Below are 48,148 nucleotides of genomic sequence, written 5' to 3' on the forward strand. Positions count from 1 at the left end.
GGCGACCCATCGCCCGATCGACCGGGCATGCGGTGTGATCCACGGCCTGCCCATCAGTTGCGTCTCTTCCTGAAATGCCGATGAATACGACCGACTCACCTTCGCGGGACGTCCCGGGCGCTCCCGAACTGCAAGTGCAGCGCGCGGCCGCAGTCGTCACGCTGACCTTCAACCGGCCGCACGCGCTCAACGCGCTGGACGTGCCGATGGCCCGCGCATTGCTCGCCGCCGCGAAGGATCTCGCGGCCGACCCTTCCGTGCGGGCCGTCGTGCTGCGCGGTGCCGGCAAGGGGTTCGTGGCGGGCGGCGATCTGGCGACGCTGCGCGCCGATCCCGTGCAAGGGGCCGTCGATCTGATCACGCCGATTCACGAGGCCGTGGCGATCCTGGCCGGACTGAACGCGCCCGTGATCGCCCAGGTTCATGGCGTGGCCGCGGGTGCGGGCCTGAGCCTGATGCTGCAGGCCGACTTCGTGCTGGCGGCGGAGGGGACGCGCTTCAACTCGGCCTTCATCAACCTGGGTGCGAGCTGCGATTCGGGCACCTCGTGGGTGTTGCCGCGCCTGGTGGGGCTGCGCCGCGCACTCGAAATCGCAATGCTGGGCGAGACCTTCGGGGCTGCCGATGCCGAGCGGCTCGGGTTGATCAACCGGGTCGTCCCGGCGGAGCGGCTTCAGGAGGAAGTCGACGCACTGGCACAGCGCCTCGCGTCCGGCCCGACGCTGGCCTATGGCGCGATCCGGCGCCTGATGCGCGAGTCGTTCGACCGCAGCCTGCCCGCGCAACTCGGCGCCGAAGCCGACGCGTTCCGCGCCTGCGCGGCGACGCTGGACTTCGCTGCCGGGCTGGACGCGTTCCATGCCAGGCAGGCTGCCAGGTTTGCGGGCCGCTGATCCATTCCATTCATCTTCCGGAGATCGATATGACCCAGCGTGACATCTATGTCGTCGGCACCGCGCGCACCGCGATCGGCACCTTTGGCGGCGCGCTCAAGGACGTGCCGAACACGCAGCTCGCGACCACGGTCGTGAAGGCGGCCATCGAGCGCAGCGGCGTCGCGCCCGATGCGATCGGCCACGTGGTGATGGGCAACGTGATTCCGACCGAACCGAACGACGCCTACCTGAGCCGCGTGGCCGCCCTCGATGCGGGTTGCCCGATCGAGACGCCGGCCTTCAACGTGAACCGCCTGTGCGGCTCGGGCCTGCAGGCCATCGTGTCGGCGGCGCAGGCCATCGGCCACGGCGATTGCGATATCGCGATCGGCGGCGGTTCCGAGTCGATGAGCCGCGGCCCGTACTTCGATACCGCAGCGCGCTACGGCGCGCGCATGGGCAACGCCGCGCTGATCGACTACATGGTCGGCATCCTGCACGACCCGTGGGAAAAGATGCACATGGGCATCACGGCGGAGAACGTCGCCGCGCGCTACGGCATTTCGCGCGACGCGCAGGATCGCCTCGCCGCGGAGAGCCAGCGGCGTGCCGCGTTGGCGATTGCGCAGGGGCGCTTCGACGAGCAGATCGTGCCGGTCGAGATCGGCACGCGCAAGGGCGTGGTCCGGTTCGATACCGACGAGCACGTGCGGGCCGATACCACGGTGGAGACGCTGGCCGGCATGAAGCCGGTCTTCAGGAAGGACGGCCTCGTGACGGCCGGCAATGCGTCGGGCATCAACGACGGTGCCGGCGCGGTCGTGCTGGCGACGGCGGAGCGTGTCAATGCGCTGGGCCTGCGGCCCCTCGCGCGTCTGGCCGGTTATGCGCACGCTGGCGTAGAGCCCGCGTACATGGGGATCGGGCCGGTTCCGGCCACGCGCAAGGTGCTCGAACGCACCGGGCTCAGGATGCAGGACCTGGACGTGATCGAAGCCAATGAAGCATTCGCCGCCCAGGCCTGTGCCGTCATTCAGGAACTGGGCCTGGATCCGGCCCGGGTCAATCCGAACGGATCGGGCATTTCGCTCGGCCACCCGGTGGGCGCCACGGGGGCGATCATCACCACGAAGGCGATTGCCGAACTGCACCGGACGGGCGGCCGCTACGCGCTGGTGACGCTGTGCATCGGCGGCGGGCAGGGCATCTCGGCCATCTTCGAGCGGGCCTGAATCCGTTCGACGGCCGGTTCGAGATCGATCACCAGTCAGGAGACGTCATGCATTTGACCATTGGGCTGCATCGCGCGGTACAGCAGAAGCCGAATGCCATCGCGACCGTGTTCGGCGAACGGCGCCGGACCTTTGCGGAACTCGGCGAACGTGTGTCGAGGCTGGCATCGGCGTTGCAGACGCTGGGCCTCGATGCCGGCGGCCGCGTCGCCATGCTCGCGCTGAATTCCGACCGCTATCTGGAGTACTACCTGGCGGTCCTGTGGGCGGGCGGCGTCGTCAATCCGGTCAATATCCGCTGGAGCCCCGCCGAAATCGCGTATTCGCTCGACGATTGCGATACCGCGATCCTGCTGGTGGATGACGCGTTCGCACCGATGGTGCCCGAGTTGCGCAGCCGGTCGACGGCGCTGCGCGCGGTCGTTCATGCGGGCGAAGGCGCAACGCCCGATGGCATGCTGTCCTACGAGGCGCTGCTGGCCGCCGCGCCGCCGGTGCCCGACGCGATGCGCTCGGGCGAGGACCTGGCCGGCATTCTCTACACCGGGGGCACGACGGGCGTGCCGAAAGGCGTGATGCTGAGCCATCGCAACCTGTTCAGCAACGCGCTCGACATGCTTGCCGAAGGCGTGATCGCGGAGGACGGCGTCGGGCTCCACGCCGCGCCGATGTTCCATGTGGCCGACGTGACGCTCATGCTTGCGCTGCTGCTGCGCGGCGGGCGGCATGTGTTCCTCCCGGCATTCGATCCGGCCGCGGCGCTGTCGGTCATCGAGAAGGAGCGGGTGACCGATACGCTGCTGGTGCCCACCATGATCCAGATGCTGGTCGATCATCCGGCCATGAAGACGCACGACGCCAGCAGCCTCCGGCTGGTCCAGTACGGCGCCTCGCCGATCAGCGAGGCGGTGCTGAATCGCGCGTTTGACGCACTGCCCGGTGCCGCATTCATGCAGCTTTACGGGATGACCGAGATGTCTCCGGTGATCGCCGTGCTGCCGCCTGCATGCCATACCCCCGAGGGCCGCCAGTCGGGCAAGTTGCGCGCCGCGGGACGGTCGACGTTCTTTGCCGAGATCCGTGTCGTCGATGCCGACGGTGTCGAGGTGCCGCGCGGCACGCCCGGCGAAGTCGTCGCGCGCGGCGCAGGTGTCATGCAGGGGTACTGGAACAAGCCGGCGGAAACCGCAGCGGCGATTCGTGACGGGTGGATGCACACGGGAGACGGGGGCTATCTCGACGAGGACGGGTTCCTGTTCATCGTGGATCGCCTGAAGGACATGATCGTGACCGGCGGCGAGAACGTCTATTCGGTCGAGGTGGAAAACGCGATCGCGAAACACCCGGCGGTCGCGATGTGCGCCGTCATCGGGATTCCTGATGAAAAGTGGGGCGAGACGGTTCATGCGGCGATCGTGCTGAAGCCGGGCGTCGACGTAACCGGAGACGACATCAAGTCGCATTGCAAGACGCTGATCGCGGGCTACAAATGCCCGCGCAGCGTCGAATTTCGCGACGGGCTGCCGCTGTCCGGTGCGGGCAAGCTGCTGAAGTATGTATTGCGCGACGCTTACTGGAAAGGCGCCGGCCGGTCGGTGGGCTGACGCTGCAGGGTGTCCGCGGTGATTGCTCCGGCCGCTCGGCGGCGGGGTGTGCTTTCATCGCATGAGCCTGCTCAATTCCCGTACGGCATGGGGAACTGACGCGGCCGCTCTGACGCGCTTGCCGGAATCGGCGCAACGAGCGAGATGACTGCGCGGCAGGCGAACGCTATCTGCCCGACGGCGCGCCGGAACCGTACTGGTACCGGCCGGCGCCGCGCGGCGACGAGGCCAGGATCGTGGAGCGGCTCGACCGGGATGACCTGCTGCTCAACGGCTTGCTGCCCGGCCTGCTCGCGCGCTTTGCCGTCGACGGGAAAATGCCGCGCACGGTGCTGCTGATCCACAGCGACGCCGCCTGTTTCCATTTCTCGAAGGCCATCGTGCGTTCGCGTTTCCGGGATCCGGATACGCGGATCGAACGCGACCGGCTGCCGAGCGCGGGTGCGATGCATCGGCGGTTGAGCGGCGCCACGTTCGACGAAGATTCGTACGATCGCGACCTCCCGGCTCGCACAGTCGCCGGGCTGTACTGAGTGCCGGCGGGGTGAGCCACACGCACATCGGTGCAGATCGCCCACCCGGGTAGCACATCCCATTTCGCAGTCGTATTGTGTGGCCGAAGTCGTAGAGAACCGGCGGCAGAAGCCGGGAACGGCGGCTTCAGTCGCCGGTGAGTGCCTGTTGTACGCCCGCGGCCCGCGGCGATACGCGACCACGGGCCACGCTTTGATGCGCGATCAGGCAGCCGTCATGCATGACGGTGCGCACCGCATTCGACGCAGAACAGGTCGTCGCCGGCTATCGATTTGTACCCGATGTGCACGCGGCGGCGTCGTTCGCCGCGGGCGGTGACCGATCCAACACCGGCGGCGTGCCGGTCCCGCGGTGGCGGTGGGCGGTGAACGACGCCTGCAGCAGTGCTTCGACGAACCCGACCGATTCGCCCCGAGCGATCCCCTTGTCTGACGCTCCCGCCTCGTGTGGCCCTCTCCCAAAGGGGGCACCGGTAGCCCGTGCAACTACTGAGTTGCCGCAAAAAATGGTTTATGGTCAAATGACCATGTCATGTGATCTACATTCCTGTTTCATCCCCAATTGGAAGCCACCGCAATCGCGCGGACTTCCGCCGGGTGGGCAATTTTTTGCGAAAGCGTCCGGGTGACGGGGAAATTGGCCGGCGTCGGCTACCGGAAGTCAGGCGGAATCGCGGGAGATGGAGCAGGCGTCATCGTAGTCAAGCCCGGGCAGTTTTCGGCGGTCGGCCGACAGCGCCCGGGTTGAAAAAAGAAATTTCTGGAGACAGTGCTCGTGGATGAAATGCACAGCGGGATGAACCAATCGATCGACCCGTCGGCGCTTCGCGCCCAACTGCGCGACGGATCCTTGCTGGAGACGCGTGCGTGGCTTGCGTCGGGATGGGTTGGCGGCACGGATGGTCGTTCGTTTCCGGTAACGAATCCGGCCACGGGTGAAATCCTGGCCCGCGTGGCGAGCCTTGGCGCAGCAGACGTGGAGCAAGCCATTGCAGCGTCGGCCGTTGCACAACAAGGCTGGCAGAAACGCACCAGCCACGAGCGCGCGAGGATATTGCGCGCGTGGTACGACTTGATCGTTGCGAATGCCGACGACCTCGCATTCATCATGACCTCCGAGCAGGGCAAGCCGCTGGCGGAGGCCCGCGGCGAAATCGTGTATGCGGCTTCGTTCGTGGAGTGGTTCGCCGAAGAGGCGAAGCGTGTCTACGGCGACGTCATTCCTCACCCGCAAGGCGACAAGCGCATCCTTGTCATCCGTCAGCCGGTCGGTGTTTGCGCTGCAATCACACCGTGGAATTTTCCTGCCGCGATGATCACGCGCAAGGTGGCGCCGGCATTGGCGGCGGGCTGTTCGATCATCGTGCGCCCCGCGGACCTGACGCCGCTGACGGCGCTTGCGCTTGCCGTCCTGGCCGAGCGGGCGGGAATGCCGGCGGGTGTCCTTCAAGTGGTGTGCGGCCCGTCGCGCGAGATCGGCGCGGTGCTCACGGCCAGCCCGATCGTGCGCAAGCTTTCGTTCACCGGCTCGACCGAAGTCGGCCGCGTACTCATGAGCCAATCGTCCGGGACGATCAAGCGACTTTCTCTCGAACTCGGCGGCAACGCACCCTTCATCGTGTTCGACGATGCGGATCTCGACGCAGCGATTGAAGGTGCGATGGCGTCGAAGTACCGAAACAGCGGCCAGACCTGTGTTTGCGCCAATCGCTTTCTTGTCCAGGCAGGCATTCATGACCGCTTCGTCGAGGCGCTCACCCGGCGCGTTCAGGCGCTCAAGGTAGGGAACGGTATCGAACCGGGGGTGCAGCAGGGGCCGCTGATTCAGAAGTCCGCTTGTGACCACCTGAATCAGCTGATCGACGATGCGGTAAGCAAGGGCGCACGAATCGTCACCGGCGGGAAAGGCCATCAGCTTGGGGGCACGTTCTTCGAGCCGACCGTTATTGCCGATGCGACGCCGGCCATGCGTCTCGCGCGCGAGGAGCTCTTCGGGCCGGTCGGTCCGGTGTTCCGATTCGAGGATGAGGCAGAAGCGATCGCGATGGCCAACGACACCGAGTACGGGCTCGCAGCCTATCTCTATACGCGCGACCACGGCCGGATCTGGCGCGTCGGCGAGGCACTGGAGTACGGCATGGTCGGCCTGAATACCGGCGTGATTTCGAACGAGGTCGCACCGTTCGGCGGGGTCAAGCAATCGGGCCTTGGCCGTGAGGGTTCCCGTTATGGAATCGAGGAATACCTGGAAATCAAGTACATGTGCGCCCAAGTCTAACTGCCAAAGTCTGCATCAAGGAAACGCCAATGGAAATGTCCCCGCAATCGATGCTCTTCGAAACTGTTCCGTCCATTCTCCAGGAGTGGGGTTGTGTGCGCCGCCTGGGTCAGGTGATGGCGGCATGGACGGAGCGCCGTCATGTCCTGATCGTTACCGACGCGGGACTGCACAACGCCGGTGTGCTGGAGCCGGCGAAAGCGTCGTTGGCGGCCGAGGGATTCCGCGTGGCGGTGTTTGACGAGGTCGTGGCCGATCCGCCGGAGAGCGTGGTCTCGCGCTGCGTCGAGTTCGCGCGCAGTGCAGAGGCGGACATCGTCATTGGCCTGGGCGGCGGCTCGTCGATGGACATTGCAAAACTGGCCGCCGTGCTCACCGTCTCGCGGCAATCGCTCGCGGAAATGTACGGAATTGGCAACGTTCAGGGTGCACGCTTGCCATTGGTGCAGATCCCTACAACGGCTGGAACCGGGTCGGAAGTCACCAACATTTCCATCGTTTCGGTTAACGAAACAACCAAGATGGGCATCGTTGCACGTCAGCTGTATGCCGACAAAGTGATCCTGGACGCTGAATTGACGGTCGGCCTGCCACGCAGCCATACCGCTGCGACGGGCATCGACGCGATGGTTCACGCCATCGAGGCCTATACCAGCAAGCACAAGAAGAATGCCATCTCCGATGCGCTCGCGCGTGAGGCACTGCGATTGCTGGTGAGCAACCTGATTCCGGCTTGCGAGAACGGCGAGGATCGGCACGCGAGAGAGGCCATGCTGCTGGGCGCCACCCTGGCGGGGCAGGCCTTTGCCAATGCCCCGGTGGCCGCGATCCATGCGCTGGCGTATCCATTGGGTGGCCATTTCCATATCCCGCATGGCTTGTCGAACGCTTTGATGCTTGCCCCGGTGCTGCGTTTCAACGCCGAAGCGGCGGCTTCGCACTATGCGGAACTGGCAGACGTCGTCGGCGCGGGTGGAACAGGCGACGCCACGGAGCGCACGGCGGCGTTCATCGCATTCATGGAAGACCTGATGGACCGATCCGGCGCGCCGCGTCGTCTCCGCGACGTGGGTGTCACGCATGCGAGCCTGCCAACGCTGGCGGCCGATGCGATGAAGCAGCAGCGCTTGCTGTTGAACAATCCAGTCGTTGTCACGGAGTCGGATGCATTGCGCCTGTATGAACAGGCCTATTGAACCGACGCCGGAAAATCCGCAGTCGCCGTAACGTAAATATAGAGAGTGCACCGTGAACAATGTAGAAAGGATTGAGCACCACGAGATCGTTATCCTGGGTGCAGGCTTCGGAGGCCTCGGCATGGCCGCTCGCATGAAAATCGCGGGCATCGACGACTTTGTCGTGCTGGAGAAGCGTCCCGATCTCGGTGGCGTCTGGCTGGACAATTCGTATCCCGGCGCAGCATGCGATACCGAATCGCACCTGTACTGCTACAGCTTCCATCCGCATTTGCGCGTGAGCGCCATGTATGCCGGCCGCAATGAGCTGCTGCACTATTTGAAGTCGCTTGCCACGCGGTTCGACCTGGCAGAACACCTGCGATTCAACCGCGAGATTCGCAGTGCGGAATGGGATGCAGAGGCAAGCCTCTGGCGATTCGAGCTGAACGACGGTTCCCGGATGACCTCACGATTCTTTGTGCCGGCCTGGGGGCAACTGAACCGTCCGATGATTCCCGCGGTTCGCGGCCTGGCGGATTTCAACGGAGCGTATTTCCACTCCGCCGAGTGGCGGCACGACGTGGACTTGAGCGGCAAGCGTGTGGCGAGCATCGGAAATGCCGCCAGCGCCGTGCAGTATGTGCCGCTCATCGCGCCGAAGGTCGATCACCTGACGGTATTCCAGCGAAGCGCGAACTGGATCATGCCGCGCAACCAGATCGTCTTCTCGACGGAGCAGCTCGATACCTACGAGCGCGAGCCCCATCTTTTCGAAGAAAGCCGGAAATCGCTGCACGCTTTCCGCGAGTCCGGGTTCGAGCGTACACGGATGGGTTCCAACGCCCAGATGGAAGGCAAGAGTCTCGCGTTGGCACACCTTCATCGCCAGGTGACCGACCCGGTACTGCGCGAGCAGCTGACGCCGGACTATGAATACGCGTGCAAACGGATTCTGCGATCGGACGACTACTATCCGGCGCTCATGCGCGACAACGTCGCGCTGGAGACGGCGGGGGTGGAGTCGTTCGTCGACGAGGGCATCGTAACCCGGGACGGCCGTCTGCTCCCGTTCGACGTAGTCGTGTTCGGAACCGGATTCGAGAGTCAGGCATTCCAGGGCAGCCTGCAGGTTCGCGGAACCGACCGCACGTTGGCCCAGGCGTGGGAAGACGGCCCGGAAGCGTATCTCGGCATGACCGTGCCGGGCTTTCCGAACATGTTCATGTTGTACGGGCCGAACACGAACCTGAACCACAACTCCATCGTGTCGATGCTCGAGATCCAGCAGAACTACATCATCGACGCGATCGGCGGCATGGCTACGGCTGGCGTGAAGGCAGTCGACGTCGACCGGGCCGTGTTCGACGAATACAACGGCAAGCTCCAATCGGCGATGGTCGGCTCGGCGTTTTCGGCGGGCTGCTCGAGCTGGTACAAGAACGCGCAAGGCAAGGTGATCAACAACTGGCCGGGCACGGTGGACGAATACCGCGCGGCGACGCAATGGGATCAAAGCGTGTTCGCTGCGATCTGAGCGGAGAGGCACATGACATCAGTGCACTGGTTGCCGCTGACGGAGGTGGCTGACGATGCTCGGGACGCCGTCCGGGCGTTCCGCGAACTGGGCGGACGACACTACGGCAGCTTTTCCGCCGACCAGTCGCGCGTGAACTTCGTGCGTGCCTGCGAATTGAACGGCCTCACGGGTGACGAGGCCGTTGTCCATGAAGACATCGATGTTCCCGTTGCGGACGGCAGTATTCGGGTACGGCTCTATCGACCGCCCGCAGGGGCGGGTGCCGACGGTAAGCCGCTTGTCGTCTTCATTCACGGCGGCGGGTGGGTGATCGGCAGCGTGGACACGCATGACGGCATCTGCCGTCATCTCGCACGGCATGGCGGGTGTGCTGTCGCTTCGGTGGAGTACCGGCTAGCGCCGGAGCACCGGTGGCCGGTCCCGCTCGAAGATTGCGAGCAGGCACTGGACTACCTGATGGCCAACGCTTCTGCGCTCTCCATCGATGCGTCCCGGGTGGTCCTGGCGGGCGACAGTGCCGGCGGCAATATGGCGACCATCATCGCCAATGCGGCACCGGCGGCGGGACCCGCGATCATCGGGCAGATCCTGTTTTATCCGGTGACGGACCTGACGGCATCGCTTCCTTCATACCGGCGCATTCAAGGCGGATTTCCGCTTGTCGCCGAGTCGATGCTCTGGTTCCGGGATCACTACGTGCCGGCCGGCACCCCGCTTGACCTTCCGCGCCTGTCTCCGTTGCTGCATGCGGAGGGCCGGCGGCAGCCGCCGATGTTCATTGCAACGGTGGGGCTGGATCCGCTATGCGATGAAGGCATTGCCTACGCATCGTGCGCGGCACGGGCAGGGAGCAAGGTCGAGCATCACCATCTGCCCGGACATCATCACGGCATCGTCACCGCGGCCCGCAATATCCCGGCAGCGCGATATCTGCTGGAATGCGCGGCTTCCTTTGTTCGGCGGCTTGCCGACACAGAGGGTTTCAATGTTTGACGTCTTGATCTTCGCGCGGGCTGGCGCATCGCCGTCCGTGCGGTCGTGTCAATGACGAGTTCGCCAGGGATGAATCTCGCGTAGCTCGACGCGTTCCGGCTCGTTGACGAGCCTGATGAGCGGAGTGGCGTCGCGCAATTATTCAAACGGGACAGAGGAGATTGGGTATGGAGAAGATCTGGCTTGATGCCTATCCGCCGGAGGTTCCGGCAGAGATTGATTCCAATGCGTATCGATCCGTCAGTGCGCTGATTGAAGAAAGCTTCGGCAAGTTTCAGGGAAAGCCTGCTTTTGCATGCGACGGAAAGCGGGTCACATATGGTGACCTTGACGAAATGTCTCGTTCACTGGCCACGTGGCTGCAATCGCGGGGGCTCGAGCGTGGTGCGCGTGTCGCCATCATGATGCCGAATGTGCTGCCTTACCCGATCTCGATTTGCGCAGTCCTGCGTGCCGGCTACGTTGTCGTCAACGTCAATCCGCTTTATACGCCCCGCGAGTTGCAGCATCAGTTGAACGACAGCGGCGCGGAGGCGATCGTCCTTCTCGATAGTTGCGTTGCAACTTTGGACGGGATCAGAGCACAAACGCAGGTGAAGCATGTTCTGATTGCGACGCACGACCAAGCTTCGCCCGCGGCGCCGATCTCGAGCGCGCATACGACATTTGACGATGCGATTGCAGCGGGACGTCAGGGCAAATTCGTGCCGGCCTCCCAGTCACCGGATGACGTCGCCTTTCTCCAATATACGGGGGGAACAACGGGGGTGTCGAAAGGGGCGACCCTCTTGCATCGGAACATCGTCTCGAACGTATTGCAGACGGACGTCTGGCTCAAGCCTGCGCGTAGTTGGCGCCCTGACGTTACACAGTTCATCACGGTGGCGGCACTTCCGATCTATCACATCTTTGCGCTCAACGTGTGCTGCCTGTTGACCATGCGTACGGGCGGGCTCTGTGTGCTGGTTCCGAATCCGCGTGATATCGGCGGGATGATCAAGTCGCTTGCCGGATACAAGATCACGAGCTTTCCGGGAGTGAACACGCTTTATAACGCGATGCTTCATCATCCGGAATTTTCCAACCTCGATTGCTCCAATCTGCTGCTGGCCAACGGCGGCGGGATGGCCACACAAGAGGCCGTCGCAAAGCGCTGGAAGGAGATGACCGGCGCGCCGATTATCGAAGGATACGGGCTGTCCGAGACATCGCCCTGCGTCACGATCAATCCTGTGGCCCGTGGCGAATTCAATGGCACGATCGGTCTGCCGCTGCCCTCTACCGAAGTGTCGATCCGGGACGACGACGGCAGGGAATTGCCGCCTGGAGAAGCAGGGGAGTTGTGCATTCGTGGTCCCCAGGTGATGGCCGGTTACTGGCAGCGACCCGATGAGACCGCGAAGGTGATGACCGCGGACGGCTTCTTCCGGTCGGGCGACATTGCGTCGATCTCCGCGGACGGCTTCGTGCGCATCGTCGACCGCAAGAAGGACATGATCCTCGTGTCCGGCTTCAACGTCTACCCGAACGAGATCGAAGAGGTCGTTGCCAGACACCCGGGCGTATACGAGGTCGCGGCTATCGGCGTACCCGACGAGCATTCCGGAGAGGCCGTCAAGCTGTTCGTGGTCAGGAAAGCGCCCGACCTGACGGACGAAGATCTGATGACGTTCTGCAAAGGCCAGCTGACTGGCTATAAGCGACCGAAAAGCATCGAGTTTCGCGACAGCCTGCCAAAGAGCAACGTCGGGAAGATCCTTCGACGAGAGTTGCGGATGCCGAAGGGTCGACGTCATCGTCAGGGGCCGATGCCATCAAGTGCGAGCCGCCCCGTCGCATCTCCCCGAGCGGATTCCGGAGCGACGCAGCGGAGCATTCGGCGCGACGGGACCCGTGCGAGGCGACGCAACCTTCGCAACCGATCGAGTAATGGAAACCCCTGATTCAAATTGTCCCTTGACTGCATAGACTGGGAACCGTGGAACTTGGTCAATTGATCATGTTCTGGGTGACCGGTCAAACCGGGATGCGTCCGCCAATGATCCGCGTGCATGTCAGGCCGGGTGTGTCGATGATCTTTCCTGCGGTTGTCCCGTGCTGGTTTGAAGCGTTGTCGCTGGCATACACGTGTGGGCGTCTTTTTGCTTCGTAGTCACATGACCAAGTCGAATGATCTAGTCGTGCGGCGTTACGGATATTTTCAATAACTGGTCATCGGAGGGATCTCATGACTAAGAAACAAACAGATTCGTGTTCGCCTGAGCACGTAGATGTACTGATCATTGGGGCCGGGATCTCGGGGCTCGATGCCGCTTGTCATCTCCGCATGAACTTGCCGGGCCGCTCGTTCGCCATCCTGGAAGCCATGGATGGATTCGGTGGTACGTGGTGGACCCATCGCTACCCCGGCGCGCGTTCCGACAGCGACCTGTACACGTATGCGTTCGGATTTCGCCCGTGGCAGGGCCGCTCGATTGCCACGGCGGAGGAGATCCACAGCTATCTGGGCGATGTCATCAAGGAATATGACCTCGGTTCGAAGATCCGCTACGGGCATCGTGTTCAAACGGTGAGCTGGTCGAGCGAACAGAAGCGCTGGACGGTCGAGGTATCGCGCAGCGACACGGGCGAGCGCTTCTCGCTCACCACCGACTTCCTGTGGCTGGGGGCGGGGTACTACGACCATCGCCAGGGCTTTACGCCGAAGTGGAACGGGTTCGATCGCTACAAGGGAACGGTCGTTCATCCGCAGCACTGGCCCGAAGATCTCGACTATGCCGGAAAGCGGGTGGTCGTGATCGGCTCGGGCGCGACTGCGGCGACGCTGATTCCGGCGATGGCCGGAACCGCGGCGCACGTGACGATGCTCCAACGGTCGCCGACGTTCTTCACGGCGGTGCCCTGGACCCACCAGCTGGACGCGACGCTTCGCGAACTGAGCCTGCCCGAAGAATGGCGATCGGAGATTCTGCGGCGTGCGCACCTGAAGCAGACGTTCGACCTGATCAATCTGTCCGCAGCGAACCCGGACGCCGTTCGCGACTGGCTGATCAACGAGACCCGGCAACAGCTGCCGGAAGGGTTTGACGTCGACAGGCACTTCAATCCCGGCTATCGCCCGTGGCAGCAGCGCGTGGCGGCAGTGCCCGAGGGCGACCTCTTCACGGCCATCCGGGACGGGAAAGCCTCCGTCGTGACGGACACCATCGAATCGTTCGACGAAAGCGGCATTACGCTGGCGTCGGGCGAGCACCTGCAGGCGGACATCGTCGTCACGGCGACCGGCTTCGACATGAGCGCTTTCGGCCAGATCGCCTTCCAGGTCGATGGAGATACCGTCGACATGACCAAGCGGGTCTCGTATCGAGGAATGATGATCGAGGGTATCCCGAACATGGCGTTCATCTACGGCTACTACCGGTCGAGCTGGACGCTGCGCGCCGATCTCGTCTGCGAATTCACCTGCCGCGTCCTGGCGCATATGGACAAGGTGGGGGCGAAGACGGTGGAACCGTGCCTGCGCGCCGAGGACGCCGACATGCAGCGTCTGCCGTGGACGGACCCGAACAACTTCAATGCCGGGTACGTGATGCGCTCGCAACACCAGATGCACTCGCGTGGCGATCGCATGCCGTGGCAGCACCACTTCGAGTACGAGGAGGAGCGCCAGACCATTCCGGAATTGAGCCCGGATTCCGAAGTCCTCGTGTATCGCTGATCTCCGAGCAACGTTCGATTAAAGGTGATGTTATGGCACTCGATTTGCACCTCGCTGGCTTTCTCGAATCCTTTGCCGGGTCCGGCGCGAAACCGCTGCCGCAGTCGACCCCGGAAGAGGCACGCGGATTGATGCAGCATCTGGCACGCGCCGTTCGCGCACCGGAGGCCGTTGTCGACATTCACGGCGTGGAAGACTTGACCGTTCCCGGCGCGGCTGGACCGCTGCGGGCGCGGCTCTATCGTCCGACCCAGGAGCGTCATCTGCCGACGGTCGTCTATCTCCACGGCGGCGGGTTCGTGATCGGCGATCTGGATACCCACGACAACATTTGTCGTGAGCTGGCTCGTGGCGCGAACGCGGTCGTTGTCTCGGTGGATTACCGGCTGGCTCCCGAGCATCCGTATCCGGCCGCCGCGGACGATGCGATTGCCGCGACCAAATGGGTGATCGCGAACGCGGGTGAGCTGGGCGGAAGCGACGTCGTGGCGGTGGCCGGAGATAGCGCTGGTGGCAATCTTGCGGCCGTCGTGACCCAGCAACTGCACGCCGACGGAATTTCGCTTTCCGCCCAGTTCCTGATCTACCCCGCAGTCGCACAGGACCGCGCCGGCTTTCCTTCCTTCAAGGAAAACGGCGAGGGCTACCTGCTCGATCTCGAGACGATCGCCTGGTTTGACCGACATTACGTGCTCGACGGTACCGACAGGGAGGATGCGCGACTGGCCCCGATCCGTGCGAAGGACCTTGCCGGGTTGCCGCCCGCGGTCATCCTGACCGCCGAATTCGATCCGCTGCGCGACGAGGGCGAAGCCTATGGCCGCTCGCTCCACGCGAGCGGCGTCAAGGTCGACACGATCAGGTGCGATGGAATGATTCACGGGTTCTTCGACATGGGGGCGATCTCCCCGGGCGCCCAGGCGTGGATCGAGAAGGGCATCGCGAGCTTTCGAAAGGTGCTCGGCGGCGCGCAGCACCATTGATACGTTGGCGGAAGCGAGTTGATTTCGCTTTTCGCCATTTCGTGGCCGCACGCGGTTCGATGGATGACCTCCAACGCTGCCGGCGCGGCCACGCAGTTCTGATGCATGACGGAATGAAGCCGATTGCGCAACGGTTCGGTGAGGCCGCGACGTGAGTGGTGGAGTCAATGCATCAGGTAGTTGCTTGTGAAGCGTTCAAGCATCTATCCAGGACACAGACCCGTGAAGAACTCATTCGATTATCTTGTTGTAGGCGGCGGCTCGGCAGGCAGCGTGCTGGCTTCGCGTCTGACCGAAGACCCCGATGTGACGCTGTGCCTCTTCGAAGCCGGCGGCACCGGCGATGGATGGCCCATCAACGTTCCGGCCGCCCTGGTGCTGATGGTCCCGTCCCGGCTGAACAACTGGGCGTTCGAGACGGTGCCCCAAAAGGGGCTGCTGGGACGACGCGGCTACCAGCCGCGTGGCAAGGCGTTGGGCGGATCGTCGGCGATCAATGCGATGGTGTACACGCGTGGCCATCATGCCGACTACGACGACTGGGCCGCGCTTGGCAACGAAGGCTGGGCCTGGAACGACGTTTTCCCCTATTTCAAGCGAAGCGAGCATAACGAGCGGCTTGGCAATGAATGGCACGGGCGCGGCGGCCCGCTGTGGGTCAGCGATCTGAGGACCGGTAATCCATTTCAGGGCCGTTGGCTGGAGGCCGCACGTCAGTGCGGCCTGCCCGTCACGGACGATTTCAACGGTGCGGAGCAGGAAGGCGTCGGCATCTACCAGGTGACCCAGAGGAATGGCGAGCGCTGGAGTGCGGCACGTGCGTATCTCTTTCCGCATCTGAAGGTTCGCGACAATCTGACGGTGGAGACCGGTGTGCAGGTCAGACGCATCGTGTTCGACGGCAACAGGGCCGTTGGCGTCGAGGTCTCGCGTGGGGGGAATGTCGAGACGGTCTGGGCAAAGAAAGAGGTGATCCTTTCCGCGGGAGCGTTTCAATCGCCTCAGTTGCTGATGTTGTCCGGCGTCGGGCCGAAGGACGAACTTCAGCGTCATGGGATCGAGGTCGTAGCCGATCTCCCGGGCGTGGGGGAGAACTTGCAGGATCACCCGGACTTCGTCGTCAGCTACAAGACGAATAGCCTGGACGCGCTAGGTGTATCGGTACGCGGCGGGATCAAGACGCTGCGCGACATCAGGCAATACCGGGCGTCGCGGCAGGGCACGATGACGACCAACTTTGCTGAAGGCGGCGCCTTCCTGAAGACGCGTCCCGATCTGGAGCGACCGGACGTTCAGATGCACTTTGTCGTGGGTCCCGTCAGCGATCATGGAAGGAAGGTGCAGCTCGGGCATGGTATTTCCTGTCACGTGTGCCTGTTGAGGCCGAAAAGCCGTGGGTCGGTCAAGTTGCGAAGCGCGGATCCGCTGGACGCGCCGTTGATCGACCCGGCATTCCTCGAGCACGCGGACGATCTCGATGTCCTGGTCGACGGATACAAGCTGACTCGGCGGTTGATGGCGGCGCCGGCGATGTCCGAGTTCGTGACGGAGGATCTGTTCGAGTCCCGGTCGCGATCGGACGAAGACATTCGTGCGCTGCTGCGCGAGCGGACCGACACCGTGTACCACCCGGTAGGAACGTGTCGCATGGGGAACGACGCGCTCGCCGTCGTTGATTCTCAACTGCGCGTACGGGGAACGGAAGGCTTGCGTGTGGTGGATGCCTCCATCATGCCGACGCTGGTGGGTGCAAACACGAACGCGCCAACGATCATGATCGGGGAGAAAGCCTCTGACCTGATTCGGAGGATCTCCAGATTCCCGTCCGCGGTGTCGGCGTGAAAATCGGCATCGTGGTTTAACGGGCCGCTTCACGTGCTGGCCTTCGTCAGCATAGGCGCCTCAACCGTACCCGGACGTTGCGCGCGCGATATGTGCGGCGACGTCCGCTGCCGGAAGCCTGGGGCCAGCTGGCCGGTTGAGGCAAAACCGGACGCTCCCCGGGCATCGCGAGCTTTTTGGCGTCGGGCGCTCGAGCGGTGAGGTCGGGTGATGCAGCCAACCGCCGATCACGAACGCACCTTTGCTCTTTGGCGGGCAGGGCAGGCACGAGGCAAGCGATGTCGTCGCCTGCGGCTGGGCTGCCGGGTGGCGACCTGTATGCGCCAACCACCGGACGAAGGCCGGTGCGTGCCTTGCCGCGATGAGCCGCAGCAACCCGCGAAGCAATCGGCCGATCGATCCCGCCCGGCGTCCGGCCTGGTCCGGGTGCAGGAAATATTCTTCCCCAGCCTCTATCCCGATGGCTTCGGCGTGCGCCATGCCGAACGCCGCTTTCAACTCGTCGAGTCGTGCCAGTTCGTGCCAGTGAACCTGGACCCCGTCCGGCGTCGAACGCTGTCCGGAAGGTGTTCACGCGCACGAAAGGCGACGACTCGGAAATTCAATCATGCACTCGCTCATACTCATCGCGGATGACGCACCGGACATGTCGTCAACGCTCGATACCTGCCTGACTCGCAACGGGTTTCGAACGTTTCAGACCAACACCTCCCAGGCCGTGCTTGCCACGCACCTGCACCTGAAGCCGGATCTGGTCATTCTCGACGTCCGTGAACTCCGTGCGGATACCCTGGAAATGCTGGCCAGGCTGCGACGACAAAGCGATACCCCCATCGTCGTCATTTCGGAGTGTGATCTGGACAGGGAGCGGTTGCGCGCACTGCACGCCGGCGCTGACGACTACATCGTCAGGCCGTTCAACCCGGACGTGGTCGTCGCGCGATTGCTCACGATGCTTCGCCGCTCCGGTGCGCTCGCTCCTGAACGTCGTCTCCGGGTGGGAGCGCTCGAAGTCGATACGGAAAGCTATAGGGTGTGCGTGCGGACGTCCTCCGGTGAAACGCCGGTTTCCGTGACACTCGTCGAATTCCGCCTGCTGGCTCACATGGCCAGGCTGCCGAATCGTGCCTTTACGCGCATCGAATTGCTCAATGCGTGCATGGCAGACGTAAGTGCATCCCCACGCACCGTCGACAGCCACATGACCCGGCTACGGAGAAAGCTGGTGGCCACAGGGGCGTCGGGCATCCTGGAAAGCGTGCACGGCGTCGGCTATCGCCTGAGAAAATCCGGCTGACGGGGGAGGGCGTCGCTCGTTGTCCGAATCCGCTGTTCGTCGAGTGTGCATGCGGCGGTGGCGTGCGTGCCGCAGAGAATGGTGCGCCACCAGGAGATCGTTTGCTCCGAGCCGTTGCGGCGGTTGCGCAGATCGCCGGCCTGATCGCTTGGCCCTGGGCCTCATGTGGGATGCGGGCGGGCGGCGCGTCCGTATGCCGCTTCTTCATCGCGTTACCCCTGGCCTCCACGGTAGGCGAATTCGATGGCCGTTTGGCTGCACCCTCCATCCCGGGTCGGGCAGGCTTCGACACAGCGAGCCGCATGTCACAATCACGGCTCGCTGCGCGAATCAAGCATCCGACAGTTACTGCGCGACGACCCCGTCACGAGAAAAAACCAGCCACTTGTCGCCAGGCGAGGGGAGCGCCGCGGTGTACGTCGTCCCGGTCTGGGTGTGCAGGCGCTGGAACGTCTTTCCATCATCGACGCTTTGAGCCTGCAGCCCGTCGACACCCACCGCCAATACCGTGGAGCCTCGGGACGCAAGCGCGGTAATGGAATTCTTGGTGTCGAGTGTCGCGCGTGACCAGGTCTGGCCGTTGTCCTCGCTTCGCATCAACGTGCCGCGCAGCCCGCCGACCAGCAGCACGCCATTGGGCAGCGCCACGCCGCACCAGAACGACCCCTTGTAACCGGTGTCCACGCTCTCCCAGGTGTTGCCCTTATCCTTGGAGATAAAGAGTTGCCCCTTCTCGGCCGTGGCAAAGATCTCGCCATTGCTGTTCGAAAAAAGACCGAACAGATTCAGGTCGGACTTCTTGCCGTTCGGGAGAACGGCTTCCTTTTTTGTCCAGGTCTTGCCGCCGTCATCGGTGACGAGGATGAGCGACCAGAGTCCGACGGCCACGCCGTGGTTGGCATCGATGAAGTGAACGCCGAACAGCGGGCGATCCTCGGTCGTCGCGAGACGCTGAACCTCCCACGTCTCGCCGCCGTCGGTCGTCTTCAGGATCGCGCCCCAGTGGCCGACTGCCCACCCTGTCCTGGCGTCGATGAAACTGACGGACGTCAGCGTCGAGCTCACGGGCACGGCCTTGGCCTGGCGGTACGTCGCGCCGCGGTTATCGGACAGCAGGATGACGCCGTTCGCGCCGACACTCACCACCCGCTGGCCTGCCCACGTTGCATCCAGCACGGGCGACTGGGTCGCAATGCTGGACTGGACGGCCGGAACGGGCCTGAGTTCCGATGCGGATGCCGCGCTTTGCACGCTGCTCATCAGCGCGCCAAAGACGACGATACCGGCCGACATGGAGAGAACCTTACGATATAGGGTCATGGAATCCTCTTCTTCTTCAATGTGCGAGCAGGCCGGGTGCGCGCGCGGGCCGGCGCCGCGGGAAGATGCGCTCGAGCCAGACGGCGAAGGCGGGCAGAACCGTCATGGCCATGACCATGTTGACGATGAACATGAACGCCAGGAGCTTGCCCATATCCGCCTGGAACTTGAGCTCGGAGAACGACCAGGTGGCAACGCCGATCGCGAGCGTGATCGCCGTGAAGATGGTGGCCGTCCCGATCTCGAGGATCGATTGTTCGAGCGCCTTGACGATGCCGACGCCGTTGGCGAGATGCAACTGCAGGCGGTTGTAGATATAGAACGCATAGTCGACGCCGATGCCCACCGCCAGCACCATCACGGGCAGCGTGGCGACGGTCAGGCCGATCTGCAGCTCCTTCATGAACCAATACCCGATGAACGTGCCGATCGTCAGCGGCAGGCAGCATGCAAGGACCGCGCGCAGGTCACGGTACGTGACGAGGACGAGCAGGACGATCGTCGTATAGACGTAAAGCATCATCGGCAATTCGCTGCGCTCGATTTCGTCGTTGACCGCGGCCAGCACGCCGGCGTTTCCGGAGGCGAGCCGGATCTTCACGCCCGGCAGCTTGTTCGTATCGCGGAATTGCTTCGCTGCGTTGATCACCTGGGTGATCGTGGTCGCCTTGTGGTCTGCCAGATAGATGTTCACCGCGGTCATGCTGCAGTCCTTGCGCATGACGCCGGGCGTGCGGGCCACCTCGCCGGCCAGCGATGAATAGTTGTCGGGGTCGATGGGGATCGCCGACATCTTCGGATTGCCTTCGTTGTACCCCTCGTTGTATTGCCGCAGCAACGACGAAAACGAGACGACCGACAATACGCCGGGAACGGCACGCATCGACCAGACGAAGCGATCCTGATAGGCGCCGACTTCCACGTTGTTGCAAGACTGGGGCGGCGCTTCGAAGACGATGGAAATCCAGTCCAGGCCGACGTCGTAGCTCGACGCAATGGAAACCGAATCCTTGTTGAACCGGGCGTCGGCGCGAAGCTCGGGCGCGCCGGCCTGCAGCGTGCCGACCACGCGATCCCGGCTTTCCCAGGCCGCCACGCAGAACACCACGACGGCCGCCAGCAGGATGATCGCGGCATTGCGCGGAACGGCGACTTTTGCGAGAACCCGGAGCACGCGGCCACGACGAGCGGCATGCAGCTCCGCATTCTTTGCATAGTTGCCGTCGACCTTGAGCATCGACGCTGCCAGCGGGAGCATCACCAGATTCGTGACGATCTTGTACGCCACGCCGAGCGAAGCGGTGATCGCGAGCTCGCGAACCATCGGTATCGGAATCAGGATCAGCGTGACGAAGGAGACGAAAGCGGTCACCAGGGCGAGCGTACCGGGAATCAGCAGCCCGCTGAAGCTGGACCGAGCGGCTTGCTCCACGGATTTACCGTGGGAGATTTCGCGAACGATGAAGTTGATCTGCTGGACGCCGTGTGACACGCCGATCGCGAACACCAGGAACGGAACCAGCACACCCAATGGATCGAGCCCGTAGCCGAGGAGATGCAGCGTACCGAACTGCCAGACGAGCGAGACAAGCGAGCAGGTCAGCGGCAGGATCGTCAGGCGAATGGAGCGGCAGTACCAGTAGACGGCCAATGCGGTCAGGAGCAGGGCGATCGCGCAGAACTTCAGGACGGACGATGCGCCGTTTGCAATATCACCAATCTGTTTCGCGAAACCGATGATCTGGATCTCATAGTTCGAATCCTCGAACTTGGCTCGCAATTGCGATTCGAGCGCCTGATCCAATGCCACATAGTCGACCCGCTCGCCTTTGGCATCCAGCTCGTTGAGATCGGCGGTGACCATTGCACTGCTCTGGTCGCGCGACACGAGGCTGCCGACGAAGCCGCCCTGGGCCGTCGAGCGCGAAATGGCGCCGACCGTATTGCTGTCGAGCTGATCGGGCGTCACGGTGCCGGGAATGAGCGGGTCGGCCCGGAATCCGTCTTCGGTAATCTCGTTGACGAATGAATTCGGAGTCCAGAGTGACTGGACGCTGCTGCGAGACACGTTCGGCAGAAACGTGACCGCCTGGGTGACCTCATACAGGCGTTTCAACGCGTCCGGCGTCCAGATGCTGCCCTTGCGGGCCTTGACGACGACGATCAGGCGGTTGGCGCCGAGCAGGTCGCCGCGATACTCGTTGAACGTCTGCGTGTATTCGTGGCCAAGCGGAAGCTGCTTCTCGAACCCGGCGTCCATGCGCAGCTTGACGGCGAAGCAGGCCATGACGACCGTGAAGAGAACCAGAAGCGCCAGAACGAGACGCCTGTGACCGAACAGCGTGTTTTCCAGCGAATGAAGAATTCTTAGCAGCTTGCTGGGCCGGGCTGCGTCGGAAACAGGCGTTTGATTCATATTGACCTCAGAAATTGCGAGATGCGACGATTGCCACGAAGTCTCGATCACGTAGCGGGTTGGCCAGCGGGTTGGTCGGGCCCATGAAGCGGGTGTAGTTCAACGCGACCTGCCAGTTCGCCGGGTTCTGTATGAAATTCACATACAGGTTCATCGCCGTCACGCCGCGCATGAACTGGGCATTCACGTTCGGCGTATTGCCGAACAGGCCGTACCGGACGTAAATCCCCGGATTGACCTGCCACCCGGGAATGACCGTGCCGTCGTAAACCCAGTTGAAATCGACGTCGATCCCGCCGGAGTATTTCGTTCCTTGTGCACTACCCGGCGAGTTGAGTGCGCCGGTCGCGAACAAGTCATTGAATTCATTCCCCCACAGAAGCGCACCAGGAGAAATCGGCGACCCGCCATAGCTCTTGTGAAGCCCGGGATAAGCAATGATCACCGTCTCGGTCGTCAGCGTGGCGGTCTGCGCGCCGAGCAGCTTGAGGAATGAGCCGGAATTGCCCGGCTGGAGCGAGTAGAGGGTGGTCAGGTGCCACTGGAATCGCTTCTCGTCGACCCAGCAGTTCCCCCCTTGCGCGACGCATCCACTGGCCGGGTTCAGGGGAACGGCATCTCGCGGACGGTACGAGAGCTCGGTGCCGATCGCCCAGTCGCCAACCGGGAAGTTGGCGCTGACACCGATCATGTGGCGGTCTTCCGGAAATCTGAAGACCGTCCCACCCGTCGAGCTCAGCGAGACTTGCGGGAACTTGTCGTGGTACGCGATCGTGTAGAAACCGAGATTCAGGTCCGTTCCCGCGGGCTGGTAGCGAATGGAAAAGCCGTACTGCCCGCCGTTTTTCGGATGGACGGTCGCGACGCCATACGCATTGTTGCCGGGCCCTACGATCTGATTCGACCAATAGCTGCCAACCGGGGGAAGGTAATTCTGGTTCCAGTTGCTCTGAATGTACCCTTCGACGTTCACGCCGTGTCCCACGCCGGACGCGACACTCAGGATCGGGGCAGGCAGGATGAATTCCTTGACCTGCGCGCCCGGTTGCGATGCGCGATTCACGTCGATCGCATTCGTCGCATTGATCCCCCCGACTTCCCAGATACTTTCGCCCCAGCTGACGACCTGGTTACCCACGCGGATGCGCGTAATCTGATCGCCTACGTTGAACTGCTTGCTGACCCACAGGTCAAGCAAGCGCGGCTTGAAGCGGATGTTCTTCTCGGCGTCGGACGAGAGCCCGCCGTTCAGGCTGGGCGGTGGGTTATAGAAAAGGTTCTGCCCGCTGGTTGCACCGGTGGTGTGGGTGCCGGAGTAGTCGTATTGCCAGGTGCCACGTGCCATGAACGTGAGCCCCTGCGACGGCATCTTCAGGAGCAGCTCGTGGCTGCCCTTGAGATAGCTCGTGAACGGATCTCCCTTGCCGTAGTTGATGTCGCCCTGATCGGAGAGGCCACTCAATTGACCGAGTCGACCGCCACCGGTCTGCGCACCGGTGGCCTGGTTGTAGGTCGGCGATACGAGGTTGCTGCTTGGCGAGGCGGTTCGAATACCGACACCCGCCGACACCGTGGAGTCGAAACTACCTTCGACATTCCCGATCGTGAACGTGAAGGCGTGCGCGCTGCCGCACCCGAGGGCGACAAACGCCGAGATCGCCGCGCGCACGAAGATCACGCTGGATCGGGGCTGTAATGAGGAGGGGGTAGCCATTTTGTTTCGGCCCCTGTCAACGCTCGCTCAACGCACGGAGATTATCGGCGTTGTAGAAGCTCGGCTTGTAGTGTTGGTCCGCCGACGAGTCGACCGACCACTTCGCGTCCCGTCCGGCCGCAAGCATCGAACCGTCCACGAGATACCGGCCATCGACGAGGTTGTACTGAGCGAATGCGAGCGTGTCGCAGCTCCCCGTCTCATACACCGGAATGACGTAGCCCTCGCGGACCTTCGAGATGTTGCCCTGCGCGTCGTAGTCCACCGCGCCGAGGTAGTTCCAGCTGTCTTCGTCGACGTAGAAGAGGCGCTTGGGAGCGGTATGGCGCATCCCCTGCTTGACGGTGGCTTCCACGACCCACACGCGGTGGAGTTCGTAGCGACGCTTCGACGGGTTCACGAAGTCGGGGCCATACGCATCTTCAAATTTGTCCGAGAAGTCGTACATGCCCAGGTCGTTATACGTCACGATCATTTCCTTCTTGCCGAGCAGCTTCCAGGAGAATCGGTCCGTCTGTCCGGAGAAGACCAGCGCTTCATCCATGTTGTACTGGTTGTCGAAGCCGATCTGGGGCGCATCGTACGCATACGACGGCATGCGACGGGTGCGGCGCTGCCCCGGGAAGTAGTAGAAGACTTCGGTCGGCTTGCCCGCGTAGGTCGTAAAGATCGCGGCCTGGCCGGCAATGGCCGCCGGGGACTTGTACGCGTAGTAGGCGTTTCCTTCGACCTGATTGACCTTCGCGAACGTCGTACCGGCCTTGTCACCCCACGGCTGGTAGATCCACGCGTCGGAAACGTTCTTGATCCAGTCGGACGCGCCCTTTCGCGGAGAGACGACGGTGATGATGTCGCGCATTTCGACACCGGCGCCGCGGTAGTGCAGCTTCGCGTTCCACATCACTTCCGCGCCGGTCTTGGGCGCAGGGAACGGGTAGCCGGGCAGGTGAGCATCGGCGAGTTCCGACCCATCCGCGTTCATCTTGGCGAAGCCCACGTTGTTCTTCGTGTTCTCCGCGACGAAATCGGGAACGCCGCACGTGCGCCGGGACGGATAGACCGGCATCGTGAAGCCCTTCAGGTTCTTCAACAGCGCGATCTGGCCCGGGTTGAGCTTGTCCGCGTACTTGTCGACATTGCTGGCATCGATCGTGTACAGGGGCTTGTCGGACTTGTATTTGAAGAAATCCGCGCGGCGCTTGCCGTAACTCCAGCCCGCCCCGACGTTACCTACGGGCGTCCATGCGGGAATGCCGCTCGCGGTGCCGGCGACTTCGGCACCCGACGGCGAATGAGCCGAATCCGTACCTTCCGCCAGCGCACCGGTCAAAGTCATCGCGACTGCGGAGGCGATGACGGACAATTTCGCTGCCGATCGGATGAGCGAAGCAGATTTCTTGAAAGCATGAGTCTTGACCACGGCTATCTCCTTGACCTTGACCAGGTGACGTGCGCCCGCCAAAGGGTTATGCATAGATGAATGCGGATGAACGGCTTGGAAGTTCTGTCCGTTTGTTAGCTATGCGAAATGAGTGAAAGTGCGTTTTTCTTTTTTTTCGTGAATCGGCGAACTCCAGGTCATCGTTGTCACGCTGGAGTTCGTATTGCCCGGCACCCTGTTGGCGTGCCGGACGGTTTGTTACTGCGTGCAGCTATTGGGCGCCCACCAGGGCCGGATGCGGCCGGTTCGACCGGATCGGCTTCGTACGCGCCACTTGTGAACGGCTTCTGGCTTCCGGCTTATGCCGGGACCGACGAGAAGTATTCAGCCGGCTGCGCGTGCCATCCTGCCCAGCGCTTCTCCCAGTAGAGGTTGTGAATCTTCTCGGAGATCGGGCCGGGGCCGTTGCGGTTGCCGAGCGGCTGATCGTCGATTGCGCTGACGGGCATGATCCCGCCTGCCGACGACGAGGTGAATGCTTCGTCAGCCTCGCGCAGCTGGGTCGCGGTGTACTTGCCGATGTTCACCTTGAGGCCGAGCTCGGCGGCGATGTCGAAGACGCTCTGGCGCGTGATGCCCAGCAGGCAGCCTTCGGCCGGGGTATAGAGTTCCTCGTTCTTGATGAAAAACACGTTCGCACCGGCTGCTTCGGTGAGGTTGTCGCTTTCGTCGACGAGAACCGCCCAGTCCTTCTCCTGCGTCATCGCTTCGAACAGCGCGAGCTTCATGTCCATCCAGTGGAAGTTCTTGGCCGTGGGATCGACCGCCTTCGCGGAAATGCGGTTGTACAGCTTGCTGATCAGCAGGTTCGAGCCTCGCGTGCGGACCTCGTCGTCGGCCTGGAAGAAGAACGGCACGGCAAACGCGAACATGGCGTTCTTCATCGCGCCGCGGTCGCGGCGATCGACGCTCAGCGGGCCGCGGGTGACGCACCACCAGACGTACGCGTCCTTCAGACCGGCGTTGCGTACGAGGTTGTGGAGAATCTCCTTGACCTGCTCGCGATTGAACGGATTCTCGAGGAAGAACTTCGCCGACGATTCTTCCATGCGCGTGAGGTGATCATCGAGCCGGAAGAAGTTGCCCCGCGAGACGGTGACGACATCGTAGGCCGCATCGGCATGCAGGAATCCCGCGTCGACGAGCGGGACGGTCGCTTCGGTGATGGGGACGTAGTTGCCGTCGCAGAAGGCACTGCCATCTTCGTAGCGGGGTTCATGCGGAGCGCGAGCATGCAGCGGGTTCTCGTGCATGATCTGCTGGACTTGAATGATTGCCATGGTGATTACCTTTCGCTCCCGAGGGAGAGTTGTCGTTCGATGTTGACGTCAAAAGCGACCGGATCGCGGTGCGCTTCTTTGCGGATTGCTTACTTCCTGGCTATCCGGCGTGAAGTCTGCCATATGACTTGATCAAATGACCGTGTAGTAGAAAGTATTGCTCGAAAAATTCCTTGTCGATGAAGGTTAACCCTCTGTGATGCCTGGCTGGATACGTGAGCGGCGAGCAGACCTATGTCTGCTGGCCGTGATGGTCGGATGTCCGTTCCGGCAGACCAAACCGATCCGCCTGAGAAAAGTAGCTTCGGCGTGTTGCGAGCTTCGCCGGAAGTCGTCTCGTGGTCTCGTCTCCATCATCATCGGGTCAAGCCCGCTGCAGATCTTTTGCGGCGACATGACTGTTCGTTCCGTGAAGGGTCTTACTTCGGCGTGCCGGTGGCAATACTGATTATTACCGAGTCATGTGACTTGGCCAAATGATCAAAAAAGACGATAGTATGGATCTTCCCGGGCGATCCAGAAGGCTGAAGACTCGCCCTCGATACCAACTGACATGGAGCGAGCAGATGCCGATTTTCGAAGCAGACCATCTCCGCAAGGCGTTCATAGGCGGCCGTTGGGTAGCGCCTGCGAACGGTGGCGTGGAGCACGACATCATCAACCCGGCGACGGGCGAAGTCTCCGGCGCGTTGCTGTTCTCTGACGAAGCCGATGTGAACCTGGCCGCGGAGGCGGCGCGCGACGCCTTCGCGGCATTCTCGAACACGCCCCTCGTCGAGCGGCTCAAGCTGCTCGAGCGCGTGATCGGTGCATACACCGAGCGGTTGCAGGATATGGCGGACGCCATCACGCTCGAGATGGGCGCACCGATGGACGCCATCTCTCGCCCGCTTCAGGCGGCGCTGGGGCTCTGGCACCTCCAAACGACCCTGGAAGTCGCGAAGCAGTATCCGTTTGAACGAACCCAGGGCACGTCGCGGATCGTCAAGGAGCCGGTGGGGGTGTGCGGGTTGATTACGCCCTGGAACTGGCCGATGAACCAGGTCATGTGCAAGGTGGCGCCGGCGCTGGTGGCGGGTTGCACGATCGTGTTGAAGCCCAGTCAGAATGCACCGTACTCGGCCATCGTTCTTGCCGAGATCCTCGAGAAGGCCGGCGTACCGCCCGGCGTATTCAATCTCGTGCAGGGCGCCGGTCAACGCCTGGGCAGGGCGATTGCATCCAGTCCGCTCTTTGACATGGTGTCGCTGACGGGTTCGACGAGCGCTGGCGTGGAGGTCGCTCAGGCCGCTGCGACGACGATCAAGCGGGTGACGCTGGAGCTGGGCGGCAAGTCGGCGAACATCATTCTGGATAGCGAGAACTTTCAGCAGGGCGTCACGCACGGGGTGCTCCAGATGATGGCCAATTCCGGCCAGACCTGCACCGCGCCATCGCGCATGCTGGTGCCGGCGCATCGGCTCGAAGAGGCGGAGCAGATCGCGGTCGCTGCATGCGGGCAGGTCGTCGTCGGTGATCCGCGCGATCCCGGTACGACCATGGGGCCGATGGCGAACCAGCGCCAGCATCAAAAGGTGCAGGAGATGATCCGGGTGGGAATCGACGAGGGCGCGATGCTTCTATCGGGTGGGCTCGGTAATCCCTCCGGGCTTGAGCGAGGCTACTACGTCAAGCCGACGGTGTTCAGCCGCGTGAACAATCGCATGAAGATTGCAACCGAGGAGATTTTCGGCCCCGTATTGGTGATCATCCCCTATCGGGATGAATCGGACGCCGTCACCATCGCCAACGACTCGCCGTACGGATTGTCCGGCTACGTCTATGGAGACTCGATCGAACAGGCGGAGCGCGTCGCCAGAAAATTGCGGACGGGGATGGTGCATTTGAACGGCGCGGCTGTCGATATCGCGGCGCCGTTCGGTGGGTACAAGCAATCCGGCAATGGACGAGAGTGGGGCTACGCCGGTATCGAGGAGTTCCTGGAGACGAAGTCGATGTTCGGCGCGACGCCGGGCGCCGTCAGCTAGCGGGAATCGACGACGGGCGTCCGGCGGTATGCGGACGTCCGTCTACCGAGAGGTGGCAAGGTCGAAGCGTGCGATGAGGCGGAGCGCTGACGGGTGCTGTCGGGCTGCCGGCTATGGGTGCGATGACGCGCCGTGTCGACGCTCAAGCCTGTACCGTCGAGCTCGAGAGGGAGGTGGCAAACGCCTCCAGCGCTGAACTTGCATGATCCAGGTTCGCCCTGAGCTGGTGGATATTCGTGTCCCCGTGCCAACTGTTCAGCAATCCATCGATCAGGATGATGCTCATTCTGGCGACGGATTCAATCGCGTCATGGTTGACTTGCGGCGCGCACTTGCCGAGGTAAGCGATCGTTCGCTCGATCGTCTGGACATAGGTTTTCAACGCGAAATCGGGGCGATGACGCTCTGCCCACTGGATCAGTTCAGACTGTGCGCGGGCGTACGACGGATGCTGCACGAGCCATTCGACCATCTTGCGCAGCTGCCATCCGGCGAGTTCGCCGAAAGAATGAATTTTGCTGTCAGCGGGGGCATTCGCTGCGAGAAGGTCGAACAGGGATTCGTAAACCGCATCGAACAGATCGTCCTTGGTATGGAATACATAATGCAGCGATGCCAGAGGGCAGTTTGCGGCTTCAGCGATTCGCCGCGTGGTGGCTCCGGCAACGCCGTGCGCGGCGATGACTTCGACGGCAGCGTCAACAAAATCTTGTCGCCGCAACGCAGCGCGAACTCTTGTCATTGGTAAACTCCGGTACCCGAAAATCCTCTTCCGTTCACGTCATACACAGGTGTAGTGTTTATCCGTGATACATGGTCAAGTGACCATAACGCTCGTGAATTATGTCGGCTTCTTGAAAGTTTGTCCATGAATGAGCCGGCCACGGGTGCCCTGAATATTCAGTTCGCTTGGTTGAGCTGATTTTGGAAAATGTGATCGCTTGACTTGATCATTTGATCGGCAAATGTTAAGCAGACAAAGAAGCGCTGTCGATGGAGGTAAACCCGTGAGCGCGAGAGCGGCAACGTAAGACCGAGGGCCGCCTGCCGGGAGCGTCAGGTTTCGATGCGATTGGAAACGGGCTGCCTGGTCGCAGCCCGTGTGGATTTTCGGCGGTGCCCATCACCTCGCGTCGCACGTGCGCGGCCGGACGCGCACAACGGTTCGTGAAAGCACCTTCGAGCAGCGCTAGCGAGTAGGGCGGCGCACGGGACAAAGCTGAAAATGTCATGCGCCGCGCACCGTGCGGTCATTTTGAAGAGGCGACGTGACGCTGCCGCCGTGAGGACACCGGGGAGCCGGTGCCTCGGGGCAGGTGGCAGGAGCTTATTGCTTCCGTACCGACTTGCGAGGAGTCTTGGCGGCAGGGCGAGCGTCCAGAAGCGTCGTCGCGTAGGCGGCCAGCATCTTGCTGGCGTGGTCGACATCGGTGGCCAGACGCTTCGAATCTTCCTGGGCAAACCACGAGAAAAGCAGTCCGTCGACCAGGGCAATGCTCAGCCGCGCGATGGCATCCAGCGCCTTGGCATCCGCGCGAGGCTCGGCGGCGGCCAGCATGGAACGGGCACCTTCCTGGGATATGCGAAGGGCGCCAATGGCCATGTCGGGCTGATGTCTGAGCGCCCAAGTGTACAACTCTGATTGAGTCTTCGCGTATGCCGGGTTTGCTTCGAACCAGGCCATCACGGAGCGCAGGTTGAACTCCGCCAGTTCCGACAGGGTGCCGTGCTCCGGCGCCTCCGGGCTATCCGAGCGGATCAAGTCGATCAAGGACTCGTAGACCGCGAATAACAGCTCGTCCTTTGAGTGAAAGACGTAGTGCAGGGAAGCCAGTGGGCACCCTGCGGCCTCGGCGATGCGCCGGGTCGTGGCACCCTTCACACCGTGCTCTGCAATCACCGCGACAGTCGCCGCTACGAGGTCCTGGCGGCGGACTTCAGCCCGTACTCTCTGCATTGGCCAGAGCTCCGTTTTATGTCTTCGTCCAAAGGTGCTACCCGTGCAGGGTAGTCGAATCTTCGGATATTAGCATGACGATGGACGGCATTTCGCAAGCAACGCAAGGCGTTGTCCTGCACGGATGTTGCGCCGCTATGGCGGCGCAAGAAAAGTCGTTCACCGGGACGTGCCGCGCATGATCGCGGCACCGGTGCATCGCGGTACCCGACAAACATCGTGAAGCGAATGCGACTCGGCAGCTTGCTTCGGGAACCAGGGGCGCACGCATTCATCGGGCATCGGCCCGGCTCATCAAGCGGTGCTCCGCTTGTCCAGCGGCGTTTGCGTTCCGGTTTCGATGCTGCTGTCTCGGGAGATACGCAAATGCGGTGACCGACGTGTGTCCGCGAAAAGGGCAGCCACGTGTCGCGCGGAATGGGCGCAACTGCGTTGGCTTGTACGGTGCCTTCATGAGGTGGCTAATGGAAACTCCGTATTCCAAATGTCCTGTCGAGGCATAAGATTCGTGCCTGTGGATACGTGGTCATTTGATCAAGTCAACTTGTCTGCACCGCTGACGTGACTTTGGGTATCTCTTGGTGCAGCGAACTCCCCGCTCCGGGGCATGTGTTTCGCCACCGGGCGCGTCAGCCGCAATACAGGGAAGGATGATCACTTGAATCGGGTTGGCATGTGCATTGCTTTGTAGTCATATGACCAAGTCGTGTGATCTTGGTTGTTGACTTGAACGATGAATCTCTCTTGGTGGTGTGGTCAACGACAACGATAGGGAATGCGAATGAGCAATTTGATTGCTGTCTTGGGCCTGGGGGCGATGGGGTCTGCAATTGCCACCTCCCTGATTGCGGATGGCGAGAAGGTCGTCGTCTGGAACAGAAAAGCGGAGAAGGCGCAGCGAGTGCTTGAACTGGGCGCACGCGTTGCCGATAGCGCCACGTCAGCCTGCGATCAGGCAGACGTCATCGTCGTCGTGACGGCGACACCGATTGACCTCGCGGCGGACTTCGAGGCGCTGGGCGAGCGGCTGAAAGGGAAAACGGTGGTCAATCTGGCAACGGGGCGCCCATCCGAGGTCCAGGTACTGGATCAAATCGTGACGGGTGCTGGCGCAAAATTCATCAACGGAACGATCCAGTGCTTCCCGCCCGATATCGGCCGTGAGAGCGCCGTCATCCTTTTGGGTGGCGACGAGAAGATCTGGAGCGAGGTTGAGCCTCTGCTTCGAAAGATTGCGCCGCAATCCACCTACGTCAGTGCCAGACCCGATGTGCCGAACGTGCTCGATGCAGGGTTGACGGGCACCTTCGTTTTCGGCGCTGGCGCAGCCTTCCTGGAAGGCCTCAGGTTCGTGGTGAATTCAGGCATTTCGATCGACGAGATTCGCGACCTGATCCCAACCTATATCGCCGGTCAGACCCACTTCATCGAAGGTCTGTTCGAATCCGTGGCGGCTTCAGACTATCAACCACGAGGCGCAGATCTGGATATATACGCGCGGGCCACCGGACTGTTTCAGCAAGCGCAGGAAGATATCGGGCAGCCGCCTCGAATTCTGAAGGCGCTACGCGAGCGAATCCTGGCGTCCATTGCAGAAGGCAGTGGTGACCGGGGATACGCTGCACTTTTCAATCATTGACACCTGTTGGAGGAAGCACCATGTCGTTGCAACGCCTTTCAAGTGATAGCACTCCTGAAGATCTTGCGAACGCAGTTCGCCAGGATGGTGGAGCGATCGTCAAGAACTTTCTCGGTTCCGACTTGCTCGCGCAGATCCAGCGGTCGCTCTTTGACACGCTCCAGTCCGCTCCGAACGGAGTAGACGATTACTTTGCAGGTACACAGACGCGTCGGGTCTCGCGCCTCTTTGCGCGTACCGACTGGATGGCCGAGGTTGCGTTGCATCCGCTCTATCTGGGCGCGGCGCGCAGCATCCTGCAGACGCCGATCAAGATCTGGAGCGGCGAAAACCAGATCGATATCGCTCCCGATATTCAGGTGGGGGTGACGCAAGCCATCCAGATCCTGCCGGGTCAAGGCCTTCAGCCGTTGCATCGTGACGATTCCGTATGGCTTTGGCGGCACCCGAACTATGGGCGCGAGGCCCGGTTCCAGGTCATGGTGGCGGTATCCGACTTTACGGCGGCAAACGGCGCCACGCTTGTCATCCCGGGTAGCCACAAGTGGGACGACGAGCGTAGCCCCAAGCAGGAGGAAGCCGTTTCCGCGGAGATGTCCGCCGGCGATGCGCTGTTCTTCATCGGCTCCACTTATCACGGGGGCGGGAAGAACACCAGCGATGCACCGCGCACCGGCCTGACGATGTCGTATGACCTGGCCATCCTCCGGCAGGAAGAAAACCAGTACCTCACGTTGCCCATCGAGCGCGTGAAGCGCTATCCGGAAGAACTGCAGCGCCTGCTCGGCTGGACGTACGGCACGACTTTCGCCGGCTTTGTCGAGCGTAACGGTCAAATGTCGGATCCGAACGACCTGTTGAAAATGAAGGATTTTCTCGAGGTCGGGCATTTCGATTAACGGTCGTGATGGGGGAGTCCGGGCCCGGTTTTCACGCGGAAATTGGGCGACTCCATCACCTGACGGCATCGTAGTCGATCGACGGAATGCAACAGGTCGGTGAAGCGCGAGCAATTCTGAAATTGCGATTTTTCGGTTGGATGAAGCAGTCTTCGAAACAGTGTCAGTGCGGATGCGAAAAAGAGGGCAATTCGATGCCTCGTCACGATTTCGCATTCGTGCAAAAGTCAAGGAGTCGATCGTGAGTTACGAAATCAAGGGAATCCGGAAAATCGCCCTGCTTTATACCGGGGCCGTGGTCTGGACGCCCACCTACCTGCTTCCGTTCAACATCGAAGAATCGATGGCCCGGTTCGGACTGTCCGAGAGCACCGCTGGATGGCTTGCGTCTGCGGTACTGCTCTGTCTTGCGCTTTCCATCATCATTTTCAGTCGTCACATGGCGACGTTGAACAAGAGAACGGGGGCGCTCGCTGCGGCAGCGCTTGCCGTTCTGTCGACGTGTGCGATGTTTTCAAATAATTTTTATGTATTCGTCGCTGCGAAGCTGGTTCTCGGCGCCGCCTTGGGCGTCAGCTGCGTTTGCGCGTACGGGGTGATTGCACACGTCAAGCACCCGGAGAAGGTCGCGGCTCAAGTCGCTGTGGCGATGGCCATCATATTTTCCTGTGCGATGTACGTCGTCCCGATCGTGAATGTGAAGATGGGCAATATCGGTGTGGACGCCGTCCAGCTCGCCGTTGTCGTGACGGCGCTGTTCTTCGGCGCATTCATGCATCCCGCCGTCAACGCAAGCGAGGAAGAGGTCGCGAAGGACGCCATCAAATCCAGTGACGTCCGAGGGATTCTGTTCAGCGCATTCTTCATCTACGTGTCGCAGACGGCCCTCATGGGTTTCGCCGCAGAGGTCGCTGCAACCCGGGGTGTTGAAGCGGAGCAACTCGGCATGCTGTTCATGATCAATGCGGCTTTCCAGTTGCCGGTGGGGGTAGCGGTCAACTGGCTGGGTGATCGTTTTGGTCTGTTCAAGCCGATTGCCTTTGGACTCGCGCTGTTGATCGTATGCAGCCTGGGCATGTATTGCGTGGGCGGCAGGTGGGCGTTTCTCGTGTCGACGGCCCTCGTCAGTGCCGGTGCGACGCTGGTTGCCCCTTACATGGTGGGGGCACTTTCACAAATGGATGCCAGCGGACGAAGCACCGCGACCTGTGCGTCGGCAATCAATCTTGGCCTGGCAGTGGGCCCCGCGATTGCCGGCACGGTGTTCAGCGTGGCCGGTTTGCGCGCGGTCGGCTGGCTGTCCGTCGGGTTGCTGGTGGTGCCGATCTTCCTGACCAGCATGGCGATCCGGCAGTTCAAGTCGCGACATTCCGAGGCGGCTATCGCCTGACGCGTGAGGCGACGCGATCAGCTTGCCACGCGAACGCGCCCCGGCCCTTGCGGGTGCCCGGGGCGGCGCCGGCCGCCCGACAAGCCAGTGCGAAACCAATCCATGCCGATAGCGTCTTCTCGCGTCGAGAGGTGATGCACGGATGAGTATTGACGTTGGCAAGCGCGATGGTTACTCAAATTCTTGACGATCATTGGAATGTGTCATGGAACTCAAATTTTATCTTTATTGCCTTGCCGATCTTGCGTTGATAACGACTTCACTCGTCTATGGCGTGAAGCTTCTCAAGCGGCGCAACGGCCTGCTCGGATTCGAGTGGCTGGTGACGACGTTCTCGGCATCGAATTTGATGCTCAATGCGCTGACTGGCGAGCACGCATTTCTCAGTACCTCGCTTTTTTGCGATGCATTTTCCAGAGGTTTCGGCGTACCTGTCATCACTATCGTTGGCATGATGGCTGTTACGCACCGACATAAACCATCGATTTTCACTGACGTCTTGTATGTGGTGGGCGCGCTGGCGGGAACCGTCGTTGTGTGGACGGCAGACTTCATGGTCGAGCCCAAGCCGTATTTCTATCTGGTGATGTGGTCCTTGTTCTCGGTGTATCTCGTGTACGTCGTCGGGAAGCTGCTGCGAATTGGCGACAAGCGCAACGCCGTGAGTGTGATCGTGGCACTGGTCGCCACGCAGATTATTGCGAGCACCTATGACTTCTACCCTATACCTGGTGACCATGATCACATGATCTTCTATATCTTCGCGTTGCTTTCCTGGTCTTACCTGTCCGTCTCGCTGTATTACGCCTATTGCGCGCTGGAGCGCGCGCAGGAAAAAGCAACGAACCTCAATCGACGCTACACCATTGGCAGCCTGGAACGAAATCCGCAGTGATTGCCGCACGGCCAGCGGAATGCCGTTGGATCTTCATGCGGGAAAACGGAGATGGCTACTTCAATCGTGAGCTATCCCGCCGTGGAGGGGGCCATTTGATTGCGAGCAATATCTTGCCACCCACGCCGCGCTCTTGCGGGCAGCGTGGGGCGAATTTGGCCTGCAGTGGGTGGAGGTTCTGTTTCCGGTGTCAGGTCTGCGGCCCTTCGGCTGCGGAACGGGACCTCCGCTTCTCTCTCGCCCAGGCATGACAAGCCGGCATCGATCGATTCGCGCTGCGACTGTCTGGTCGATCAGCTTGCGAGCTTGAAGAAACGGACGCGCCGCGATCGAGCTCGGTGGCGTACCCGGTACGGATGTGAAGTTTCAGCACGAACTCGAGCAGTTGCCCAAGCGCGCCGTCCGGCGCGCCGTGGGCGTCGCCGCACGATGCGTGCACACGAGGCCAGCACAGCCGTGATCGAGCGAGAACGCGCTATCGAGATGAGTTGCGCGCGCTCGCCTTCGCTCGGTCACCGGAATGCCTTCGGTCGTCCGATCGCGATGCTGACGTTTCCCGTTCCGCTGGCGTCAACAGACGACGTGAATACGGGGCCGTTGAGAGCGGAACGGGATACGGGTCGGGTTGTATCTAACCCCGGTCCGCGAGCGGCTTCCTGAAACATTCAAACACGGCGGCCAGCTCATGTTGACCGTGGCCCTTGGCGACGGCCTGCTGGAGTCGCGCCAGTACTTCCTGCGGGTAGCTGCTGTCCGTGCCACTTTCCTGGCTGAACGCCACCAGCTGTCCGATACCCGCGGCCCAACTGTCCAGGGTGGCCTGCGACCCTGAGTAATTCCCTTTCTTGATCATCTGTACGCACGTCTGAAGCGTATCCTCGACGAAGGGACGACGCGCCAAGGCAAGTGACAAGTAGGTGTCGAGGGAGATGCCTTCGGCGTCACACGCGGCTGCGCCGTAGAGAAACCCGAGCGCGGCCCCCAGGGAGAACGAACCCACCACTGCGCCATCGAGAATGGCGGCATTCTCGAATCGCTCCCCAACGAACAACGCATGTCCACTCAGGTTCGCCAGGGCAGGTCGCAGGGCTTCGAAGGTCGAACGCGAGCCGGCATACAGAATCGATCCGTCCGGCGTGCCGATATCCTTGGGGTAGCAGCCGATGGTGCCGTCCAGGTAAGCCACGCCGTGTTCCTTGGCCCATTCCGCAGCATCTCGCGCGTCCTCCGGTGTGCCCGTCGTGAGCTGGATGATCGTTTTGCCTTTGAGACGGGCCGCGACGTCCGGCGTGCGCAGCAACGAGTCGGACGCGCCGTAGTCGAGTACGCAAACGATCACGACCTGACTCGCATCGATCGCCTCCGCGGCTGAGTGTGCGACCTGGGCGCCAACCTCGCCAAGCGCCGCGGACTTGCTCGCCGTGCGGTTCCAGACGGTGACGCGATGATTGGCGGCAAGCAATGCCTTGGCCAGGGCCGCTCCCATTGCGCCGAGACCAATGACGGATATTGCCTGCGCCGTTACGGTATTTGCCATCACAAAACTCCTTCGAATCGGGTATTTGAAACTTCAGAAGAGGACTTGCTTTGCACAGCGAGGAACAGGGGTGCCCGCCGTCGACCGCCACCGATCGCATGTGGCAGGAACCTGTCGTTGCCCTGCCTGCTTGCCCGGCAGCCGCGTCGAGATGCGCTCGATCAGCACCCTGCCGTAGTCGGGCTTCCACATCGCATCGGTCGACTCGGCGCCGATGAGGCGTGGTTCGATCGCGTTGGCGGATGTGGTAGATCCTGGATGGTTTCACGCGAGAAGTGCCATCCATCGACGTCGGGCAACGACGGATCAATCCGCGACGAATGCTTTAACCTGCATGGGTTCGGGACGCTGGATGAAGCCACGACGATCATCGAGGCATGGCCCCTGAATGACCTGCCAACGATGGTTATCCTGGCTCTTCTCCCAAAGAAGCAGCACCAGCCGAATTCGCCTTTCAGCTGGTGCCTTGGTCGGATCCGGCTGGATCCGAAATGCTGTAAAGCGCGCTCCAGATCTGGCGCGGAAAACCCGCGCCGATCAAGCGCATCCGGCATTAACGCTGCACGGTGTCCAGAATATCCAGGCGGCTCACTGCAATCGCCTTCTGCTTGATCGCGCCAAACGCCGCTTCGGTCGCCTCGAGCGTACGTGCGATGTCGTCGTCGGTGTGGCTCGCCGTGAAGAACATGTTGTGCCACGGGTGGAGATAGGCGCCGTTCTTGATGACTTCGGAAGCCCACGCCCGGCCGCGCGACACGAGTTCGTCGTCACCCGCGAAAAGCATCTGGGGCATGACGCTCGGCCCGGTCTGCTTGAGTTCGAAGCCATGCCGCTCGGCTTGCTCGGCGATGCCGGCGCGCAGCTTGTCCGCCAACCGCTTGGTGTGTTCGAGGTAGTCCGTTTCTCGTACCAGGCGCAGCGTTTCGATTGCCGCGGCCATCGGCACCGCCGAGAGCCAGTAGGAACCCGTGACGAAAATGTTCGTCGCAGCCTCTCGTGCCTTGTCCGAACCGAGCACCGCCGCGATCGCGTAGCCGCCGCCGATGGCCTTGCCCCAGCAGCTGAGGTCCGGGTGCACGCCCCAGTCCGACCACGAACAATCACGCGACAGGCGCAGCCCCGTGCGGACCTCATCGACGACCAGAAGCGCTTCCTGCTCGTCCGCGAGGCGACGGCATTCCTCGCGTATTCGATCGACGGGAAAAACTGATCGAAGAGCACCTCGTGCCGGAACGGCGTTGCGTAGATGGCCGCTATGTCACCGTCGACGCTCTTGACAGCGGCATTGAGGCTCTCGATGTCGTTGTACTCGAAGTAGACGACGTGAGCCCGGTCTTCCTTGGTAATCCCCGTCGTATAGGGCACGTTCCACGGGGACGCACCATGGTACGTGCCGCGCGCAACAAGAATCTTCCGCTTCTCGCGATAGGCGCGCGAGATCACCATGGCCATCGACGTGGCGTCCGAGCCGTTCTTGCAGAACATCGCCCAGTCGGCGTGGCTGACCTGTTGCGTGAGCGCCTCGGCAAGCTGAACCATCACCTCGCTGGGGCCCGTTGCCGTGTCGATCTTCTGCAACTGGAGGGCTGCGGCCTGCTCGATCCGCTCGTTGCCGTAGCCGAACAGATTCGTGCCGTAGCCACACACGTAGTCGATGTACTTGTTGCCGTCGACGTCCCAGAGATGGGTACCTTTCGCTTTTGCAAAGTACAGCGGGAAATCTTCCGTCAAATACTTGACGCTCTGGTGACCGTACATCCCGCCCGGGATGACCTTTTCGGCTCTTGCGAACCACTCGTTCTTCTTTGCCAGCCTGTCCATGCTCGACTCCTTGTGAAAAATTCGTTCTCGGAACGTCAGACCCGATATCAAGTCTTTTGACTGAGTCATTTGACCAAGCGGGCGAACCAAGGAATTTTGGGGAATGCAGCTTCCGATATCCCGCGTTTCGTCGTTGGATCGACGCGCCGTCTAGCCTCGCGCCGCGAATGCAGCCTCGCTGCGTCACGCACCTGGGCGTCTGTCGTCGCTTGATGCGAATTGGTCATTTGACCAAGTCTAGTGTCTACAAATGTCGCCCAGGCTGAAATTGGCGTTTTCCACTAGCCCCGCACAGGAGTGGATCAACGTCGCGCTCGGCATGCCATGGCGATGGGGGAGGCGGCGGGTTGAGCAGCGGCAGTTCGCCGGCGTGTGCTGCGCGGCGGCGATATCTGATCCGGTTAATGGAACTCCCCGCTCAACCTTTCGAGCAGGGATGCAGGGCGGTCAAGGTGGGGATGCGGGCTGGGGAGGGTGGTGGTGCACGTCCGCCAGAAGATTTCCCCGCGGGAGATCGTGGTGCGTACGGGCGTGTTCAGACACACGTGCGCGCATGGCAGGGGCAGACTGATCTACGCAGTTGAACGTATCCGAAGCGCGCGGGCTCGCGCGTCATCGACACATGGACCCACAGACTGTCGGGCCGGTTCAAGACCGAAAGCCGCCACCGAAGCGCGAGCAATGCGCTACGCGGCTCGTGTTCGACACGACCCGCGTGCAAGGCTGCGCCGGCATTTTCGATTGTTCCAGGTAAGGCCTATTGGGACGAGTCGTAGTGCTCGATGTGGTACAGAACCATGAATCCCGGGCTTAACACCAGAAGGATCCCGGCAACGAGAGAGATTGCGACAAATAAACGCTTCACCATGATCACGCTCCTGAGTTGGATGAGGTGCAATAGAAAGTCGATTCTTGGGGGCCATCCCCGGAACGGCGCGCAATCCCCGCGTTGATCTCCAGATCGCCCTGGGCAACGTCGGACGAAGGAACCCTCTCGCCGTCGCGGTTTGCCACCTCGTCGAGGCGTTGGGCGAGCGGGTGAGCGACCTGGCCGCCGGTCACGATCGCAACGCGATTCGTCAGGTCGATCTTCATGGGATGTCTCGCTGGTGGTGATGCTGTCGTGGCCCGCGCATGTGCATCAGGAAATACGGGGAGGGGGATCACCCCTCCCGGACCGATGCAGGCGTCTGTTCGTGGTTCAGAGGCCGAGGTGCGTGGCGATATCGTCGTAGTCGACTTGCCACAGGCCCGGCGTGCCAGCGGGGTATTGCGAGCGGAAGCCGATGATTCGCTGAACGCGTTTCGACAGGCGTCGCACGGTGTCCATGTCGACGATGAAGGGATACGCTTCCTCCGGAGTCAGGTAGGACGGCTGCATCGGAATCGTGAGCCCGCGCCGGCGCTCGTTCTGCGTCACGTTCGCGCCGCCACCGTGGATCACCTTTCCGCTGAACAGCAACGCGTCGCCGGCGTCCATCTCGGCGGCGATGGTCATGTCGGGCGTGCCCTTGCTGTCGAAGTAATCCTCGTCCCAGTTCTGGCTTCCCGGAATGATTCGGGTGGCACCGTTTTCCTCGGTGAAGCGCGTCAGGGCAATCATGAGGTTGGTGAACACCGTCGGCCCGTTGATTCCAAGCGCGCACAGGGGCGGAAAATTGCCGACATCGCGATGCAGCATCTGTGCCGTGTTGCCCGGGCCGATGTCGATGACCTGCGCGGTCGAAAGCCACCAATCGCCGGACTCTTCACGGTAGAGCACCTCGCCGAGCTCGTGAAAGAGTTCGTCGTCCAGCACGTCGCCAAAAGTCCTGCTGTGCGTGACCATGTTCGTCAGGCGCTTGGTATAGGTGCCGTGGAATTCCTTGATCAGTTCGTTTTCGTGCGACGACCCTTCGCGAAGCCGCTCGAGCGGAGCATCGACCTCGCGGTTGATGTTCGCGACTTGCTCCTGGGTCAGATAGTTCTTGATCCGGACTCCGCCATATTGATTCATGAGCGACACGATCTCTTGTGCGCTGGTCTGCTTCGGGACGGTGGGGAGCGCGCCCTGAATGTTCTGAATATTTGCGTTCATGGTTGCCTCAAAGTTGCGTGGACGGGTAAATCAGACGCGGCGTCACGTTCTGATTCGGGTGGTGATCCAGACACCAAGTAGAATGTTTGACTGAGTCATTTGACTGTATATGCCTTCGCTTTCTGCCATACGTTCCTTTCACGCCAGTTGACGGAACGCGCACGTTGTTCCCGACGTTGTCGTGACCTCCGGGAAGTCCAGTCGCTGTTTCCATAGGCGACAGACACGGAGCGATTCGCCGGGGTTTCCGGTGATCTGGCGTAATCGTGACGAATAAGGTCAAATGACCAAGTCGTCTGATCGAGAAAGTTAACATGGCGTTTTTCGACGGTCGATCATGGTTAACCCGTCGCTTTCGAATGGTGTAGCCGTTGAACGGCGAAGCGTCGTTCCGACGAGCATGCAAAAATGTGGTCACGCCTTGCGCCGCAAGGCGAGGCGTGGACCAAGGGCGACATTCGTGTCACTGACGCACGCAATTCGACCTGGACAGATGTGTGTTGGCGCGGCTTGGTGGTTCAGGCGACGTCTGCGATTCCCGCAGGGGCGCTGAGTGAGTAGTTGTCGTCTCGTTTGCTCTCGAGACGACAAGATGAGACACGACAACATCTCACTCGGGGCGGGCCTCTGAATGCCTGTATGCGGGGAGGGTAGCCATCCCCGCTGCGGAATGGTTCGGAGATAAACTACAGAGCACGTCAGCGTTTGTAGGAATCCGATGTTTTTATCAATCGAATTCAGCCGTTTCATGCGGCTTCAACGCCTGCTCTCGTGCCACCTTTCTTGATACGGCATGCCCTCTCGAAACGAGTGGAAAATCTGCCAATCCGGTTCCGGCCAGAACTCGACAGGAACCCGATTGAGGGAAGCAAGGGCAAGAAAGCGCAGGCCCGGATCGAAGAACGAGTCGCGAGTGTTCCCGAAAGCGGGGCAGGTCAAGCCTTCTTTTGCTTCTCGGAAGTCACGGGACGCTGCATGAATCTTGTTACCGTCATGCAAACACGTCGGCAACGTATCTGCCATGCTCCCGTTCCATCGTGTCGATCCACGCGCTGGCGCTTTCATCGTTCTCGCCGGTTGTCTCCTGATAAATGCGACCAAGCGTGGCACGTACGGCGGGTGCCATATTCTTTCCGTCCCCGCAGACAAAGACGGTGGCACCTTGCGCAAACAGTGCGGCGATTTTCTCGCGTTCCAGCCAGACTTTGTCTTGAACGAAGCGAGCACCTTCCTCCGGGCGGTTTGAATAAGCCGGCATCACTTCGACCACACCGCATCGTGCCCATTCGTCGAGTTCGTCGCGATAGAGAAAGTCAACGTCGGGGTCATCGATCCCGAAGAAGAGCAACGACGTGCCGACGTTCTCCCCCCGCTGTTGCTGTAATGCGCGCTCTTGCAGAAAGCCGCGGAATGGGGCGATACCGGAACCGGCGCAGATGAGAATCATCGGAAGATTGGGTTCGGCTGGTGGCCGAAAGCGTGCATTCGATGGCCTGACTGCAACGGACAAGCTGTCCCCCGTGTTGAGTCGCGCGAGATACGACGACGCCACCCCTTCATGACGACCATTGCCGGAGAGCGCTGGTGCGTCGACCACTGCTACCGTCAGCGTGACATGGTCTGCTTTCCAAAGCGGGGAAGACGAGATCGAGTACTGGCGTGCTTTCAGCGCGGGCAGCATATCGAGGAACTTATCGAGCGACAGATCGACGGACCCGAAGCGTTCGAGCAGATCCATGACGGTTGTCCGCTTTCCCAGAATCTCGCCTTCGAAATCGTCGGCGCTCAGGCGCTCAAGCTCGACCTTCTCGGGTGGGCAACGCGTGGTAGCGGCCAGGCTGGATACTTGTGACCGAGTTGCGGGGACGGCGAGTTCAACATAGCTCGAAAACAGTTCACCGCAACCCATTGCCTGGCCGAGCGGAAGGCGTGGATTGCTTGACGTTCCTTCAATCACGACCTGAGTGTCCCAGCTCACGCGAAACCGGCGCAAGACGCGATCGACGTTGTATTTCGAGTTGCGGGGCAGAACGGCCAGGTAATCTCCCGATCGATAAGTCATCGCTTCCGGAAGTTTCAATTCAATATGCTTTTTGGAGCGGCTGCCAGCCACGCTGATATCAACCAGTTCTCTATTGTCGACGATGGAGGCATGCGCCATGTCGCCGACATTCAGCAATTTTTCACGGGTATTTTCGGCGAACCATACTTTCAGTGCGGTATCGCCATGTTGCACAACCGACACTTCCCTTCCGGCGCTAGTTGCAAAGCGATTCCACATTTCGGTGTACCAACGGTCAAATTCACCAAAGAAGTCGCCACCGGAATCGAGTTCGCCTCTGAAGTGCACTCGCGTAGCACCGGCCTTCTCGAGCGCTTCATCGACGCGCTTGGGAATCGCCTGGTATGTCCGTGCCCATTGTTTGTTGCCGCACCCAAGAACCGAAAAATGGACGCCGTCCAGCGCACCCTCGTCCAGTGCTTCGACATACGGGACGAATGATCTGGCGTTGTCCGGCGGCTGTCCTTCGTAGGAAGCGGTGACGATCACGATTGCAGGATGTCCGTCGAGTTTCCCCGCGAAGTCGTCAAGCGGCGCGCACGTGGCGTGGAATCCATGACGGCTCGCGTCGCCTGCAATGCGTCGTGCAAAGGACTCGGCGGAACCGGTGTTTCCCCCGAAGAGGACGAGCATATTCGACACATCTTCGCTGGCAGGGATCGACTGAACCGGAGCGACGCTGGGGCTTTGAGCGCTCGAGCGGGCGTGAGGGGCCGTATCGGGCACTTTAAGCGCACCTCGGGCCCGCGGTTTCACGTTCACCCGGAAACCGGCTGGCTTCAGCGTAAGCGTTTCGGCGACGTCCAGCTCGTAGTCCGGATCTGCGAACGAGAAATCGAATCGCTGAAGCAGCATGATCAGAACGAGATGGGCCTCCTGCATGGCAAAAGGGCGGCCGATACAGGCACGTGCACCATTGCCGAAGGGCTTCCATGAATTGGGAGGCAGTTGCTCCGCATTCTCCGGGGCAAATCGCTCCGGACGAAACGCCTCGACGTCCTCGCCCCAGACGCTCACATCCCGATGCAACATGGGAGTCAAGATCATGATGATGTCGTCGGGAGAAACGGCATATTTCCCGCCGAACGTTGTGTCGGCGAGCGGTTTCACTGCGAATGCCGGCGCTGTCGGCCAGATTCGCAACGTCTCCATGAGGATTTGTTCGATGTAACGAAGGCGTGCGAGATGCTCGATCCGGGGTGTCTCGCTGCCGACAACCTCGTCGACCATGTCCCGTGCTTTCTGCAGGATGTCCGGGTTTTTGAGGAGGAAATAGGTGGCAAAGGACAGGAGCCCGCTTGTCGTTTCATGTCCGGCGATGAGAAATGTAATCATCTGAAAGACGATGTTCTCATCATCAAGTTTTTCTCCGGTCACCGGATCGATGCCGTTCAGCATTCGGTCCAACAGGTCCATCGACTCTTCGCTGTCGTGCGGGTTCTTCCGCCGGTCCTCGATCATTTTGGTCGCGAGCGACCGCATGACTTCGATGTCCGCGTCGAACTTTCGACTGCGATTGACCATCAACTTCGAAACAAGTTTTGGTCGCAACTCGCGCTTTCCGGCCTCGCTGAGGGTGTTGACCATGGCATCGACAAACGGATGCTGATCTTCACGGTAGAAGCTGTTGAAACGACAATCAAACGCACAAAGGGCAATCGTGTCGAGCGTCAGTCGAGTCATGTGATCGGACACATCGACCGGCGTCTCCGGGCCGAACCGCTCCCAATGAAGAAACATCTGGTCGGCGATGTCGACCATTTTGTCAAACATCGACCAGATACTGAGCGGGCCGAACGCCTGCATCAGCACACGATGCGCTTTGGCCCAGTTCGGTTCGTCACCGAACGCCGTAAATAACCCGTCCCCGATCGCGGGTCTGAGTTCGAGCAGCGATTGGTGTACACACTTCTGAAATCTGCTTTCATCACACACTTCATTCACGAGTGTTTGTCCGCTGACAACGTAGTAACCTTGGCCGAACACCTCGAACCAATAGACCGGCCCGTAAGTGCGCGCGAGATCCATCATCTTTGCAAGCGGAGACGGCCCGAGGACCTCCATCAAATGACCGATGACGGGTTTCAGGGGCGGCTGGGGGACGAGGGAGGAGGATTTCATTTCAATAGCCTTTCAGAGGTGTGTCGGCGCATCGCATCTCGATCTATTGAACAAATGTAAAATAGACAAAACCACGTGTCCAGAGCTTTTTATGCCCCCTGATGTAAGCCCTAATCCCGCCGATCCTCGCTTTCAACGGAGTTACGACGCTCTCGTTCGCGCCGCGACCGAACTGCTCGACGAGGCGCCGCTGAACAAACTCAGCATTGCTCAACTGGTGCAGCGCGCGGGCGTCGCTCGCCCCACGTTCTATCAACACTTTTCCGATCTCCAGACTGCCGCTCAGCGGGCGGCGTTGGTGAGGCTCGACAACGCTTTCGCATTCGTCGAGGAGCAAGGCAAACTGCTGAACTCGCCGAATGCCACTTTCGTCACGTCGATGGAGGTGGAAACCGCGCTGATTCTCGAGCATCTGCATGCGCACGAGCCTTTCTATCTGACGGTATTCAACGACGCGGCGACATCGGCGTTTTTCGATGAACTGGTGACGTTCGTCGCGGGCCGCATCCTTCCGCCCTATGAAGGTGTTCGCACGGAAGCAGAACAGGATTGCCTGACGGTGCTTGGCGGCGGGTTGGTCTGGACGGCGGTGCACTGGCTTCGCCAGGGGGCCACGCGCGAGACGCCGAAGGCAATGGCAAAGCGAATGGCCACGACTGCGGCGACGATCCTCGATGCTTTTGGTCTTACGCTCGGGTTCGCACAGGCGGATTCAGAGTAGCGGGAGGGGAGGCACGGGAAGCGGGCGGGTTGATCGACATGCGCCGCTCGTGTGCCGAACCGACTTGCACGCGAACTCGCTGCGCAGGAATGGCATCTTCGGTCGTATCGCTAACCGACAGGTATTGATCAATGCGGATGATCGTGAGTGTCAGTTGGCACGATCTTTACTTTGAAAAGTGGTTTGTACTGCTTGTTATATGCGAGTTGGCTGAGACGGCTTGTAGCACTGCGTCTACATTCTCCGCAAACGGAATGCGGTGGGGAACGCTTGCGCAGCATGCCATGGCATCACACCCACTCACACCAGCGATCACCGATCGCCGCGTCATCGCTTCCGCTTTTTTGAGCGTACGTCGTGTTCGCACCGGCTGATAGAATCGTCCTCCAAGGGCCGGATCGCAGAGCCATGCCAGTATTGCCTCCCGGCACGCGCACCGGCCAAAGTTAAATGAAATGTGATCACTCCCCGCCGCGCCGCAAAATTTTGCACAATGGCGGCAGCGCGGCCCGTTGCCGCGATTCACCCCCGGGAACCCGGCCAGCCGGACCGGGGCCGGCCCGAACCGATACCCGACCTCGGCACCGACGTGCCGCCGCCCGCCGCCATGGACCAACCGAAACGCATCCTGATCGTCGAGGACGATGCTGACATCGCCGACGTGCTGAGCCTGCACCTGCGCGACGAGCGCTATGAGGTCGTGCACAGCGCGGACGGCGCCGAAGGGTTGCGCCTGCTCGAACAGGGCGGCTGGGATGCGCTGATCCTCGACCTGATGCTGCCGGGCGTCGACGGCCTCGAAATCTGCCGGCGCGCGCGTGCGATGACGCGCTACACGCCGATCATCATCACGAGCGCGCGCTCGAGCGAGGTGCACCGGATCCTCGGCCTCGAGCTCGGTGCCGACGACTATCTGGCCAAGCCGTTCTCGGTGCTGGAGCTCGTCGCGCGCGTGAAGGCGCTGCTGCGGCGCGTCGATGCGCTCGCGCGCGATTCGCGGATCGACGCGGGCACGCTCGACGTCGCGGGGCTGGCGATCGACCCGATCGCGCGCGAAGCGAGCGTCGACGGCACACGCATCGATCTCACGCCACGCGAATTCGACCTGCTGTATTTCTTCGCGCGGCACCCGGGCAAGGTGTTCTCGCGAATGGATCTGCTCAATGCCGTGTGGGGTTACCAGCACGAAGGCTACGAACACACGGTCAACACCCATATCAACCGGCTGCGCGCGAAGATCGAGGCCGATCCGGCCGAGCCCGTGCGGATCCTCACCGTGTGGGGCCGCGGCTACAAGCTCGCCGCGCCGGGCCAGCGGGACGCATGATGAAGCTCACGCTCACCCAGCGGCTGTCGCTCGTGTTCTCCGTGCTGCTGCTCGCCTGCTCGGGCGCGTCCGCGTGGCTGCAGATCCGTGCGAACGACATGCGCGAGCAGGAAGTCGTGCAGGGGCTGTCGCGCGACCTGGCCGCCAATATCGTCGACAGCGTGACCCACAGCGCACCGCTGATGGACGCGAACGGGCTGCGCCCGGACGCCGTGCGCACGTTGTTCGGCCAGTTGATGGGCGTGAACCCGAGTGTCGAGGTCTATCTGCTCGACAACGCGGGGCGCATCAAGGGCGACGATGCGCCGCCCGGCCACGTGAAGCGCGACCGCGTCGATCTCGCGCCCGTGCAGCGCTTCATCGCGGGCGAGCCGCTGCCGATCCTCGGCGACGACCCGCGCAGCCCCGATGCGCGCAAGGTGTTCAGCGCCGCGCCGCTGCAGCGCGCGGGGCAGCCGCCGTCGGGCTACATCTACGTGGTGCTGCTCGGCGAGGCGCACGACCGGCTGGCCGCGCGCGTCGATGCGGGCAACGTGCTGCGCACGACGCTGTGGTCGATGGCGCTGGTCGCGCTGCTCGGCCTGCTCGCGGGCCTCACCGCGTTCAGCTTCATCACGCGCCCGCTGCGCCGGCTGACGGACGCGATGCGCCGCTTCGACGCGAACGGCACGCCCGACACACAGCCGCCGGTGCCGCGTTCGCGGCCGGGCCGGCGCGGCGACGACATCGTCGTGCTCGAATCCGCGTTCGCGCAGATGGCCGACCGGATCGGTGACCAGTGGCGCGCACTGACGCACCAGGACCAGCAACGGCGCGAACTGATCACGAACATCTCGCACGACCTGCGGACGCCGCTGACGTCGCTGCATGGCTACCTGGAGACGTTGTCGCTGAAGTCGGACACGCTCGCCGAGAACGAACGGCGGCGCTACCTGTCGATCGCGCTCGCGCAGAGCGCGAAGGTCGGCCGGCTCGCGCAGGCGCTGTTCGAACTCGCGCGGCTCGAATCGGGCGGCGTGCAGGCCGAGCGCGAGCCGTTCTCGCTCGTCGATCTCGTGCAGGACGTGTTCCAGAAATTCGAGCTGACCGCGCAGGCGCGCGGTGTCGCACTGCATGCGCGGATTCCGCCGCGGGTGCCGGTCGTGTCGGCCGATCTCGGGATGATCGAGCGCGTACTGACCAACCTGCTCGACAACGCGTTGCGGCACACGCCTGCGCACGGCGAGGTCGAGGTCGCGCTGGAGCCGCGCGGCGACCGCGTGGTCGTGACCGTGGCCGATACCGGGGAAGGGATTCCGGCGGCGCGGCGCGAAGGGCTGTTCCAGCGGCCGCAGCGGCCGATGAGCGGCGGTGCGGTGACGAGCGGCGGGCTCGGGCTGCTGATCGTGCACCGGATGCTGGCGCTCAATGGCAGCAGTATCCGGCTGGTCGACC

At 61.8% G+C, this 48,148-nt stretch carries 32 protein-coding genes and 2 pseudogenes; 21 read left to right on the forward strand and 13 right to left on the reverse strand.

Features of this window, described 5'->3' with window-relative positions; genetic code table 11:
* Window positions 1–80 precede the first annotated feature (80 nt).
* The 13 genes and pseudogenes from JYJ84_RS03050 (at window position 81) to JYJ84_RS03110 (ending at window position 18,070) form a co-directional block, all read left to right on the forward strand.
* Window positions 81–893 carry an enoyl-CoA hydratase/isomerase family protein gene (locus tag JYJ84_RS03050; RefSeq protein WP_122950667.1) on the forward strand — a complete coding sequence of 271 codons (813 nt, stop codon included), beginning with the start codon at window positions 81–83 and terminating at the stop codon, window positions 891–893.
* Window positions 894–922: 29 nt separating this feature from the next.
* A complete protein-coding gene (locus tag JYJ84_RS03055) occupies window positions 923–2,107 on the forward strand; it encodes an acetyl-CoA C-acyltransferase family protein (RefSeq protein WP_122950374.1) in 1,185 nt (394 codons plus the stop codon).
* A 47-nt stretch (window positions 2,108–2,154) separates the two neighbouring features.
* Window positions 2,155–3,711 carry a long-chain-fatty-acid--CoA ligase gene (locus tag JYJ84_RS03060; protein WP_175221953.1) on the forward strand — a complete coding sequence of 519 codons (1,557 nt, stop codon included), beginning with the start codon at window positions 2,155–2,157 and terminating at the stop codon, window positions 3,709–3,711.
* Between the two features lie 236 nt (window positions 3,712–3,947).
* Entirely contained in the window at window positions 3,948–4,244 is a 297-nt protein-coding gene (locus tag JYJ84_RS03065) for a hypothetical protein (RefSeq protein ID WP_175221952.1), read from the forward strand.
* 784 nt (window positions 4,245–5,028) lie between these two features.
* On the forward strand, window positions 5,029–6,522 hold the full coding sequence (locus JYJ84_RS03070) for an NAD-dependent succinate-semialdehyde dehydrogenase (protein ID WP_236027644.1): 1,494 nt from the start codon (window positions 5,029–5,031) through the stop codon (window positions 6,520–6,522).
* A 29-nt stretch (window positions 6,523–6,551) separates the two neighbouring features.
* Entirely contained in the window at window positions 6,552–7,718 is a 1,167-nt protein-coding gene (locus JYJ84_RS03075) for an iron-containing alcohol dehydrogenase (RefSeq protein ID WP_175221951.1), read from the forward strand.
* Window positions 7,719–7,770: 52 nt separating this feature from the next.
* Window positions 7,771–9,234, forward strand: coding sequence for an NAD(P)/FAD-dependent oxidoreductase (locus JYJ84_RS03080; protein ID WP_122950378.1), 1,464 nt, complete (start codon window positions 7,771–7,773; stop codon window positions 9,232–9,234).
* Between the two features lie 12 nt (window positions 9,235–9,246).
* The gene (locus tag JYJ84_RS03085; protein ID WP_175221950.1) at window positions 9,247–10,230 is read left to right on the forward strand and encodes an alpha/beta hydrolase; all 984 of its coding nucleotides are present in this window, start codon (window positions 9,247–9,249) and stop codon (window positions 10,228–10,230) included.
* A 167-nt stretch (window positions 10,231–10,397) separates the two neighbouring features.
* A pseudogene (locus tag JYJ84_RS03090) lies at window positions 10,398–12,005 on the forward strand (AMP-binding protein); the annotation flags it as partial.
* A gap of 452 nt (window positions 12,006–12,457) precedes the next feature.
* Complete coding sequence (locus JYJ84_RS03095) at window positions 12,458–13,948, forward strand: NAD(P)/FAD-dependent oxidoreductase (RefSeq protein WP_175221948.1); 1,491 nt, start codon at window positions 12,458–12,460, stop codon at window positions 13,946–13,948.
* Between the two features lie 32 nt (window positions 13,949–13,980).
* Entirely contained in the window at window positions 13,981–14,931 is a 951-nt protein-coding gene (locus JYJ84_RS03100; RefSeq protein WP_175221947.1) for an alpha/beta hydrolase, read from the forward strand.
* A 222-nt stretch (window positions 14,932–15,153) separates the two neighbouring features.
* Window positions 15,154–16,773: a GMC family oxidoreductase gene (locus JYJ84_RS03105; RefSeq protein ID WP_175221946.1), complete on the forward strand. Its 1,620-nt coding sequence runs from the start codon at window positions 15,154–15,156 to the stop codon at window positions 16,771–16,773.
* A 607-nt stretch (window positions 16,774–17,380) separates the two neighbouring features.
* Window positions 17,381–18,070 (forward strand): response regulator transcription factor, encoded by a 690-nt coding sequence (locus tag JYJ84_RS03110; RefSeq protein WP_175221945.1) that lies wholly within the window; start codon window positions 17,381–17,383, stop codon window positions 18,068–18,070.
* Between the two features lie 345 nt (window positions 18,071–18,415).
* Here the strand turns inward: JYJ84_RS03110 and JYJ84_RS03115 are convergent, their stop codons facing one another.
* The 5 genes from JYJ84_RS03115 to JYJ84_RS03135 form a co-directional block, all read right to left on the reverse strand.
* Window positions 18,416–19,390, reverse strand: coding sequence for a YCF48-related protein (locus JYJ84_RS03115; RefSeq protein ID WP_175221944.1), 975 nt, complete (start codon window positions 19,388–19,390; stop codon window positions 18,416–18,418).
* Between the two features lie 16 nt (window positions 19,391–19,406).
* A complete protein-coding gene (locus tag JYJ84_RS03120; protein WP_175221943.1) occupies window positions 19,407–21,806 on the reverse strand; it encodes an RND family transporter in 2,400 nt (799 codons plus the stop codon).
* 7 nt (window positions 21,807–21,813) lie between these two features.
* Window positions 21,814–23,520 carry a DUF1302 domain-containing protein gene (locus JYJ84_RS03125; protein WP_175221942.1) on the reverse strand — a complete coding sequence of 569 codons (1,707 nt, stop codon included), beginning with the start codon at window positions 23,518–23,520 and terminating at the stop codon, window positions 21,814–21,816.
* Window positions 23,521–23,536: 16 nt separating this feature from the next.
* Window positions 23,537–24,856 (reverse strand): DUF1329 domain-containing protein, encoded by a 1,320-nt coding sequence (locus JYJ84_RS03130; RefSeq protein ID WP_175221941.1) that lies wholly within the window; start codon window positions 24,854–24,856, stop codon window positions 23,537–23,539.
* Window positions 24,857–25,260: 404 nt separating this feature from the next.
* The gene (locus JYJ84_RS03135; RefSeq protein ID WP_175221940.1) at window positions 25,261–26,241 is read right to left on the reverse strand and encodes an aminotransferase class IV; all 981 of its coding nucleotides are present in this window, start codon (window positions 26,239–26,241) and stop codon (window positions 25,261–25,263) included.
* Window positions 26,242–26,807: 566 nt separating this feature from the next.
* Here JYJ84_RS03135 and JYJ84_RS03140 point away from each other — a divergent pair.
* On the forward strand, window positions 26,808–28,268 hold the full coding sequence (locus JYJ84_RS03140; protein ID WP_175221939.1) for an aldehyde dehydrogenase family protein: 1,461 nt from the start codon (window positions 26,808–26,810) through the stop codon (window positions 28,266–28,268).
* Between the two features lie 142 nt (window positions 28,269–28,410).
* Here the strand turns inward: JYJ84_RS03140 and JYJ84_RS03145 are convergent, their stop codons facing one another.
* Both JYJ84_RS03145 and JYJ84_RS03150 read right to left on the reverse strand, forming a co-directional pair.
* The gene (locus JYJ84_RS03145) at window positions 28,411–29,010 is read right to left on the reverse strand and encodes a TetR/AcrR family transcriptional regulator (RefSeq protein ID WP_175221938.1); all 600 of its coding nucleotides are present in this window, start codon (window positions 29,008–29,010) and stop codon (window positions 28,411–28,413) included.
* Between the two features lie 585 nt (window positions 29,011–29,595).
* Window positions 29,596–30,225, reverse strand: a complete 630-nt coding sequence (locus JYJ84_RS03150; protein ID WP_174968625.1) for a TetR/AcrR family transcriptional regulator — start codon at window positions 30,223–30,225, stop codon at window positions 29,596–29,598.
* A gap of 781 nt (window positions 30,226–31,006) precedes the next feature.
* Here JYJ84_RS03150 and JYJ84_RS03155 point away from each other — a divergent pair.
* The 4 genes from JYJ84_RS03155 to JYJ84_RS03170 all read left to right on the forward strand — a co-directional run bounded on the left by JYJ84_RS03155 (window position 31,007) and on the right by JYJ84_RS03170 (window position 35,048).
* Window positions 31,007–31,864 carry an NAD(P)-dependent oxidoreductase gene (locus tag JYJ84_RS03155; RefSeq protein WP_236027639.1) on the forward strand — a complete coding sequence of 286 codons (858 nt, stop codon included), beginning with the start codon at window positions 31,007–31,009 and terminating at the stop codon, window positions 31,862–31,864.
* Window positions 31,865–31,884: 20 nt separating this feature from the next.
* Complete coding sequence (locus JYJ84_RS03160) at window positions 31,885–32,763, forward strand: phytanoyl-CoA dioxygenase family protein (protein ID WP_175221936.1); 879 nt, start codon at window positions 31,885–31,887, stop codon at window positions 32,761–32,763.
* Between the two features lie 241 nt (window positions 32,764–33,004).
* Entirely contained in the window at window positions 33,005–34,153 is a 1,149-nt protein-coding gene (locus JYJ84_RS03165) for an MFS transporter (RefSeq protein WP_236027640.1), read from the forward strand.
* Window positions 34,154–34,358: 205 nt separating this feature from the next.
* Window positions 34,359–35,048: a hypothetical protein gene (locus tag JYJ84_RS03170; protein WP_174957492.1), complete on the forward strand. Its 690-nt coding sequence runs from the start codon at window positions 34,359–34,361 to the stop codon at window positions 35,046–35,048.
* 631 nt (window positions 35,049–35,679) lie between these two features.
* On the opposite strand, the gene JYJ84_RS03175 is transcribed toward JYJ84_RS03170, so the two are convergent.
* The 6 genes and pseudogenes from JYJ84_RS03175 to JYJ84_RS03200 all read right to left on the reverse strand — a co-directional run bounded on the left by JYJ84_RS03175 (window position 35,680) and on the right by JYJ84_RS03200 (window position 44,666).
* Window positions 35,680–36,585 (reverse strand): NAD(P)-dependent oxidoreductase, encoded by a 906-nt coding sequence (locus tag JYJ84_RS03175; RefSeq protein WP_175221935.1) that lies wholly within the window; start codon window positions 36,583–36,585, stop codon window positions 35,680–35,682.
* Window positions 36,586–37,138: 553 nt separating this feature from the next.
* Entirely contained in the window at window positions 37,139–37,774 is a 636-nt protein-coding gene (locus JYJ84_RS03180; RefSeq protein ID WP_205182346.1) for an aminotransferase class III-fold pyridoxal phosphate-dependent enzyme, read from the reverse strand.
* A gap of 218 nt (window positions 37,775–37,992) precedes the next feature.
* A pseudogene (locus tag JYJ84_RS38460) lies at window positions 37,993–38,475 on the reverse strand (aminotransferase class III-fold pyridoxal phosphate-dependent enzyme); the annotation flags it as partial.
* An 801-nt stretch (window positions 38,476–39,276) separates the two neighbouring features.
* Entirely contained in the window at window positions 39,277–39,501 is a 225-nt protein-coding gene (locus JYJ84_RS03190) for a hypothetical protein (protein WP_122950397.1), read from the reverse strand.
* 106 nt (window positions 39,502–39,607) lie between these two features.
* The gene (locus tag JYJ84_RS03195; RefSeq protein ID WP_122950398.1) at window positions 39,608–40,483 is read right to left on the reverse strand and encodes a phytanoyl-CoA dioxygenase family protein; all 876 of its coding nucleotides are present in this window, start codon (window positions 40,481–40,483) and stop codon (window positions 39,608–39,610) included.
* 991 nt (window positions 40,484–41,474) lie between these two features.
* Window positions 41,475–44,666: a cytochrome P450 gene (locus tag JYJ84_RS03200; RefSeq protein WP_175221934.1), complete on the reverse strand. Its 3,192-nt coding sequence runs from the start codon at window positions 44,664–44,666 to the stop codon at window positions 41,475–41,477.
* 91 nt (window positions 44,667–44,757) lie between these two features.
* On the opposite strand from JYJ84_RS03200, the gene JYJ84_RS03205 reads away from it, so the two are divergent.
* The 3 genes from JYJ84_RS03205 to JYJ84_RS03215 all read left to right on the forward strand — a co-directional run.
* Window positions 44,758–45,387, forward strand: coding sequence for a TetR/AcrR family transcriptional regulator (locus tag JYJ84_RS03205; RefSeq protein WP_122950400.1), 630 nt, complete (start codon window positions 44,758–44,760; stop codon window positions 45,385–45,387).
* 607 nt (window positions 45,388–45,994) lie between these two features.
* Window positions 45,995–46,714, forward strand: coding sequence for a response regulator transcription factor (locus JYJ84_RS03210; protein WP_122950671.1), 720 nt, complete (start codon window positions 45,995–45,997; stop codon window positions 46,712–46,714).
* The coding region (locus JYJ84_RS03215; protein ID WP_205189115.1) for a HAMP domain-containing sensor histidine kinase at window positions 46,714–48,148 on the forward strand (1,435 nt) is incomplete at its 3' end. The genes JYJ84_RS03210 and JYJ84_RS03215, both read left to right, overlap by 1 nt.

It is taken from the genome of Burkholderia sp. LMG 13014 (assembly GCF_905232215.1).
Classification (GTDB): domain Bacteria; phylum Pseudomonadota; class Gammaproteobacteria; order Burkholderiales; family Burkholderiaceae; genus Burkholderia.

What these genes read in the sequence shown, in the direction of transcription:
- JYJ84_RS03145 (WP_175221938.1), bottom strand. Translation starts at nt 29,010, where the DNA reads ATGACAAGAGTTCGCGCTGCGTTGCGGCGACAAGATTTTGTTGACGCT.
- JYJ84_RS03115 (WP_175221944.1), bottom strand. Translation starts at nt 19,390, where the DNA reads ATGACCCTATATCGTAAGGTTCTCTCCATGTCGGCCGGTATCGTCGTC.
- JYJ84_RS03120 (WP_175221943.1), bottom strand. Translation starts at nt 21,806, where the DNA reads ATGAATCAAACGCCTGTTTCCGACGCAGCCCGGCCCAGCAAGCTGCTA.
- JYJ84_RS03140 (WP_175221939.1), top strand. Translation starts at nt 26,808, where the DNA reads ATGCCGATTTTCGAAGCAGACCATCTCCGCAAGGCGTTCATAGGCGGC.
- JYJ84_RS03055 (WP_122950374.1), top strand. Translation starts at nt 923, where the DNA reads ATGACCCAGCGTGACATCTATGTCGTCGGCACCGCGCGCACCGCGATC.
- JYJ84_RS03135 (WP_175221940.1), bottom strand. Translation starts at nt 26,241, where the DNA reads ATGGCAATCATTCAAGTCCAGCAGATCATGCACGAGAACCCGCTGCAT.
- JYJ84_RS03170 (WP_174957492.1), top strand. Translation starts at nt 34,359, where the DNA reads ATGGAACTCAAATTTTATCTTTATTGCCTTGCCGATCTTGCGTTGATA.
- JYJ84_RS03190 (WP_122950397.1), bottom strand. Translation starts at nt 39,501, where the DNA reads ATGAAGATCGACCTGACGAATCGCGTTGCGATCGTGACCGGCGGCCAG.
- JYJ84_RS03075 (WP_175221951.1), top strand. Translation starts at nt 6,552, where the DNA reads ATGGAAATGTCCCCGCAATCGATGCTCTTCGAAACTGTTCCGTCCATT.
- JYJ84_RS03195 (WP_122950398.1), bottom strand. Translation starts at nt 40,483, where the DNA reads ATGAACGCAAATATTCAGAACATTCAGGGCGCGCTCCCCACCGTCCCG.
- JYJ84_RS03060 (WP_175221953.1), top strand. Translation starts at nt 2,155, where the DNA reads ATGCATTTGACCATTGGGCTGCATCGCGCGGTACAGCAGAAGCCGAAT.
- JYJ84_RS03095 (WP_175221948.1), top strand. Translation starts at nt 12,458, where the DNA reads ATGACTAAGAAACAAACAGATTCGTGTTCGCCTGAGCACGTAGATGTA.
- JYJ84_RS03100 (WP_175221947.1), top strand. Translation starts at nt 13,981, where the DNA reads ATGGCACTCGATTTGCACCTCGCTGGCTTTCTCGAATCCTTTGCCGGG.
- JYJ84_RS03085 (WP_175221950.1), top strand. Translation starts at nt 9,247, where the DNA reads ATGACATCAGTGCACTGGTTGCCGCTGACGGAGGTGGCTGACGATGCT.
- JYJ84_RS03210 (WP_122950671.1), top strand. Translation starts at nt 45,995, where the DNA reads ATGGACCAACCGAAACGCATCCTGATCGTCGAGGACGATGCTGACATC.
- JYJ84_RS03205 (WP_122950400.1), top strand. Translation starts at nt 44,758, where the DNA reads ATGCCCCCTGATGTAAGCCCTAATCCCGCCGATCCTCGCTTTCAACGG.
- JYJ84_RS03050 (WP_122950667.1), top strand. Translation starts at nt 81, where the DNA reads ATGAATACGACCGACTCACCTTCGCGGGACGTCCCGGGCGCTCCCGAA.
- JYJ84_RS03070 (WP_236027644.1), top strand. Translation starts at nt 5,029, where the DNA reads ATGCACAGCGGGATGAACCAATCGATCGACCCGTCGGCGCTTCGCGCC.
- JYJ84_RS03150 (WP_174968625.1), bottom strand. Translation starts at nt 30,225, where the DNA reads ATGCAGAGAGTACGGGCTGAAGTCCGCCGCCAGGACCTCGTAGCGGCG.
- JYJ84_RS03125 (WP_175221942.1), bottom strand. Translation starts at nt 23,520, where the DNA reads ATGGCTACCCCCTCCTCATTACAGCCCCGATCCAGCGTGATCTTCGTG.
- JYJ84_RS03130 (WP_175221941.1), bottom strand. Translation starts at nt 24,856, where the DNA reads ATGACTTTGACCGGTGCGCTGGCGGAAGGTACGGATTCGGCTCATTCG.
- JYJ84_RS03200 (WP_175221934.1), bottom strand. Translation starts at nt 44,666, where the DNA reads ATGAAATCCTCCTCCCTCGTCCCCCAGCCGCCCCTGAAACCCGTCATC.
- JYJ84_RS03175 (WP_175221935.1), bottom strand. Translation starts at nt 36,585, where the DNA reads ATGGCAAATACCGTAACGGCGCAGGCAATATCCGTCATTGGTCTCGGC.
- JYJ84_RS03160 (WP_175221936.1), top strand. Translation starts at nt 31,885, where the DNA reads ATGTCGTTGCAACGCCTTTCAAGTGATAGCACTCCTGAAGATCTTGCG.
- JYJ84_RS03155 (WP_236027639.1), top strand. Translation starts at nt 31,007, where the DNA reads ATGAGCAATTTGATTGCTGTCTTGGGCCTGGGGGCGATGGGGTCTGCA.
- JYJ84_RS03110 (WP_175221945.1), top strand. Translation starts at nt 17,381, where the DNA reads ATGCACTCGCTCATACTCATCGCGGATGACGCACCGGACATGTCGTCA.